The sequence below is a fragment of the Arthrobacter sp. P1_B9 genome (assembly GCF_056406495.1).
On the sequence record NZ_JBFUAA010000003.1, the window covers coordinates 287608 to 342747 of the forward strand.

Sequence of the window (55140 nt, forward strand, 5' to 3'; positions counted from 1 at the left end):
AACGTGGGCACGGCGTAGTGGGCGAGCATGTCGACGAACTGGGCCCAGCCGTCGCCGTCCAGGCCCGGGGTGGAGATGCCGGTGACAAAGAAGACCCGCTCCCCGACCGACTCGTTGATGTTGATGGCGCCCAGCTGCACCAGGAAGTAGGCGATCGGTGCGGGGACGATGTACATGAGGTAGCTGTACGAGGTGATGGCCCGGTCCGAGGCCTTGTACTGCCGGGCCGCGGTGAAGACGCCGAGGGCGACGCCGATCACGAGGGTCAGGATGATCGAGGCCAGGAAGAGCCGGGTTGAGATCCAGACCCGGTCGCCGAACTCGGCGTTGATGAAGGCACCGTTGGGGCTCCGTCCCCAGTCCCAGCGGGTGAGAATGGCGGTGAGCCAGTCGACGTAGCGCTCCCACGGGTTGAGGGTGGGATCGAGCCCCTTGAGCCGGAAGGAATTGACCACCTGCTCGGGCGTGGGCCGCGGAATCCGCTCCTGCTCAAGCAGCGCCGGCTGCAGCGTGCTCACAGCCAGGAGATAGCCGGCACTGGTGGTCAGGAAGATCATGAAGACATACGTGAGCGCACGTTTGGCGAGATATCGAAGCATGGAGCGGCTAGTTCTGGATCGCCGTTGCCTGAGCAGATCCGTGCGTCACGGCTGCGGCCGCACGGGCGGGCCCGCCTGCGCCAGGGACAAGATTATTCACAACGTCGATCCTTCCGTCGTCCCCATCCGGCAGCGGGTTCCGCGGCCGGTTCGGGAGTATGGGCCAGCTGGTTTCCGGCCGCCCGCATGCCTTGCGGCTGAGCCCTTGTGGGCTATGTTGCGGGTCACATTCCAGAGGAAGCTATCACATTAGCCGGGCTCCGCCGGGCTCTCACGGGCCGCGACACGGCGGCTTCGCTACAGATCGTTATGAATAACTCCGTGGAATGGATTTGGACCACGGAACCGGCTGCGCCGCTAGGAGCCGCACACTACGCGCGTGACAAGCTCCCGCCAGGTGTCCGCAAGGCGCTCCGGCGCAATCCCGTGCACGCCGACGGAATGAAGCAACAGTTCCGGCTCCAGCGACGCCCCGAGGGCCGACGCCATGACCCACGGGTCCGCCGTCACGCCGGCTTCGCGCAGCAGCATCTCGAGATGACGGCGCCAGAGGACGGCCGGCGGGACATCGAACCTGTTGTAGACCGAGGCGTCGGCGGCCCGCGCCAGCTCCCCGAATTCCAGGATCCAGTCAATGCGGGCGGCGCCCACGGCGATCAGCCGCTCCAGGGGCGGCGCGCCGGGACCTACCGGGGGCGGACCAAACATGAACCGGCCCTGGAATTCGGCCTCGGCGTCGCTAAGGAGCGCCATCATCAGCCCGGCACGGCTGCCGAACCGCCGGAACACCGTCCCTTTTCCAACTCCGGCGCGCTGCGCCAGCCGGTCCATGGTGAGGGCGTCGGCGCTGGATTCCTCAACGATTTCCCGGGCGGCGCAGAGCAGGAGCTCCCTGTTGCGGATCGCGTCGCTGCGCGCTGATTCTGCGGCGGGCGCGGCGGGGCGCCCTGACCCGGACTGGGCACCGGGACGGATCGGGATGAGGCTCACACCGCTGATTCTAGCGCCCCGGAATATAACCGGACCGCAGTCCGTTTAGGATGGGTGAAGGCCCCCAAAGCCTCACGATCCACCAGCCGCCGGAATCACCCCGCGGCGTGATGCACAGGAGTACACATGTCCAAGAAGACCATCCTCACTCTCGTCGGCAGCCTTCGCGCCGGCTCCACCAACCTGCAGCTGGCCGAGGCCATCGCGCTCAACGCCCCGGAACAGGTGGACGTGGTCATTCACGAGAGCCTGGGCAACATCCCCTTCTACAACGAGGACATCGACGTCGAAGGCCAGGTGCCCGCGGCCGCCGCCGCCCTGCGGGCCGCCGCCAACGAGGCCGACACCATCCTGCTGGTCACGCCGGAGCATAACGGCACCGTCCCGGCATCGCTGAAGAACGCCATCGACTGGCTGTCCCGCCCCTTCGGCGCAGGCGCCCTGTCCGGCAAGCCCACCGCGGTTGTCGGAACCGCCTTTGGCCAGTTCGGCGGCGTATGGGCCCAGGACGAGGCCCGCAAGGCCGTCGGCATCGCCGGCGCCCAGGTCCTCGAAAACGTCAAGCTGGCAGTCCCGGGCTCGATGGTCCGCTTCGCCGAGGTTCACCCCAAGGACGACGCCGAAGTTGTCGAGCAGATCAAGGGCGTGTTCGACGCGCTGGCCGAGGCTCCCGCTGCGGAAGCGGCGTAAGCTTCCGCACCCCGCACTCCGCTCCAGATACCTCCCGGGCCCCCGGCAGCACACGGCTGCCGGGGGCCTCGGGCCGCCCGGAGCAGCCCGGTCGCTTTCGGCCCGGGCATCATTTGGAAACAATCGTTTCCCCCAAGACAACACGGGTAGTATCCTTGGGTTTGTGACCCACGAAACACTTGATGCCGCCGCAGCAGTACTTCCGGCCGAGGCCATTGACGCAATCGAACGTGCGGCTACGTCCGCCCACCGCCACGAGATCCTGTTCTCGGAGCGCGCAGCAAATATCAAACAGTCGGCGGTCCGGGATGTTTTCGACATCTCGATGCGCCCCGGCCTCGTCTCCCTCGCCGGGGGCAGCCCCTACCTGCAGTCCCTGCCGCTGGAACGCCTGGGCCAGACCGCCGCGAAGATCATCGCCGAGCAGGGGATGACCGCCCTGCAGTACGGCGGCGGCCAAGGCACTGAAGAGCTCCGCATCCAGATCTGCGAGGTCATGGCGGCAGAGGGGATCCTGGACGCCGACCCCGCGAACATCGTCATCACGGCCGGCTCGCAGTCCGCGCAGGATGTGGCCACCAAGGTTTTCTGCAATCCGGGCGACGTGGTCCTCGTCGAGGACCCCACCTATGTCGGGGCCCTCAACACCTTCGAGGCCTACCAGGTGGAGGTCGAAACGGTGCCGATGGACGGTGACGGCATCATCCCTGATCTGCTGGAGGCAAAGATCGCCGCCCTCCAGACCGCGGGCAAGAACGTCAAGTTCCTCTACACCATTCCCAGCTTCAACAACCCGTCCGGCATCACCCTGTCCGCGGAACGCCGGCAATCCGTGGTGGATATATGCCGTCGCGCGAATATTCTGGTGCTGGAGGACAACCCCTACGGCCTGCTCCGCTTCGACGGCAAGCCGCTCACCCCCCTGCGGGCGGCCAACCCGGATGACGTCATCTACATGGGGTCCTTTTCCAAGATCTTCGCCCCGGGCCTGCGGATCGGCTGGGCCCTGGTCCCGGCCCACCTGCAGCGCAGGTACTACCTGGCGTCGGAGGCCGTCACCCTGTGCCCGCCGACGCTGAACCAGATGCTGGTGTCGGCCTATCTGCGCGACTACGACTGGCGCGGCCAGATCGAGACGTACCGGGGGCTGTACCAGGAACGTTGCGAGGCAATGCTGGCCGCCTTGGCCGACTACATGCCGGAGGGACTGACCTGGACGCGCCCCGAGGGCGGCTTCTTCGTGTGGGTTACGCTGCCCGACGGCGTGGATACTTACCCGCTGCTGAGGAAGGCCATCGACGCCGGCGTCGTCTTCATTCCGGGAGCGGCCTTTACAAACTCGGACGACCCGTCGAACAAGATCCGGCTGGCGTTCAGCGCGGTGCCGCCCGAATCGATCCGCGAGGGTGTGCGGCGGCTCGCGCCGGTCCTGCGGGAAGCCCTGGCCGCCCTGTAGCGTGAACACCGGCAGGATCCATGCGGGGCCTCGACTGGGGCGCGCTGGGGCCAGTTGATCGGCCAGGCACACTAAACAGCATTACTCGTTGAAAGAGGAGCGGTCCATGACCGGAATAATCGTTGTCGGCGTCGACGGCAGTGAAACTGCCCTGCGGGCGGCGCACACCGCGCGCGACCTCGCAGTTTCCGTGGGGGCGACACTTCATGTGGTCAGCGCCTTTGACAGCGACAAGACACAGGTCTTCGGCAGCGGCAGTGACCAGTGGATCGTTTCCGACGCCGGCAACGCGGAAACGGTTGCGCGCTCGGTCGCGGAAGGCCTGCGCCGCCCGGACATCACCGTCACGTACGCCGCCGCGCGGGGCAAGCCGGCCGAGGCCCTGATCCGGGAAGCCGAACGGACCAGTGCCTTGATGATCGTGGTCGGCAACCGGCGCATGAGCGGAATCGGCCGGGTCTTGGGGAGCGTTGCGAACAGCGTGGCCCACAACGCCCCCTGTGACGTCTACATCGCCAAGACCGACGCCGACTGAGGCGCTACTGCTTCTTCGGTGCCGCTGCCGGCACGGCGGCTTGGCCGGTGTCTGAGCCTGCAGACCCAAGCATCCGCCGCAGGATCTTTCCTGAGGCGGATTTCGGCACGGCGTCGATGAACTCAACCTGTCGGATTTTCTTGAACGGCGCCACCCGGGCCGCCACGAAGTCCATGACGCCCGCCAGGTCCAAGGCATCGCCGTACGCGCCCGGCTGGCGGACCACGAACGCCTTGGGCACTTCCTGGCCGTCGGCGTCGAGGGAGCCGACCACCGCGGAGTCGGCGATGCCGGGGTGGGTGAGGAGCAGCGCCTCCAGTTCCGCCGGGGCGATCTGGTAGCCGTTGTACTTGATCAGTTCCTTGAGCCGGTCCACGACCGTCACCACCCCGTCCGCCCGCACCGTGGCGATGTCCCCGGTGCGCAGGAAGCCGTCCGCGTCCAGGGTGTCCGCGGTTTCCTGCGGCCGGTTGAGGTAGCCGAGCATCACATTCGGCCCGCGGCACAACAGGTGCCCCGGCGCACTGGTCCCTTCCGCGGGAACCGGGATCTCCTCCCCCGTGGCCGGGTCCACGAGGCGGCACTGCATGTTCGGCACCGTATACCCCACGGAACTGACGGGGACTCTGAGCCCATCGCGGCCTCCGCGCGGAATGAGGTGCGATACCGGGCTCATCTCGGTCATGCCGTAGCCCTGCAGGACCTGGCAGCCGAGGCGTTCGGCCAGACGCTTGCCAAGTTCGCCGTCCAGCGGTGCCGCGCCGGAAAGGGTGGTGTGCACCGAGCCGAGGTCGTACTCGGCAACGAGCGGGTGCTTGGACAGCGCCACGGCCACGGGAGGTGCGATGAACAGGTAGCTGCACCGGTGGTCCTGGATGATCCGCAGGAACTCGGGCAGGTCGAACCGGGGCATGGTCACAAGCCTGGCCCGCTGGCGCAGCGCGAGGTTCAGCAGCACGGTCAGCCCGTAGATGTGGAAAAACGGGAGCAGCGCCAGGACCCGGTCTTCGGGGCCGACGTCGAGCAGACCCCTGGCCTGTTCCACGTTGGCGACGAGGTTGCGGTGGCTGAGCATGACCCCCTTCGGCCGGCCGGTGGTGCCGGAGGAGTAGGGCAGCACGGCCACATGCGTGGCGGGATCGAACGAGACGCGGGGGGCCGGTGCGCCCATGGCGAGCAAGTCGGCCAGCGAGGGGTGGCCGTCGGCGCCGTCGAGCACCACGAGCCGTGAGGCAGGGATCCCGGTCCTTTCGGCGGCCTCCCGGGCGGCCGGCAGCAGCGCCGATACGGTGAAGAGCCAGTCCGCGCCGGCGTCGGTGAGCTGGGTGGCGATCTCGTCGGCCGTGTACAGGGCGTTGATCGTGGTGACCGTTGCGCCTGCCCGGAGCAGGCCGTGGAAGACGGCCGCAAAGGCGGGGACGTTGGGACACAGGATGGCGGCCACGCCGTGCACGCCCAGGCCCTGGGCGGCGACGGCACCGGCGAGGGCGTCGATCTGCCCGCGCAGCGCCCGGTAGGTGGTCTCCGCACCGCTGGCGCCATCGACGACGGCGACCCGGTCCAGGTCCTCCTCTGCCAGAGCGCCGAAGAGATAGTCGTAAATGCCGAGGTTGGGAACATCGACGTCGGGGTACGGGCTTGAAAACACGCAACATCTCCTTTGATCCGCTTCCGCCCGGGCTGTCGGCGGCTGGTGCCACTCTAGTGCCGGGCGTAGCCGCGGGACAGGAGGGCGCGGACTTGGCTGTGTCCGGTCGTGGCCGTGTCCGGACTTGATGAGGATCACCCTCTGTCGTGGGCAGCCTCACCGCCCACCGGGCCGCCCGGCGCGGACGGGCTCAGTAAAATGGGAGGTGCCCTGCGATGGTGCGGACGTCCGAGAACCCACCTACCAAGGGAGCCCCATGATCACTCTTCAGCGCCGCCAGCTGGTTGGCCACGACATCCTGCTGGCCCGGCACGGCAACCACATCAGCGCCATGCGCGTGGACCGCGGTGCCGGTCGCGTTGTCGCGTTCCTGGACGACGGATCGACGGACAGCGCACCCAACCTGATTGCCCCGGGACTGCGCATGCCCGACACCTTGCGCAGCGTGTTCCGGGAGGACTGGAAGTTCCTGACGGGAATCAGCGCGTGCTGCGCGGGGCTCGCGGGCCTGATGTTTGCCGCCTCGGCCGCCCTCGCCGGCATGAGCGGCGATCCCGCGCTGGTCCAGATCCTGACCGCATACTCGGGAAACTGAGCGGCCCGGGCCAGGCTGGCCACTGAGAAACCCCAACACTGAGAAACCCCGCCGCTGAAAGGTTCAGCGGCGGGGTTCTGCGGTTTCGCGGCCGGTTTCGTGGCCGGTTTCGCCGGCTAGTCCAGCAGCAGGGCCGGCTCTTCCAGGATGGCGGCGACGTCGGCCATGAAGCGGGCCGAAAGGTCGCCGTCCACCACGCGGTGGTCGAAGGAGCCGCCGAGGGTGGTGATCCAGCGCGGAATGACTTCGCCGTCCAGGACCCAAGGCTTTTGCTTGATGGTGCCGAACGCCACGATGGCGACCTCGCCCGGGTTGATGATCGGTGTTCCGGTGTCGATCCCGAGGGCGCCGATGTTGGTCACGGTGAGCGTGCCGCCGCGCATCTGGGCAGGCTGGGTCTTGCCGGCCCGCGCCGTCGTGGCGAGCTCGTTCAGGGCCAGGGCCAGTTGCTTGAGCGAGAGGTCCTGGGCGTTCTTGATGTTCGGCACCATCAGCCCGCGGGGCGTGGCGGCCGCGATGCCCAGGTTCATGAAGTGCTTGACGTGGATCTCCGCGGAATCGCTGCCGTCCGGGTTGTCCACCCACGTTGCGTTGACACTCGGGTTTCGCGCCGCGGCCCAAATGACCGCCTTGGCCAGGATCAGCAGCGGGGAGACCTTGATGCCTTCGAAGTCGCGGGAGGCCTTGAGGCGTTTGACGAATTCCATGGTGCGGCTGGCATCGACGTCGACAAAGATGCTGACGTGCGGCGCGGCAAACGCGGATTCGACCATGGCCTTCGCGGTGGCTTTGCGGACTCCCTTGACCGGGATCCGCTCGATCCGCTGGTCCTGCGGGCGGCCGGACTTGCCCCAGAACGAGTCCGCCTTGTCCACCTCGGCGTCCCGCTGGGCCTGGTAGCTCACCAGGTCCTCGCGGGTCACTTCACCGCGGGCGCCGGTAGGCACGACATCGGCCAGGTTGATCCCGAGGTCCCGGGCGATCTTGCGGACCGGCGGCTTGGCCAGCACCTTGCCGACCAGGCCGCTGATGGCACCGCCGAAGGTGGGGCGCGCCTCAACGGAGCCGGCCGGTCCCGTGGCCGCGTCGGCAGGGCGGCTGGCCGCGTCCGGGTTGATCCATATGTCGTGGGCCTCCACCCCCACCTGCTCCACCACCGGAGCGGCAGCGCCGGTGGCTGCCGCGGCGGACGGGGCGTCGTGGCCGGCTGCCGCAGGGGCGGAAATCCGCCGCCGGCGCTTGACGGCGTCGGCCTTGGGGCCGGAGCCCACGAGCGGCCCGCCGGCCGGCCGCCCGGCTGGTTCGCCGGCGTCGGAGTCATCAGCCGGAAGCGTGCCGTACATGGGCGCGGCGGCAGCCTGCTCCTGGGCTACAGGCGCCGGGGCGGGTGCCGCGGCGGCCGGCGCCGGGGCGTCGACGGCGTCGCTCACGCTGATGATCGGCGTGCCGACATCCACCGTGACTCCCTCGGGCACCAGCAGTTCCGTGACGGTCCCGGCGAACGGTGAGGGCAGTTCCACCAGGGATTTGGCCGTCTCGATCTCGCACAGGACGTCGTTGACGGCCACGGTATCGCCGGCCTTGACCTTCCAGGCGACGATTTCGGCCTCTGTCAGCCCTTCGCCGACGTCGGGAAGGTTGAACTTGTTGAGCGTCATGGGTCCTCGTCAGTACGCCAGGGCGCGGTCGAGCGCCTCAAGGATGCGGTCGATGTCCGGCAGGTAGTCTTCTTCGACCTTGGCCACGGGATAGGGCATGTGGAATCCCCCGACGCGGATGACGGGGGCCTCCAGTGAATGGAACGCCCGCTCACTGATCCGCGCGGCGATTTCGCCGCCGATGCCGCCGAATGTGGGGGCCTCGTGGGCCACGATCAGCCGGCCGGTTTTCCGGACCGAGGCCGTGACGGTGTCGAAGTCGATCGGCGAGATGGAACGGAGGTCGATCACCTCGACGCTGTGGCCGTCCTCGGCGGCGGCCTCGGCCGCTGCGAGGGCCACGGGCACCAGCGGGCCGTAGACGACGACGGTCGCGTCGGTGCCCTCGCGGAGCACATGCGCCTTGAAGGGGTCAGCGGACGCGCCCGGGGTCTCGGTGTCGACCTCGCCCTTGAGCCAGTAGCGGCGCTTGGGCTCGAAGACGATCACGGGATCCTGGCAGTCGACGGCCTGCTGGATCATCCAGTAGGCATCGTGCGGATTGGAGGGGGTGATGATGCGCAGCCCGGCTGTGTGGGCGAACAGTGCCTCCGGCGATTCGGAGTGGTGTTCAATGGAGCCGATGCCGCCGCCGTACGGGATCCGGATGACGACGGGAACGGTCAGATTGCCGTTGCTGCGCGAGTGCATCTTGGCCAGCTGGGTGGTGATCTGGTTGAACCCCGGGAACACGAAACCGTCGAACTGGATCTCGCAGACCGGCTGGTAGCCGCGCAGGGAGAGGCCGATCGCGGTGCCGATAATGCCGGATTCGGCCAGCGGGGTATCCACCACGCGGTCGGCGCCGAATTCGGCGATCAGCCCGTCGGTGACCCGGTAGACGCCGCCAAGGGCCCCGATGTCCTCGCCCATCAGCAGCGAGCGGGGGTTGTTGTTCAACGTGGCCCGCAGGCCCTCATTGATGGCTTTCGCAATGGTCATGGTGGTCATCAGCGGGCCGCCCTGTCTGTCTCGGCTGTGCGTGCCTCATCGGCGGACGCCTCATCGGCGAACCCTGCGCTGTATTCCTCGAACCAGGCCAGTTCCTCGGCCACCAGCGGGTGGGCCTCCACATAGGTGTTGGCGAAGGCGGTCCGGATGTCCGGGGTTTCGAGGTCGTGGGTGGTCTTGCGGACATAGGCGGCGAGCTCGTCGCCGTCGGCCTTGACCTGCTCGAAGAAGCTGTCATCCGCGAGGCCCTGGGCCCGGAGATACTTCTCCAGCCGCGCCAGCGGGTCCTTGGCACGCCAGAGGCCTTCTTCGGCGGATGCGCGGTATTTGGTGGGGTCATCGGCCGTGGTGTGCGCCCCGACCCGGTAGGTGAACGCCTCGATCAGTACGGGACCATGGCCCTCGCGGGCCCGCTCCAGCGCCCATTCCGTGACGGCGTGGACGGCGATCACGTCATTGCCGTCCACCCTGATGCCGGGGAAGCCGTAACCTTTGGCGCGGTTGGCGAGCGGGATGCGGGTCTGCACGGAGCTTGGCACGGAGATGGCCCAGTGGTTGTTCTGGCAGAAGAAGACCACGGGCGCCTGGTAGGAAGCGGCGAACACCATGGATTCATGGACGTCCCCTTCGGAGCTGGCGCCGTCGCCGAAATACACCATGACGGCGGCGTTCGGCTCCACGGCCTGTCCCGCCTCACCGCTGGCGACGGCGTTGGCGGCCGCCAGTTTCTGGTCCCGCTGGATGCCCATGGCGTACCCGACGGCGTGCGGGGTCTGGGCGGCCAGGACCAGCGTGTAGAGGTGGAAGTTCGTGTCCTTCGGGTTCCAGCCGCCGTTGGAGACGCCCCGGAACTGGCGCAGCAGCTCGGCCAGGTCCACGTTCCGCGTCAGGGCCACGCCGTGCTCGCGGTAGGTGGGGAAGATGTAGTCCTGCGGCTGGCTGGCCCGTCCGGAGCCGATCTGGGCGGCTTCCTGTCCGGTGAGCGGGACCCACAGGGCCAGCTGGCCCTGCCGCTGCAGGGCGGTGGCCTCCACGTCGAAGCGGCGGATCTTGGCCATATCCGCGTAGAAGCCGCGCAGGGTGCCCGGGTCCAGCTTCTCGGCGTATTTTGAGAAAACCGGGTCCGAGCCCAGGGTGCCGTCCGGGTCCAGCAACTGCACCATCGGCTCGGCCGGGGCACCCAGTTGGGCCTCGGCCTCCGCTTCGAGCTGGTCATCCATCCCGGTTCCGTCGAACTCGGTAGAGGGCAGATGTGTGGCGCCCATACCGTCTCCTTGCTTGCCGCATCCGAATGCGCCGCAATCGCTGGGATATATGCCGGACCAGGAATACATTCCAGGTCCGGCATATATTTTGGCTTACTGGTCCTTACTTTATCCGCACGGGGCGGCCTGAGCGCGCAGTGTTAAGCGCTAGGAACGCCGCGGCGGTTTTGTATAGATCGCACAGAGCTCCAGGAAACGGGTGTTGGCTTCCGTTTCGCCGATGCTGACCCGGACGCCCTCGTTGCCGAAGGCCCTTACGGACAGCGCCCGTTCCGCCGCCAGGGCGGCAAATTCCGCGCTGTTTTCGCCCAGATTGAGCCAGACAAAGTTGCCCTGGGCCTCCGGGACGAACCACCCGAGCTCACGCAGTCCCGCCGTGACCCGGTCCCGTTCGTCCACCAGGCTTTGTACCCTTTCTACAACATCGGCGAAGTGCTCGAGCGACGTCACGGCTGCCGTTTCCGCGATCTGGGACACGGCGAAGGGGGTGGCACTGACGCGCAGGTGCTGCGTCAGTTCGGGCCTGGAGACGCTGTAGCCCACGCGGAGTCCGGCGAGGCCGTGCGCTTTTGAGAAGGTCCGCAGGACGACGACGTTGGGGTACTTGCGGTACATGGCGATGCCGTCCACGGCGTCGCCGGCGCGCACGAATTCCTGGTAGGCCTCGTCAATGACCACCACGACGTCGGCCGGAACGGCATGGATGAAGCGCTCCGTTTCCTCGGCCGTCAGGATGGGTCCGGTGGGGTTGTTGGGCGTGCACAGCAGGATCATCCGGGTCCGCGCAGTCACTGCGGCGGCCATGGCGTCCAGGTCATGCCGCCCGTCGGATGTCAGCGGGATCCGGACGCTCTCGGCGCCGGCCAGTCCTACGCAGATCGGGTAGGCCTCGAACGAGCGCCAGGCGTAGATGACCTCGTCGGCCTTGCCGTCGTCGTTCTGGCCGGCGAAGGTGCTCAGCAGCTGGTTCAGGGCGCCCAGGCTGCCGGCGCCCGTGACGATGTCCTCGACGGGAACATCCAGGAAGCGGGCGAGCGCTTCACGCAGCCTGCTGCTGAGCGGATCGGGGTAGCGGTTGAAATCGGTCTGCGCCGCGATGGCCTGCTGCACTGCAGGGATCGGGGGCAACGGGTTCTCGTTGGAGGACAACTTGTAGCTGGTCAGGCCTTCCACGGGGACGGGGGGTTTTCCGGCCGCGTAGCGGGGGAGGAGGTCTACCACCGGACGGGGCCTGATGCCCCCGGCCGGATTCTCTGATGAAGTCATGCCAACTAGCCTACTTCGGGTCGCTGCCGCAGTTGCGGGAGCCGATTGCTGTCCGTAGGGGATAGCCGTTGCTGACATGGGGAATATGGTCCCTGCCGTCGCCGCCGGGCGTATGACAGCATGGGGCCATGCGCTCAATCATCGTACGAGTCATCATCAACGGACTGGCCCTTGCAATCGCCTGCTGGATCCTCACCGGGCTGGATATTTCCACCCAGAGTGACGGCACCATCAGCATCATCTTGGGCTACCTGTTCATCGGCTTGATCTTCGGTCTGGTCAATGCCTTCGTCAAGCCCATTGTCAGCCTCCTCTCGCTGCCGATCACTATCCTCACCCTGGGCCTGTTCACCGTGGTCATCAACGCCGCGATGCTCTACTTGACCTCCTGGATCAGCAGCTACACCACTGTGCACTTCACCATCGACTCGTTCTTCTGGACCGCCGTGTTCGCCGCCATCATCATCAGTCTGGTGTCCCTCGTGGCGAGCTTCCTTCCTGCCCTCGATCGTTAGAAGCGCCCGTGCCGCGCGGCGTGCCCGAAGTGGTTGCGGGCGTTGCCCGCGGTTCCGGCCGGGCCTCGCGCCGGAGCGAGAACCTGGTCACCGACGCCGCCCCGCCGGTCCCCACCACTGCGGCCAGTGCCGCGGTGGAGTCCTGCAGGGTGTTGTCCCGGCTCGCGGAGACGAGCGCGGCCCCGTCAGCGTAATTCTCCAACCGGTGCCCGGGGCCCAGGCCGAAATCCTGTGGCGGCGGCACCGCCAGCGGGTTGGTGAGGGTCACGGTCACCCGGTCCCTGGTGTCCGGGTTCGCCAGTCCGTCCGCCCCCGGCACCCAGTCCTGCTCATGTTCGAGGTGCAGGCTGCGGATCCCCGGCGCGGGGCTGATCCCGCCCACCGGCGAGCCCGCGGTCAGCACGAACTTGAGGTCGTACTCGGCCAGGACAGCACGGTCCTTGCTGAGATTCATCGCGTGGATCCCGCCCTGGCTGTAGCCGACGGCCACGAGCTGATCGCCGGCCTCGGCCCCGGCCTGCCGCAACGCCTCCCTGATGGCCTGCGCCGTCGACGCCGAGTCATAGCCCAGGGCCTCGGCGATTCCGGCGGGGTCAAAGGGGTTGGTTCCTTCCGGCAGGGCGCCCTGCTGGGTTCCGGGGATGATCACCACCCACGCGGGCCGGGAACCGCCGTCGACCTCGATAACCTCGATCCGGCCGCCTTGCTCTCCCACTGCCCCGGCCCGCCGCAGCAGCCCGGCCGGTGAGAGGTCGACGTCGGCCGTAAACGTCTCCCGGCCCACGATGCTGACGGGGCGGGGCTTGAGGAACACGAGCCCCGGCGCTTCCGAGGCGTCCCGCACCAGGCGGCGGACGTCAGCGGGCCCGGCCAGGGCGCTGGCCACGGCGGCCAAAGGCCAGGGCAGGCCAAGCAGCACGGCGAGATTCCGGGGCGCCATGGCGACCCAGCCTTCAACAGTGCCGCGCACCCCGGGCAGGGCGAAGGGCTCCGGTGCTGCGCCGTACTCGGAGCCGTGCAGTCCCATCCGCAGCAGCAGGGCATTCCGGGCTTCGGCGTATTCGTATTCGCGGTGACTGGCGCGGACGTCGTCGCCGATCCGCTGAAGCTGGGACCGGACGCGTCCGACCTCCCGGCCGGCCTCCCCCACAGCGATGATGGCGTTGCGGCCGCTGGTGTAGGAGTCGGACTGGTAGGGAAAGAGTGCCCGCCGGACGGTGTCGGCCTCCGCCTCAACCGATTGCAGCTGCCGCACCAGCCCGTCCAGTGCCGCGGCACCCGCCAGCAGCTCCTCAAACTGGAAGCTCACCCCGCCGATTCCGCCCCGGATGAGCAGGCTGCCGTCGCGCGGCGGCGCGGAAACCCCGGGGCCGCCGCCGGAGCCCGCCGGACTCGACTCGGCCATCAGGGTCCCATCCGGTCCGTGGGCTGCGCCACGTTCCGGGCATGCCGGAGCACCACGGCACCAGCATCGAGCAGCGCGTCCCGGCTTCGGTGCAGCGCCGCCGCGTGCAGGGACAAGGCCACACGGTAGGCGCGGCCGGCCGGTGACTGCCACGACTGCAGCTCAAGGCGGGCGAGGGCGGCGAGCACCGCATCAGCCTCATCGGCGCACCGCGCAACGCGCGCAGCAAACTGCTGGACTTCATAACTGCGCGAAGCGCACTCAAGGGCGTCGGCGGCCGTCACGCCAAGAACCGCCATGTCCTGCACCGCCATGTCCTGCACCGCCATACTGCCCGCCGGTCCCGGTGCTATCCCGTTGACCGGCCTCATCCCGGCCTCACCCCGGCCTCATCCCAGTGACCTGCCTCATCCAGCTGCCCATGAACCGACGCTAGCGGGGCGGCCTGTGCCCGCTGAAGAGAGCCGCCCGGCTATGTGGACAACGTCCCGGACCGCCATGCGCTGCAAGCCGGCAATGTCATCCGGCAATGTCATAAGGACGGGGGCGCTTAAGGCCCGGCGGCACTTCGTGAAAGAATCGCCATATGCCTGAAACTGCCGCCACAGCTGATACCCGCACGCCGTCCGGACGCCTGGCCCTCGCCGCGTCCGACCACCAGATCGCGCTCGGCCCGCTGGATGGCCGCTACCAGTCCGCCGTCGCGCCGCTGGTCGACTACCTTTCCGAGGCTGCCCTGAACCGCGACCGCGTGGCTGTGGAGGTCGAGTGGCTGATCCACCTGACCGGCAACAGCGTCCTGCCCGGGGCCGGACCGCTCACGGCGGAACAACAGGAGCAACTGCGTGCGATCGTCACGGAGTTCGACGCCGCCTCCGTCACCGAACTCGCCGAGATCGAGGCCGTTACGGTCCACGATGTCAAGGCCGTGGAGTACTACATCGGCCGCCGCCTGCCCGGCATCGGAATCGATCACCTGACCGCCATGGTGCACTTCGGCTGCACCTCGGAAGACATCAACAACCTCTCCTACGCCCTGGGCATCAAGGGGGCCGTGGAGGACGTGTGGCTGCCTGCGGCCCGCGCCCTCGTCGGCCAGATCAGCGCCATGGCCGGGGACAACCGCGCCGTGCCGATGCTCTCCCGCACCCACGGCCAGCCCGCCACGCCCACCACGCTGGGCAAGGAACTGGCAGTCATCGCGCACCGGCTCAACCGGCAGCTGGACCGGATCGCCCGCACCGAATACCTCGGCAAGATCAACGGCGCCACCGGCACCTACGCCGCCCACGTCGCGTCCGTCCCGGGCGCCGACTGGGAGCACGTCGCCAAGGGCTTCGTCGAAGGCCTCGGCCTGACCTGGAACCCGCTGACCACGCAGATCGAAAGCCATGACTGGCAGGCCGAACTCTATGCCGACGTCGCGCGTTTCAACCGCATCCTGCACAACGTCTGCACGGACATCTGGAGCTACATCTCGATCGGGTACTTTGTGCAGATCCCGGTGGCAGGCGCCACGGGCTCCTCAACCATGCCGCACAAGGTGAACCCGATTCGTTTCGAAAACGCCGAGGCCAACCTCGAGATCTCCTCCGGCCTGCTGGACGTCCTCGGCTCCACCCTGGTCACCTCCCGCTGGCAGCGCGATCTCACCGACTCCTCCTCGCAGCGCAACATCGGTGTGGCGTTCGGCCACTCGCTGCTCGCCATCTCGAACGTTGCCAAGGGCCTGGACCGGCTCAAGGTTGCCGAGGACGTGCTGGCCGCGGACCTTGACACCAACTGGGAAGTCCTCGGCGAGGCCATCCAGATGGTCATGCGCGCCGAGGCCATCGCCGGCGTCGACGGCATGGAAAACCCGTACGAGCGGCTCAAGGACCTGACCCGCGGACAGCGTGTGGATGCCGCCCGGATGCAGGAATTCGTCCAGAGCCTCGGCTTGTCCGCCGACGCTGAAGCCCGCCTGCTGGCGCTGACCCCGGGCAAGTACACGGGCATCGCGGACCAGCTGGTGGACCACCTCAAATGAGGCTTCTGCTCATCCGGCACGGCCAGACGCCCGGTAATGTGCTGGGCCAGCTGGACACGGCGCACCCGGGGCCCGGGCTGACCGAACTCGGCGAGCGTCAGGCCGAGACGTTGTCCCGCGCCTTGGCGAACGAGCGGATCCTGGCCCTGTACGCCTCCACCCTGGTTCGGACGCAGATCACAGCGGCACCGCTCGCCCGGGTGCACGGGCTGGAAACCGAGGTGCTGGAGGGCCTTCACGAGATCGAGGCCGGGTCGCTGGAAAAGCGCACGGACCACGAATCGCACAAGCGGTACATCGGCACCATTTTTTCGTGGGCGGACGGCGAGCTGGACCGCCGGATGCCTGCCGGTCCCAGCGGCCGGGACTTCTTTGAGCGCTACGACGCCGCGATCGCCAAAATAGCGGCGCGGACAAACGGGGCGGGGGGCTCAGGATCCGTGGCCGTGGTCAGCCACGGCGCAGCCATCCGGGTGTGGGCCGGCCTGCGTGCGGACAACATCGAACCGGACTTTGCCATCAGGCACGTGCTGGACAACACCGGAATCGTGGCGCTGGAAGGCGATCCCGCCAACGGCTGGGAACTCATCCACTGGGACGACAGTCCCGTGGGCGGACTGGCACTGGCGGATCCGACGGCGGAGGATCCCACCGGCCGTCCGGCGTAGCGGGCCCGTCCGTCCCCGGCGGGCGTACCGGCCGTCCCGGCGGGGCGTACCGGGTCTGGACTGCTCACGGGAACGCGGCGATGATGAAAACAGGCGTGGGGACAGGATGGTCGGCCGCGGCATGCGGTTGAGCCCGCGCAGTGGAGGCGCAGGGGCATGTCACGCAAATCGGTACACCGGTGGCATGCGCCCGGCCGCGTTTTCCCTGGCTTCGATGAACAGTTCCTCGCGGCGTACTACGAGCACGCTGCGCCGGAGGACCTCCAAGGCTACAGTCCCGAAAACCTGGAGCAGCGCTCCAGGCACCATGCGGAACTAGCGGACGGCCGTCCGGCGGGCACGGCGGCCGTCGACATCCTGAACGAAAGCGACGCCAGCGTCCTGCTGGTGGTTGCCGACGCCATCCCGCACCTGATCCATTCGCTTACTGCGGAGCTGGCCCGCCAAAACGAGTCCATCCGGTTACTGGTGCATCCCAATTTTCTGGTGCGGCGGGATCCGCGGACTGATCGGTTGGTGGAGGTACGGCATGGGTCCTCGCAGTCCGGACCGACGGGCCCAATTGCTGGCGTCCCGGGCGCCGCGGCGACCGGCACCGTTCAGGACCCGCCGGGGTGGAGATCCGAAACGTGGGTGGCGGCAGAGATAGGCCGCCTGCCGGGGTCACGGGCCATCGCGGAGCTCACCGCCAACGTGCGGCGTGTCCTGGCGGACGTCCAGTTGGTCGCTGATGACACCCCAGCCATCCACGCCCGTCTCGCCCGCACCATCAACTCCCTGGACCTGCTGCCCGCCGGCACGGTTCCGACTCCGGAGCAGCTCGGTGAGCTCCTGGGCTGGCTGGACCGCGGCAACTTCATGTTTCTGGGATACAGCGAATATGAATACTCGACGGCGGAGGGCCCGGATGTTGTGTCGTTGCTGCCCGGCGCGGGGCTGGGCCTGCTCAGGGACGGGCGGCCGGAGGCCCGCCAGCCTGTTACGGGGCTGCCTCATTCGCAGGTCCTCACCATCTCCATTTCGGATCTGAGATCATCCGTCCCCCGTCCGGCTTACTTGGATGAAATCCTCGTCCGGACCTTCGGCAGCGCCGGGAAGGCCACGGGAGAAGTCAGGTTTGTGGGCCTTTTCGCCCCGGGTGCCACGGGCCGGTCCGTGCGGCGCATCCCGGTCATCCGGGACAAGGTACGCGCCATCCAGGAGCGTTTCGGCTTCACCGAGGCCTCCCACCCTGGCAAGCAGCTCCTCACCGTCCTCGAGTCCTTCCCCCTGGACGAGCTGTTCCACCGGGACCTGGATGAACTTTCCGGGCTTGCCCGAGAGATTCTGCGCCTGCAGGCCCACCACCAGACACGGGTGTTCCTGCGCGCTGACAGCTACGGGCGCTTCATGACCGCGCTGGTGTTCCTCCCCCGGCCCAGGTACAGCACGGCCGTCCGCCTCCGGATTGAACACGAGCTTAAACAGGCTTTCGGGTCCTCCTCGCTCGAGTTCGAAGTCAGGCTTAGTGAATCCCCGATGGCCCGCGTGTTCTTCCGGATACTGTTGCCCGCCGGCGGGATGCCCGACGTCGATCCCGCTGAAGTGGAGCGGAGCATTGTCAGCGCAACGCGGACCTGGGCCCAGGGCCTGGACGAAGCGCTCCGTGACAGGTTGCCGTCGGCGGAGGCCAGCCGGTTGTCGGCGCTGTGGTCCGCCGCCTTCCCGGCCAGCTACCGGGCTGATTTCGAGGTCGAGGACGCGGTCGAGGACATCAATACGTTTGAGCGGTTCGATCTCGACGGCACGGGCGGGCGACCGCTGAACGATCCTCAGCTGGCCGTTTATGTCCGCACCGATGCCTCCCCGACGCTGGCCGAAGACGCACGGATCCGGCTTTACCTGACCACCGCCCACAGCCTGACGCGGATCCTGCCGTTCTTCCACAACCTCGGACTGGAGGTGCTGAACCAACGGCCCTTCGATGTGGTGCGCGGGAGGGACCGGGCCTTGTTCCTCTATGACCTTGGCGTCCGCTACCCGGCCGGCGTGGATCCGTCCCGCACCAGCGGGCTGCTGGGGGATGCCTTCGGAGCTGCCATGCGTGGGGACTCAGAATCGGACCGCTTTGACGGCCTCGTCCTCCGGGAGGGCATCGAGTGGCGCCAGGCGGCAATCCTGCGCAGCTATGCCAAGTACCTGCAGCAATTGGGCACAACGACCTCCTACGGCTTCATGGCCGATACCCTGCTGGTCAATGTCCGGGCAACCCACGCGCTCCTGGCATTGTTCAGGGCCAAGTTCGATCCCGAGCTGGAGGCGGCACGCCGGTTCGGGGACACCGACGCGGCTCGGAGGGATCTGCTGGCCGCGATCGACGACATTCCCGTCCTCGACGCCGACCGGCTGCTGCGCACCTTCATGAACCTGGTGGAATCCACGCTCCGTACTAACTACTTCCAAGCGAAGCCCCACCTGAGTTTCAAACTGAACCCTTCCGCGATCGCGGGTGCCCCGCTTCCCCGTCCCAAATACGAAATCTGGGTGTACTCGCCCCGCGTGGAAGGCGTCCACCTGCGCTTCGGGGCACTGGCCCGGGGCGGGCTGCGCTGGTCCGACCGGAGCGAGGATTTCCGCACCGAGGTCCTTGGCCTGGTCAAGGCGCAGAACGTGAAGAACTCGGTGATAGTGCCAACCGGCGCCAAGGGCGGTTTCTATCCCAAACAGTTGCCGGACCCGGCCATGGACCGCGACGCCTGGCTGACGGAGGGCCTGGAATGCTACCGGACCTTCGTCCGCGGGCTGCTGGACATCACCGACAACCTGGTCACCACCGCCCACGGCGAAACAGTGGTGCCTCCGGCGCGAGTGGTGCGGCACGACGTCGACGACTATTACCTCGTGGTGGCGGCGGACAAGGGAACAGCGTCATTTTCCGACGCTGCGAACGCGGTGGCAGCGGAGTACGGCTTCTGGCTGGGCGATGCCTTCGCGTCCGGCGGGACCGTGGGCTATGACCATAAGCAGATGGGCATCACGGCCCGCGGGGCCTGGGAATCGGTGAAACAGCATTTCCGCGAACTCGGGATGGACTGCCAGGCAGAGGACTTCACAGTTGCCGGCATCGGCGATATGGGCGGCGACGTCTTTGGGAACGGGATGCTCCTCTCCCGCCACATCCGGCTGGTGGCGGCTTTCGATCACCGCCACATCTTTCTTGACCCGGCGCCGGATGCGGGGGCCTCGTTCGAGGAACGGCGGCGGCTCTTTGCCCTCCCCCGCTCATCTTGGGCGGACTACGATCCAGCACTGATCAGCGGGGGCGGTGGTGTCCATTCCCGCCGGGCCAAGTCCATCGGCATCACTGAACAGGTCAGGAGCTCTCTGGGCCTGGAACCGGGCACCGTGTCCCTGCCGCCACACGCTCTGCTTCAGGCCATCCTCCGGGCGCCCGTGGACCTGCTGTACAACGGCGGCATCGGAACTTACATCAAGGCCTCATCAGAGGCCAACACCGGGGTTGGCGACAAGGCGAACGACCCCGTCAGGGTCAACGGCAATGAGGTGCGGGCGAAGATCATCGCCGAGGGCGGGAACCTCGGAATCACGCAGCTCGGACGGATCGAGGCCGCCCTGGCAGGCGTCCTGCTCAATACCGACGCCATCGATAATTCAGCCGGCGTGGACTGCTCGGATCATGAAGTAAACATCAAGATCTTCGTGGACCGGATGATCGCGGCGGGAAAGATGCCGTCGCCGGAACGCGCCGGCTTCCTGCATTCCCTCACGGACGAGGTGGCCCGCCTTGTGCTGGCCAACAACGCGGACCAGAATGTCCTGCTCTTCAACGACCGGCACCTGGTGCGGGAATGGAGCCCGGGCTTCGAACGGACCATGGACTGGCTCGAGAACGCCACGGACCTTGACCGCAAGCTCGAGGGCCTGCCAAGCAACGAACAACTCAGGGAACGGCTGCGGTCAGGTGAGGGCCTGACCGCGCCGGAACTGTCGGTGCTGGCCGCCTACGCAAAGATCGAACTGGCAGCGGAGCTCAACGCCAGCGACCTTGCCGATGACCCGTGGTTCCGGCGCGTGCTCCGCGGCTATTTTCCACGCCAGCTGTCCGAACGCTTTGAAGCAGAGCTGGCGGACCACCCGCTGCGCCGCCAGATCGTGTGCACAGTGGTGGCCAACGACATGATCAATCTCGGCGGAATCACCTTCGCCTTCCGTGCCGTCGAGGAAACCACTGCCACCGCCGCCGCCGTTGCCAGGGCCTTTGTGGTGGCGCGCGAGGCCTACGACCTGCCGTGGATCGTCACCCGGCTGGCCGCACTCCCCGCCGGATATCCCACCGAACACGTCGCCGAGGCGACGCTGCACATGCGCCGGATCCTCGACCGGGCCACGCGATGGTACGTGACGCATGACCATCGCGACCAGCCCGTGGCCGCGGCCTTGGACAGGATCATGCCCACCCTGGAACTGCTGCGGACCCGAACATTGGACTACCTCCGCGGCTCCGACCTGGACCGCGTGGAAGACAGACTCGCGCACTGGGCCGCCTTGGGGATGCCCCGGGAGCTGGGCCTGCGCGCCTCGGACCTGTTGGAGAGTTTCGGGTTGCTGGACATCTCCCTGATCTCCGAACAGGTGCGCGAACCCATCCCCACTATTGCTGACCTGTACTACGCGGTGTTCCAGCGCATCGGCGCCGCGAACCTGCTGCTCAGCATCACCGACCTGCCCCGGCAGAGCCGCTGGGAGTCTCTCGCGCGGGCAGCCCTGCGCGACGATGTGTATTCCGCCGTAGCCGACATGACCGTCTCGGTAATGGCGACAACCCAGGGCCTGAATGCCACCGACGCCGGCACGTCTGATGCCGTGGAGCGCATCGTGGCCTGGGAACGCGGGCACCAGGAGCAGCTGGCACGGATCAAGGACACCTTCGCGGAAGTGACCAAACCGGGCCAAGTGGATATCGCCTCGATCTCCGTGGCGCTGAAACTCCTGCGGACACTGGTGCGCCGCTAGGCTGTGGCCGTCGCCACGGCGACCCGGAAAGTCGAGCCGGAAGCCGCAACTGCACTGCCATCCGCCCACAGTTCTCGCGACGCTTACCGGCAGGAAACACAGCCGAAACCGCTGGTGCCTAGCCTTGGACTGCATAACACTTCGGCGAATCGAGGCAGTGATGCAGACCAACCCGCGGCTCAACATCCGTCAGGTCACTTGGGCGAACCCCGTCGGAGCGGACCTGAGGGCAGCCCAACAGGCGGAACTCGAGGCCCGCTTCGGCCGGCCCGACCACGAACCCGGCCCGCCGCCGTCGGAAGCGGACACGGCGGTGTTCCTGGTGGCGCACGACAAAGCCTCAGGCCAGCCGGTGGGCTGCGGCGGCCTTCGCATGCTGGACGCCACCACCGCTGAAATCAAACGCCTCTACGTACTGCCCTACACCCGTGGCTCAGGAGTGGCGAGCTCCATCCTCGCGGCCCTCGAAGCCCACGCCCACGCGCTGGGAATCACCACCCTGACTGCGGAGGCCGGCTCGGTGCAGACCGACGGCCGGCAGTTCTACGAGAACTCGGGCTTCGTTTCCGTGCCGAACTTTGGGCCTTATGTCGGCCTGGTGCACTCGTACTGCTACGCGAAGCCGATCGATTCGCACAGCGCCGCGCACACCGCCATGGCGTGAGGCCGCGCGCCTCCCCGGGCCGCCTGCGTCACACAACGCCGCCGGTCACGGAGTCGGCTAACCTCGCACTATGGAATCGGCCGACATCACCTTCCGTACCCGCAAATGGGTGCGGCCCGAGGACCTCAACGCCAACGGCACCCTGTTCGGCGGGAGCCTGCTGAAGTGGATCGACGAGGAGGCGGCCATCTACGCCATCCTGCAGCTGGGCAACGGCCGGGCCGTCACCAAATACATCTCCGAAATCAACTTCGTCAGCTCCGCGGTCCAGGGCGATCTGATCGAAATGGGCCTGACCGCGACCCGTTTCGGCCGGACATCGCTGACCATGCGGGCCGAAGTCCGGAACATGATCACGCGCCGCAGCATCCTCACCATTGATGAGATCGTCTTCGTGAACCTGAGCCCGTCCGGCAAGCCAGAGCCGCACGGCTATACCGAGATCACCTACGACCGGGACCGGATTCCAACGCACCATCTGACCGAGACCCTGGACCAGGACTAGCCAAGCCCAGCAGCGCGTCCCGCACAGGCTGGCCCCGCTCCGCCAGGGCCAGCCGCATCACGGCCGACGACGCCCACCGCAACGCCTGCGTGCGGAGGTGGCGCGCCCGGTTGTAGGCGCCCAGCGCCTCGTCCACGGGCCGGGTATTGAGCAGCGCCGCGAGGGTCACGGCATCGACCAGCGCCTCGCAGGCACCCCGGCCAAGGTTGGGTGTCATCGCGTGGGCGGCATCCCCGAGCAGTGCCACCCGGGCGCGGACATAGCTGCCAAGCGGCGGCGTCGTCCAGATCCGCTGCACCAGGGTTGTTTCCGGTTCCGCAGCGGCCAGGACGTCGCGGATGCCCGGGGCGTAGCCTGCGTAGCGGGCGCGGGTTTCCGCCAGGACCGCGGCGACGTCGAGGCTTCCGTGTCCCGCCCCGGAGCGGAACGCCGCGTACCAGTTGGTCCCGGCCGCCGCGGGACCAATCCCGAAGAGCTGCCCGCGGCCCCAGTATTCGCCCGTGTGCCCCCGCCACAGCGATCCGGGAACCACGCCGCGGACCGCGAGGTAGCGGGTGTACCGGGCACCGGAGCGGGCACCCCAGCAGCTGCGGCGCACCGCGCTGTGGACACCGTCAGCGCCCACCACGAGGCCGGCAGGACCGGGACGGACGACGTCGAGGCGGCCGGACACCCGGCGCACGCTGGCCGGGACTGCACCGTCGAGGAGCCGGACGAGATCAACCCGGGAGACGCCGATCAGCCCCGTCGCCTGCGCTGATGTCCATGCCCTGCCGGAGGCCGCCCGGACGGTCATGCCGTCGATCACCGGGCTGGCCTCCCTGACGGCGTCCAGGATGCCCAAATCGCCGAGGGCGCGCTGGGCCGCGGGCCACATGGCCAAGGATGTCCCCACGGTCGGGAGCCCGCACCGCTGTTCTGTGACCGTGACCTCGAAACGCGCGGGATCCAGCCGGGCTGCAAGAGCCAGCCCGGCGATGCCGCCGCCGATGATGGAAACAGCCTGCGGGCGGGGCCGATCATGCGGTTGTTCGGTCAGGTCCAGAAGTCGTCTGCCTTGGCCGTGTCCTCGAAGAACTCCCGCCCTTCCGCGATCTGTCCGTCGCGAACCACGAACGTGATGACGGTAGGCATGTCCAGGGTTTTGCCGTTGGCTTCCCCGTGGGTTTGCTGGATCGCGACCGTGTGGTTTTCCCCGCCGACGATGTCCTCGACGTTGGCTTGGAAGTGACCTTGGGTGCGCGCGCCCAGTTCACCGAAGTACGCCAGAATCGCGTCGCGGCCCTGTTTGGTTCCGGATAGCACGCCGCTTCCGGCAACGTGCCAGACTGCGTCCTCCGCGAACAGGTCGCTGAGGGTCGCCATATCCCCTGCGTTGAAGGCCGTGTAACCCCGCCGGACCAGTTCAACATTCTCTTCGGTTCCCATGATCGGACACCTCTCCATCGTCCTTGTCGGGTCGTGCTGGGACGGTTCAAGGCTAGTCCTGGCCCCTAGGCCTGTCGATGGAAAATATGAGCCCCGCCGGGCCGCCGGTCTAGCGGGCCCCCGGCCAGCCGGTGTAGGCCTCCGCGAGGTAGGCGCTGCCGTGGCGGGAGGACACCACGGACTGGAGCTCGCCAAGCTGGCGGGCGCGGGAGAAATCATCGGCGCCGGCCGGGGTGTGCAGCATGGAAGTCATCCAGTAGGAGAACTGCTGGGCCTTCCACACCCTGTTCAGGGCGCGGTCGCTGTAGGCGTCCAGGAGCGCGGCGGAGCCGGTGGCGTAGAAGCTGTCGAATCCCTCGAAGAGGACCTTGACGTCATGCAGCGCCAGGTTCAGGCCCTTGGCCCCGGTGGGCGGCACCGTGTGCGCGGCGTCCCCGGCGAGGAACAGGTTGCCGTGCCGCATGGGGGCGTGGACAAAGCTGCGGAATTTCAGGACCGTCTTGTCGATCACGGGCCCTTCCTTGACCTCGAAACCGTTGCCGTTGACGCGGCTGCGGAAGGCCTCCCAGATGCGGTCCTCATCCCAGTTGTTGACGTCCTCGTTGGGGTCGCACTGGAAGTACATCCGCTGGACCGTCTCCGTGCGCTGGCTGATCAGGGCGAAGCCGTTCTCCGAGTTGGCGTAGATCAGCTCGTCGGAGCTGCGCGGCGCCTCGGCCAGGATGCCGAACCAGGCGAAGGGGTACTCGTGGAAGTACCACTTGCGGTGCGCCTCGGGAATCTGGAACCGGCAGTGGCTGCGCGAGCCGTCCGCGCCGGCGATGAAGTCGGCCTGGAGCTCGTACTCGACGCCGTCCGCGTCCGTGAACCAGACCTTGGGCTTGGCTTCGATGTCGTGGATGGTGGTGTCCGTGACGCCGTAGCGGACATCGCCGCCGTCGGCCTTCCGGCGTGCGGCGAGGTCCAGGAACACGTCCGTTTGCGGGTACAGCCATACCGACTCCCCGACGAGGTCCTGGAAGTCGATCCGGTGGCTTTCGCCGTTGAAACGCAGTTCGATTCCGTCGTGCCGGTCGCCGTCACGCAGCACGCGGTCGGAGACACCGCTGTCGACGAGCATGTTGACCGAGCCGTGCTCAAGGATGCCGGCACGGACCGTCTCGGAGATCTCCTGGTGGCTGCGGATCTCCAGGACGGTGGATTCGATGCCGGCCTTGGCCAGCAGGTGGGACAGCATGAGTCCGGCCGGGCCGGCCCCGATGATGGCTACCTGGGTGGTGATGACTTTTCGCTGTGCCATGTGCTTCTCGCTTCGTTGCGGGGTCCGGGCGGTCGGGGCCGGGGCCGTTTTCGTCTTCCGGCTAACAGTGTGCTCCCCCGGGGGTGATGCGCGTTACATGGATTCCGCTGAATGGAATACGGGATTCTCGCGGGGTTCTCCCAGCCGCCGCCCAATCCCCCGCGCCGCCGTCTGGAGGGCGGGAACAAGCGCCTGCAGGCGCACCTCGCGAAGGGGAACAACGACGCCGAGGGCCGCCACAGCGTGCTTCCTGCGGTCCAGCACCGGAACCGCGATCCCCCACGTGTCAGGGTCCACGACGCCGGCCAGCTGGGCATAGCCCCGGTGGGCGGCCTCGCCAAGGAGGGCGCGGAGATCCTCCAGTGCCAGCCGGCCGGCCGGATCACTGAATCCCTCGAGGTACTCGGCCTGGACGGGGCGGGGCTGGTTGGCCATGAGCACCAGCCCGGCGGAGGACACGTGCACGGGCATCCGGCCGGCCACCTGCGCCCGGTTGGCGACAGAGCCGCGGCGGGACAGCCGCTCCACAAAGAGCGCTTCCCGCCCGTCCAGCACGGCGAGGTTCACGTTTTGATGCAGCACCTGCTGGATGTCTTCCATGAACGGCAGGGCTGCCTGGCGGAGTTCGAGCGTGGGGGAATTGCGGTTGGCGAGCTCCCAGAGCCGCAGGCCCAGGCTGACGGAGCCGCCGGGGCCGACGTCGAGCAGGCCATGCCCGGCCAACTGCCGGACGAGTCTGTGCGCGGTGGTCAGGGGGAGCTCCGCCCTCGCGGCAAGCTCCGAGAGCGGCAGCGCTGTGACGCCTTCAGGGAACGCGGCAATCAACCGCAGGACCCGGTCCACCACCGAGTCGCCGGAGTTCGAGTTGGCCACCATATCCCTTCCGTTGAATGGTTTTAAGTGTCCCATGCAACACGGCCCGGTGATACAACTCTCACAATGGAAAGAGGCCCCGCGAACGCCGGCCGGGGTACGGAATCACCTAAACACTAACGCTGAGGTAACAATGTCAACGTCGTCATTGGACAAGTCGTCGTCATCGGGGGAGAAATCACGGTGGCCCGTGTGGCTCTGCTGGCTGGCCATGGTGCTGGACGGCTTTGACCTGGTGGTGCTCGGCACGGTCATCCCGACCCTCATCAAGTCGCAGGAACTTGGCTTCGACGCCGTTGGGGCGACGTTCGCGGCAACCGTCTCCCTGGTGGGTGTGGGGCTCGGCGCGCTCTTCATCGCCCCGCTCTCGGACCGCTTTGGCCGGCGGAACCTGCTGGTGGCCTGCGTGGCGTGGTTCTCCCTCTTTACGATCGCCGTCGTCTTCGCACCCAACGTGGCGTGGTTCAGCACGTTCCGGCTGCTGGCGGGCCTCGGCCTGGGCGCCTGCCTGCCCGCCGCGCTGGCGTACATGAACGACTACGCACCCGCCGGAACGGCCGGAAAGTCCACCACCCGGACCATGACCGGGTACCACGTCGGCGCCGTGGCCACTGCGTTCCTGGCCCTCATGGTCATTCCAAGCTGGCGGACCATGTTCGTGGCCGGCGGCCTGGCCGGCTTCGCCCTGGTCCCCTTCCTGTGGTTCAAGCTTCCGGAGACCCTCCCGCCGGTCCACCACATCCCCGCGGCCGCCAAGTCCCCGGCCGGCGCCTCCCCGGCCGGCAGCCAGGCCCGCACACAGGCCGCGGCCGCGCCCGCGGAAGAACGCGCCAGCTTCCGGGATTTGGGCCGCAAGCCCTACCCGCTGATTGCGGCCGGTGTGGCCGTGGCGTCCTTCATGGGGTTGCTGCTGGTCTACGGCCTGAACACCTGGCTGCCGCAGCTCATGGCCTCCGCCGGTTACAGCCTGAACGCCGGCCTCGCCTTGCTCCTGGTCCTGAACGTGGGCGCCGTGGTGGGCCTGCTGATCGCCGGCGTCCTGGCCGACCGGCACGGGACCAAGAAGATCGTCCTGCTCTGGTTTGGCCTCTCCGCCGTGTTCCTGGCCGCGCTCAGCGTCCAGATCCAGAACGAAGTGGTGCTCTATGCCGCCGTCTTCGTCACCGGCGTGTTCGTCTTCAGCTCCCAGGTTCTGGTCTACGCCTGGGTCACCCAGCTCTTCCCCGTCCGCCTGCGCGGCACCGCTTTGGGCTTTGCCGCCGGCGTGGGCCGGCTGGGGGCAATTATGGGCCCGGCCGTCACCGGCGCGCTGGTGGCCGCCGGCATCGCCTACCCGTGGGGCTTCTATGTTTTCGCCGCGGCCGCCGTCCTGGCGGTGCTCGCCCTCGCCTTTGTCCCGCAGACCGTCCCGGCAGTGTCCCGCGCCGGCGCCAGCGTCGGGCACTCGTAGCCGTCAGTCGCGCCTAGGAGAAGCGCTCCGGGGTCCGCGCCTCGCGGCGGCCCCTGAGTTTGCGCCACGCGCCGGGCGCCAGCACGACGGCGATGCCGACGGCGGCGCCGATGATGGTCTCGACGATTCTGTCGCGGAGCAGGAGGCCGGGCGGCACGGGTGCCACGAGAAGCGTCGAGGTCAGGGCCAGCGGCGTGACGAAAACCTGCGCCAGCATGTACTGGCGCGCGATGAACATCTCGGCGCCGAACTGGCACGCGGCAATGACCAGCACCGTCTGCCAGGGCGTCGGCTGCAGGAGCAGGATGCCGGCGAGCAGCACCAGCCCCAGGGCTGTGCCCGCGATTCGCTGCAGGCCGCGGCTGACGCGGTGCCGGGTGGTGTGGCCCACCAGCGGAACGACGGCGGCCACCATCGCCCAGTAGTTGTGGCCAATGCCCAGCCATTCCCCGGCCAGGGTTCCCAGGGTTCCCGCCAGGCCTGCCGCCACGAGGTAACCCCAGCTTTCATGCCACGCGGTGCGTTTCTCCCGCGGAGTGAGGGCCGCCGGTCTCGGATTCACCCACGGGGTCCGGTGGCTCCGGGCCACCCGCGAGGACAGGCCGAGCAGCAGGGAGAAGGCCACCGTGAGGACGGCCACCAGCATGGCCTGCCACAGCGGCGGCTGGTTGGGGATTGACGCGATGGCCGCGAACGCGAAGATATGGAACAGCGAACCGGAGGGGCGCAGGCGCCACCACGCGACAACCAGGGAGCAGCCCCACGCGATCACGGTGGTGGCCACCACGAGGACCCAGGTGGTGCCTGCCGCCGACAGCCCGGCCAGGGCGTCCACCCGCGCGGTGAGGGCGGCCAGGAACATCACCAGCAGCATCAGCCCGCCGCCGCGGACCTGCAGGGTCAGACGCCTGGCGTGCGGCTCGTTGCGGCCGTAGATGCCGGTGAAGGCGCCGAAGGAAGCGAAGATTGCCAGATCCAGGCGGTCCAGCAGCACCAGCGTGATCAGCGGAACAAAGACTCCCACGGCGCAGCGGAAGGCAACCTGGTGGTCCTTGTTGCCCGGCGCGATGGTGAACATCTCGGCGAACACCTTCACAGCGCCGGCCTCACAGCGAAAAAGCTCTTCATGGGCGGGTTCTCACGCATTTGTTCATGAGTTCAGGCGCCTTTCGTTGCAGCCGGAGTGTTACGACGGCGGCGCTGGCATCCAAGAGGGAGTTTACGCCGGAACGGCGCGGCGGCGGCATCGGAATCCGTTGATCGGGATCGGCCGGCTGCACCGCGAAGTGGTAGCGTCTATCGGTTGAATCAAGCCCGCAACGCACACCGGAGGTTCCCCATGCTCAAAGGATTCAAGGATTTCATCCTGCGCGGCAACGTGATCGAACTGTCCATCGCCGTCGTGGTCGGCACCGCTTTCACCGCCCTGGTCAGCGCGTTCACCGCAAACATCGTCAACCCGATCCTGGCTGCCGCCGGCGGAGTCGAGACCCACGGCCTGGGCTTCTACGTCTGGCCTGGCAACGACAAGACCTTCGTCAACATCGGCGCCGTGGTGACGGCCTTCCTGACCTTCCTCATCACCGCCGCGGTGGTGTACTTCATTTTCGTGGCCCCCATGAACCGGATCAACCGAATGGTCAAGAACCGGCTCAAGGCAGCCGAGCCCGAGGAGAAACCGATCCCGGCCGACACCGCGCTGCTGGCCGAGATCCGCGACCTGCTGGCCAATCTGGCCGGCCCGGACTCCGCCGCCACCCGCGCCCGCGTCGGGGAACACCCGGACGGGGAACACCGGGACGGGGAGTACCCAGACGGGAAGGCACACTCGTCCGAGCCGGCCGGAACCGCAAGCCGAACTCACGTCTGACCCGTCCTTGCCGGGCCCTCTGGCGGGCGGCCGGACCGGAGTGCTTTGATGTAGGGGCCCCGCCGCGCGAACTTGGCTGCCAAGGAGGAACACCATGCCGGACCTTAGTTGGAACCACGAGCTGGTGGACCAACTGGACTGGCATTTTGCCAATCAGGCCCGGCCGCGGCTGGAGGGGTTGACTGACCACGAGTACTTTTGGGAGCCGGTACCGGGCTGGAATGTCCGCCGCAAAGACGCCTCAACACCTCCGGCCGCGCCGGGTTCGGGCGAATTCACCATAGATTTCAGCTACCCGGAGCCCGTTCCTGCTCCGGTGACAACCATTGCGTGGCGCCTGTGCCACATTCTGGTCGGCGTCCTCGGCGCACGCACGGCATCGCACTTTGGCGGCCCACCGGTGGACTACCAGAGCTTCGCCTACCCCGGCACCGCGGCCGGGGCGCTGGCCCAGCTGGACGCGTACTACGGCCGGTGGATCCACGGCGTGAAGGGCCTCCACGAATCGGGTTTGGCGGCACCCTGCGGGCCGGCCGAAGGCCCGTACGCCGATGCCCCCATGGCAGCACTGATCCTGCACATCAACCGTGAGATGATCCACCACCTGGCCGAGGTCGCCCTGCTCCGCGACCTTTACGCCCACCGCCACCTGCTCCTGCGCGGCCCGGAGGGTGGACCGGGCCTGTAACAGCACGATCACCTGGCCTGGCCCGGTCCCGGTCCCGGCGCGAAACCGTCACCCGGCGGCAACCGTGCCGAAACAGCCGGCCGGGATCATGGGAGCATGACGCGCACCTCCGCAGGCAAAAACCCTGCCAAAACCACCGGCAAAGCCCAGTCCCCGGCCACCTCCGAGTTGAGCTGCGAAGTGTGCGGCCAGATGCCCGAACCGACCAAGGTACGGCTGACCCTGGCCAATGTCGCCGTGATGCTCCCGATCGAACTGCTGGTGCACGCGGCGGTGGTGGAAACCCACCTGCCCTACGTTGCCAAGGTCCTGGTGCTGACCCTGACCGCGACCATCCTGGTGATCTGGGTGGCCGAGCCCTCGGCGGCCCGGATGCTCAGGGGCTGGCTGCATGCCCCGGCCCTGCGGCACCGCAAACGGCTCGACGCCGCACCCGCCCTGTGGCGGGCGCGGACCGTCCTGAAAGACAAGCCCGGGTCGCTGCAGAAACTGACGCAGGCCCTGGCCGCGCTGAACACGAACATCCTCAGCATTCATGTTCACCCCGTGGCCGGCGGTGTGCTGGACGAGTTTGTGCTCTCGGCCCCGGGCGAAGTCCGCGAAGCCGAGCTGCTCCGGGCGCTGCGGGCCGGCGGCGGAGCGGACCCGCACGTCTGGCCGACCACCGCCCTGGCCATGGCCGACGGGCAAACCGGCGCACTGAGCCTGGCCGCCCGGATCGCCGCCAGCCCGGAGGAGCTGCCGCTGGCTGTCGCGGAACTGCTGCGGGCACGGATCATCCCCGGACCGGCCGCCGGCAACACCGAGGGCCCACCCCAGACGGGCGGTGACGGGACGGTCCTGAAAATCCCTACGGCGTGGCACGGGCCCATCACGTTTTCCCGGCCCGGCGAGCCGTTTACGCCTGCCGAATCCGCCCGCGCGCACCGTTTGGCCGAACTCGCGGAGATCCTGGCGCACCGGCCGGCGGCGCGTTAGCCGGCACGGCCGGCCGGTGGCCCGGCTGGCCGGTGAAATAGCCGGCCGGTGGTTGGCGCGGGGTCAGATGCCTGTCATCCGGATGGTGAGGGCATCCTGCTCGACCGTGACCTTGAGGTGCTTGGCCTTGCCGAGCGGGTCGCCGTCGAGCTGGAATTCCTGCTCGTGGGCGAGTTCGATCTCGGCTGACTTTCCAGCGAAGTATTCCACCGACGCGTTCTTGGCGTTCCTCCGGCCGAAGACGCCGGCCAGCACATCCAGCCAGCCGAACCGGCCGATGGGGGCCAAAATCACGACGTCCAGGATGCCGTCGTCGATCTTGGCGTCGGGAAAGATCTCCACGCCCCCCATGATCTTGCCGCAGTTACCCACCATCACGCTGCGGATGCGGCGCCGTACCGGGTGCTCGCCGTCCATGCTGATTTTCGCCCTGATGGGCTTGCCCGGCAGGTGCCGGATGCCCGCCTCAACGTACGCGAGCCAGCCCACGCGGTCCTTGAGTTCGTCGACGGTGTTGGCCATGATCGCAGCGTCGTAGCCAAGTCCGGCCATCACCAGGAAGGTGGATTCCGTCTCGGCGTGGTCCAGCGTGGCTTTCACTACGTCCACCTTGGTGTCCGTGCCGCTCAGGACGTCGTAGCTGGCCGCCACGGGGTCGGTGATGTCGATGCCGAGATTGCGGGCCAGCAAGTTCCCGGTCCCCAGGGGCACCAGGCCCATCGGCGTTCCGGTGCCTGCGAGGACTTCCGCCACGCAGCGGACCGTTCCGTCGCCGCCTGCGGCGATTACGACGTCGACTCCGGCCTCCAGCGCCTCGCGGGCCTGGCCCAGCCCGGTGTCCTCCTTCGTGGTTTCCAGCCACAGTGGCTCCGCCCAGCCCTGGGTCTCGCACAGGCGGAAGAAGGAGGCGCGGAAGCTCTCACCGGGAGACTTCATGGGGTTGATAACCACGGCGGCGCGCCGGGACGCTGTATTGTCCGCGGTTTCCAGGGTCTCCGACGTCGCGGTGCTGTTCTCTGTCATGGCGTCCTTAGGGGCAATTCGGCGGAGGGTTCCCGAACTAAAATCCTAGCCGCAGTGCCCGCGTAACCTGCGCAGGGCTGGCGCGAATCGTGGACGTGCGCTCCGCAGGCTCACTAGACTGGACTTCGTGATGTGCCGGAGGCTGCGCTCCGGACGCCGAAAGCGGGGGCAGATGACTGAAACAGAGAATTACTCAGCGACGGCAGAATCATCCAGCGTCGATCCGCACGACTGGGGCCGGGCGATGGCACTGGCGCTCACACGGCTGGCCGAGCAGATCGCGCCCGGAGGCAGCGAAGACATCCATGCCTTGCTGGTGGGCAGGGACCTGCACTTGAAAATCGGTGACGAACCCGGTGGCGTGACGATCACGGTTTCGACAGAGCCCATCCCGGATCCCGCTGCCTGACGGTTCTCTTCCCAGGACGTACCCCTTCCCGGACGTACTTCTTTCCAGACGTACCCCTTCCCAGACGTCTGAAACGCGGTTCACCGGCCCGAGGTCAGGTCCTCGGAGATAATTTCCGCCGTGGCCAGCGCCGCCTCACGCACGGCCTTGAGGTAGGCGTCCGGTTCGGGCTGCGCGGATACCGTCTGGGCCTGCAGCGAGACGTTGATGGCCGCCACGACTTTCGGCCCGTCGTGGACGGGCGCCGCGATGGACATCAGGCCCAGCTCCAGCTCCTGGTTCAGCAGGCACCAGCCCTGGGCGCGAACAGTATCCAGTTCCGCCAGGAGGGCGGCCCGCGTTCCGATGGCTCCGGGAGTCAGGGGCCGGATCTCGGCGGCCGCGAGGTACTCTTCCAGCTTCGCCGTTGGGAGGGCCGCGAGCAGCACCCTGCCCATGGACGTGGCGTAGGCGGGGAAGCGGGTGCCCACCGTGATGCCGACCGTCATGATCCGCCGGGTGGACACCCGGGCGATGTAGGCGATGTCGGTGCCTTCGAGCACCGCGGCCGACGTCGACTCCCCCAGTTCGAGGGAGAGCTCTTCCAGATGCGGCTGGGCGAGCTGCGGCAGGGAGAGCCCGGACAGGTAGGCGTAGCCGAGCTGCAGCACTTTGGCAGTCAGGGCGAAGATCTTGCCGTCCGTGCGGACATAGCCCAGCTCCGCGAGCGTGTGCAGGAACCGCCGGGCGGTGGCCCGGGTCAGCTCGGTCCGGGCCGCCACCTCGGTCAGCGTCATCTTGGGGTGTTCCGTGTCGAAGGCACGGATCACGGCGAGCCCGCGCGCCAGCGACTGCACGTACTGGTCGCTGGCCGCGGGCGCGCCGCCGCTCTTGGCTGGCTCAGTCATTTTCCGCCTCTCGGTCCCGCATCACTTTAGCGGTGCCCACAGCTTGTCCGGCCGCAGGCCTGTCAGCTTGGGTCCGCCGCCCGGAGCGGCATCGGGACCATGGCCTGAAGTTCCTCGAGCGTGCAGCCGAAGGTCTCCCGCACCTGGACGCCGTCGGGTCCGGTCAGGAAGACGGCCCTGTCGGTGTAGACGCGGGTCACGCAGCCGATCCCGGTGAGCGGGTACGTGCAGGTCTCCACGAGTTTGGACACGCCGTCGCGGGTCAGGAGCGTCATCATGACGAAGACGTCCTTGGCGCCGGTGGCGAGGTCCATGGCGCCGCCGACGGCGGGGATCGCGTCCGGGGCCCCGGTGTGCCAGTTGGCGAGGTCGCCGGTGGCGGAAACCTGGAAGGCGCCCAGGACGCAGATGTCCAGGTGTCCGCCGCGCATGATGGCGAACGAGTCAGCGTGGTGGAAGTAGGACGCCCCCGGCAGCTCGGTCACGGGGATCTTCCCTGCGTTGATGAGGTCGCCGTCGATCTGGTCCCCGGTGGCCTCCGGGCCCATGCCGAGCATGCCGTTCTCGGTGTGGAGCGTGATGTTCTGCTCCGGCTCGAGGTAGTTCGAGACCAGGGTGGGCTGGCCGATGCCGAGGTTCACGAACGATCCGGGGACGATGTCGCGGGCCACGAGGCGGGCGAGATCGTCACGGCCCAGCGGCTTGCCGGACGTCTGGAGATCAGCCTGGTTGCCGGTCCGCAGACTCTGGTCATTGGTTGGGATGCTCATCTCAGGCCACCTTCACGATGCTGTTGACGTAGATGCCGGGGGTCACGATGTTTTCCGGGTCCAGTCCGCCGGTCGGGACGATCCCGGACACCTGGGCGATGGTGTGTTTCGCGGCGGCGGCCATGATGGGGCCGAAGTTCCGCGCGGTTTTACGGTAGACCAGATTGCCCCGGCCGTCCGCCGTGAGGGCCTTGATCAGGGCGACGTCGGCGTGGATGGGGGTCTCGAACACCTGCCACTTGCCGTCCAGGAAGCGGGTTTCCTTGCCTTCGGCGAGCATGGTGCCGTAGCCGGTGGGCGTGAAGAAACCGCCGATCCCGGCGCCGGCGGCACGGATCCGCTCGGCGAGGTTTCCCTGCGGGACCAGTTCGAGCTCAACCTCGCCGGCGCGGTACCTGGCGTCGAAATGCCAGGAGTCGGACTGCCGCGGGAAGGAGCAGATCATCTTCTTCACCCGGCCTTCCTTGATCAGCAGGGCCAGGCCCTGGTCGCCCTGGCCGGCGTTGTTGTTCACCACGGTCAGACCGGTGGCGCCGCACTCCAGCAGCGCGTCGATGAGCTCGAACGGCTGCCCGGCGTTGCCGAAGCCGCCGATCATCACGGTGGAGCCATCCTTGATGCCGGCGACTGCCTCGCCGACGGTGTCGATGAAATTCAGCATCTGTCTTTGCCCTGTCCTCTATGCCGCATCGCGGGAAGTTACGTTTTCGAGCACGACGGCGAGGCCCTGGCCGACGCCGATGCAGATCGCGGCGACGCCCCAGCGCTGCCCGGAGGCCTGCAGGGAACGGGCCAGGGTGCCCAGGATCCGCCCGCCGGAGGCGCCGAGCGGGTGGCCCATGGCGATCGCGCCGCCGTGCCGGTTCACGATTCCCGCRTCGATGYCCCAGGCGTTGATGCAGGCCAGGGACTGCGCGGCGAACGCCTCGTTCAGTTCGACGGCGCCGACCTGGTCCCAGCCGATCCCGGCCTTGGCGAGGGCCTTGTTCGCTGCCTCGACCGGGGCGTAGCCGAAGTACTGGGGRTCGTTGGCGTGCGCGCCGCGCCCGGCGATCCGGGCCAMAGGCTCCAGGCCCAGGAKCCCGGCGGCCTTTTCACTGCCCAGCCACGCCGCGGACGCGCCGTCGGAGAGCGGGGACGCGTTCCCGGCGGTGACGGTGCCGTTCCCGGTCCGGAACACGGTCTTGAGCCCGGCGAGCTTCTCCGCCGAGGACCCGGGACGGATGCCCTCGTCGCGGACCAGGTCCGTGCCCGGGACCGGGACGACGAGGTTGTCGTAGAAMCCCTCGTCCCAGGCCGCGGCGGCGAGGTTGTGGGAGGCGGCGGAGAACTCGTCCTGCTGCTCGCGRGTCACGCCGTACTTCTCCCGGAGCCGTTCGGTGGCCTCGCCCAGGGAGATGGTCCAGTCCKYCGGCATGGCCCGGTTCACCAGCCGCCAGCCCAGCGTGGTGGAGGCCAGGGTCAGGTCCCCGGCCGGGTAGGGCYTCTCGGTCTTCGGCAGCACCCACGGGGCCCGGGACATCGATTCGGCGCCGCCGATCAACATCAGCTCGGCGTCGCCGGTGTTGATCTGGCGGGAGGCGATGATCGCCGCGTCCAGGGAGGACCCGCAGAGCCGGTTGACCGTGGTGCCCGGGACCGAGACGGGCAGCCCGGCCAGCAGGGTGCCCATCCGGGCGACGTTGCGGTTCTCCTCGCCGGCGCCGTTCGCGTTGCCGAACACCACCTCATCGATCCGCTCCACGTCCAGGGCCGGGGCGCGCTTCACGGATTCGCGGATCACGTGCGCGGCGAGGTCATCCGGGCGGATCCCGGCGAGGCCGGAACCGAACTTCCCGAACGGCGTCCTCACAGCGTCATAGATAAATGCCTGATTCATGGGTTCTTGTCCGTTTCTGCTTCGTCCATGGCTGCGTCGTCCATGGAATGGAAGACCTGCTGGGCGGTCTTGAACGCGGTGTTGGCGGAGGGGACCCCGCAGTAGATGGCGGTCTGGAGCAGGATTTCCTTGATCTCGTCCCGGCTCAGGCCGTTGGTGATGGCGGCGCGGATGTGCATGGCCAGTTCTTCCCAGTGCCCGTGGGCCACCATGGCGGTCAGGGTGACGGCCGAGCGCATCTGGCGGCTGATCCCGGGCCGGGTCCAGATGCCGCCCCAGGCGATCCTGGTGATCATGTCCTGGAAGTCCTCCGTGAAGGAATCCTTGTTTGCGTTGGCGCGGTCCACGTGCGCGGCGCCGAGGACCTCGCGGCGGACTTTCATGCCGCCGTCGTAGATCTCCTGGCTGGTCGCGCCGGGCTGGACCACACCGTTGCGTTCAGGCCCGTGGAGTTCAGCACTGCCGGTTTCGGAGAGAGTCATGCTCCCGCTCCCTGGGACTCGGTCCAGGTGATGAGGCCCATGAGCAGCTCGGCGACGTGACCCGGCGCCTCGAACGGCGCCAGGTGTGCCACGCCCTCCAGGCTGACGGCCGTGGCAGTGCCGCCGCCGGAGGTGATGCCCGCGGCGACTTCCCCGGCCATCGACGGCGGGGCGACGTCGTCCAGGGCGCCCGCCACAACCTGGGTGGGGACGCGGATGGTGCCGAGCTGATCCCGCACGTCGAAGCCGGCCAAGGCCTCGCAGCAGAAGGCGTAGCTGAAGCGGTCGGCGTCCCGGAGGCTGTGCAGGAGCCGGCTGCTGAGCTCCGGCTGGCTCTCCATGAAGCCCGGCGCGAACCAGCGCTGCGCGGAACCCTGGATCATCACCGGGGTTCCCTGCGTGCGCACGGTTTCTGCGCGTTCCAGCCAGCCCTCGGGAGTGCCGAGCTTCGCGCCGGAACACTGCACGGAGAGGCTCTTGAGCCGGTCGCCGTGCTTGATGCCAAGCTGCAGTCCGGTGGCGCCGCCGAGGGATACCCCGGCGTAGTGGAAGCGCGCGCCCGGGGCGATCGAATCGACCAGGCCGATCACTGCATCCGCGAGGTCGGCGACCGTGAAGGTCTCCTCCGCCGCGGGCGAGACGCCGTGCCCCGGCAGGTCCCAGGCGATGACGTCGACGTCGGCGCCCAGCAATGTGCCGGCCTGGCTCCACAGCAGGGAGGATGTTCCGAGCGAGGGCCCGACGATGAGGAGGGGCTTGTCGCCGAGTTCGCGCTGGGGCGACAGCAGGACTGCTTTGACGGTGGGTCTAGCCACGGGAAGCTCCGTTCTGGATTTGGTGGGCGAGGGCGCCGGCCTGGCCGGTGTCTTCCGGATACGCCGCGAGGATGCGGCGGGAGATCTCAACGGCCTGGCCGAGGTAGTTGGCCGGGTTCAAAAGTTCCTGAAGCCGGGCGTCGCTGAGCAGCTCCTCCGGGACAGCGGCGCGGAGCAGTGCCCGGTAGGTGTCCGCCTGCTCCGCAGCCGGGGCCAGGAGCGTTTCGTCCACGACGGCCTGCAGCCGCTGTTTCCCGGTCCGGGCGGCTCCCGGGCCGGCACCGGTCCCGTCCACAACGGTCCCGTCCAAAAGCGGTGCGACGGCGGCGTTGACGGCTTCGGAAAGCAGCAGCGGGCCGCCGAGCTCAAGGTTGCGGCGCATCGCTCCGGGGAAGACCGCCATCCCTTCGGCCAGTTCGCGCAGCTGCACCGCGGCGCCTAGGGCCAGGCGCAGCAGCTGGCGCAGGGCCGCCCATTCGCTGTGCCAGGCGCCGTCGGGGCGTTCGTCGTTGAAATTGGCGGCCGCGAGATGCAGCTGCGCGGCCAGGGCCGGGGCCTGCAGGGCGGCGCTGCGGATCAGCACGGAGAGCACGGGGTTCTGCTTCTGCGGCATGGCCGAGGACACGCCGCGCCCCGCGACGCGCGGTTCCGCGACCTCGGCAACTTCGGGCCGGCTCAGGAACAGGACGTCTGCGGCCATCTTTCCGGCCGCGTCGGTCACCGCCGCCAGCGCGTCGCCGAGCGAGGTCACGGCCAGCCGGTTGCTGTGCCAGGGGGCAGGAACGGGAGCGAGACCCAGGCGGGCGGCCAGCCGGTCGGCGAGGTCAAACGGGGACAGCGTCCCCGCGGCCGGCCCAGCGCCGTCAGTGAGTACAGCGCCGTCAATAAGTACAGTGCCGTCAATAAGTACAGTGCCGGAAGCCAGGGTCCCGGCGGCGCCGCCGGTCTGTACCGGCAGTTCGAGGGCCTCGAGCCGGCCGGCCGCGGCGGCCAGCCCGCTGAACCATTGCGCGGCCCGCAGCCCGAAGGTGTAGGGAAGCGAGTGCTGGGTCAGGCTGCGGGCCACACAAAGCGTGTGCCCGTGGGTTTCGGCGAGGCCGGCGAGGGCGGCCGTTGCCGACCGGAGCTCCGCGAGCAGTTCGCGGATGGCCCCGGCGGCCAGCACCATCAGGGCAGAGTCGAGCACGTCCTGGCTGGTCAGCGACGTGTGAACGGCGCGGACGGCGCCGAGTCCGGCGGTGTCCAGGTTCCTGACCTGCTCCCGGAGGTCGGCGAGCAGCGGGATGACGGGGTTGCCGCCGCCTTGGGCCCGGACGGCGAGGCCCGCGACGTCGTACCGCTGCACGTCCGCGGCGGCGGCCACCACCGCGGCGGACCCGGCCGGGGCCAGGCCAGCCTCGTCCAGGACCGCCGCCCAGGCGGCCTCGACCTTGAGGATGGCGGCGAGCACCGCACGGTCCCCGGTCAGCGCCGCCACCAACGGCGACGCCGACACGGGACTGAGCAGGCCGGCGTCGCCGTCGGTTTCGAAGAAGGTCACTTGGAGGCACCCTCGGCGCTGCTGAAATCCAGGAACACGGTCTCGCCCTCGCCCTGGAGGCGGATGTCCCAGTTCAGTCCGCCGTCGGGATCCCGGCGTGCGATCAGGGTCCGGCGCCGGTCCGGGTCAAGCGAGCTGAGCAGCGGATCCTTGGCCAGGGCTTCCTCGTCTTCCGGCAGGTAGACGCGGGTGAACAGGCGGTTCATCAGGCCCCGGGCGAAGACGGCGACGGCGATGAACGGCGCCGCACCCTCCTCGGTGGGGCCGGGGTTCACCGTGGTGAAGGTGAAGGCGCCGGTGTTGCCGACAGCGCTGCGGCCGAAGCCGGTGAAGGTGTAGCCGTCCCGGACCAGGGAGCCCGTGCGGTGCGGGACCTTGCCGTCCGCGTCGGCCTGCCAGATCTCCAGGATCGCGTCCGGGATCGGGTGCCCGGCGCCGTCATAGACGGTGCCCTGGAGCCGGATGGAACCCGGGGATCCGGGAGCCAGGAGCTCGCGGTCCTTGGCGAAGGGCAGGGCGTAGCCATAGAACGGCCCCACGGTCTGGCCCGGTGTCGGAGTGAGTTTACCCACGGCGTTGCTATTCATTCTCATCGCCTCCTGCGCCCAATGCCTCGTTTTCGGTCCAGGTCCGCTTGGACCCGGTCAGGACGATGTCCCAGTTGTACGCCAGAGCCCATTCAGGCTTGGTCTGCTCGTGGTTGTAGGTGGCCACGAGCCGGTCGCGGGCATCCTGGTCCACGATCGACTGGTAGATCGGGTCCAGCGGGAACAGCTGGTCACCGGGGAAGTACATCTGGGTGACGATCCGCTGGGTGAACTCTTGCCCGAACAGGGAGAAGTGGATGTGGGCCGGGCGCCAGGCATTGAGGTGGTTCTTCCACGGGTAGGCGCCGGGCTTGATGGTGGTGAAGCTGTAGGAGCCGTCCGCGCCCGTGATGCAGCGGCCGACGCCGGTGAAGTTGGGATCCAGCGGTGCAGGGTGCTGGTCACGCTTGTGGATGTAGCGGCCGGCGGAGTTCGCCTGCCAGATTTCGACAAGCTGGCCGGCGACGGGGCGTCCGTCGCCGTCGAGCACCCGGCCGGAGACCACGATGCGTTCGCCGAGCGGCTCGCCGTTGTGCGCGATGGTCAGGTCCGCTTCCAGCGCGTGCACGTCCATGTGCCCGAACGCCGGCGAGTACAGTTCGATGGTTTCCGGATCCGCGTGGTGCAGATCCTTGGTGGGGTGGCGCAGGACGCTGCTGCGGTACGGCGCGTAGTCGAGCCGCGGCTGGGTTTCGGCCGGGGCTCCGCCTTTGAGGGCGTGCGCGTACGCTTCGCCGATCGCCTTCATCTCGGCGCTGAGGTCCGCCTGCGACTCCGCGGCAGTATCCAAGGCATGCGCGGCGGGCGCATACGTCTTTGGTGCGGCCTCCGTGGCTTCGTCGGACACGTCCTCGGTGATCGGGTCGGCGTTGAAGACGTCGAGGTTGATTTCTTCAGGCACAGCAGCCTCCTTTCGTTGGTGTGTTTGTTGTTCGGATGGGGTCAGGAAGTACGGGTCAGCTGGTGCAGGTGGTCGTACTGGACGGCGTGCCGCACCGGGGCGTTCGGGGCGCCATAGCCGTCGTAGGCACCGCGGCGCTCCACCATTTCGAAGAACACGCTGCCCACCGTGGCGGTGTAGAAGTGCAGGAACTCGCCGTCGGCGTCGCGGTCATAGAGCAGGTTGAGCTCACGGAGCGTGGCCAGGAATTCCGGGTCCAGAGCGAACCGGGCGTCGAGGTCCTCGTAGTAGTTCGCGGGGATCTGCAGGAAGTCCAGTCCGCGGTCCCGTGCGGCCCGGGCCGTGGCTACGAGGTCATCCACGGCGAAGGCGATGTGTTCCTGGTAGCCGGGGCGGTGGCCGGTGCCGGCAGTCCCTTCCTGCTGGATCAGCGGGGCCAGGTTCAGCACCAGGCGGACGCCGCGGTCCTGCGTCAGCATCACCTGGGACCGGACCAGCCCGGTGGGGCTGGCCACCTCGGCGAACGGCTGCGGTTCCAGTGCGAGGGCGCTGGTGTAGAAGAGCACGGCCTCGTCGAAGTGCTGCCACGGCTGCGCGAGGTTCACGTGGTCGATCACCGCGCCCGGGTGCTCTGCCGGGTCCGCCGCGGCGACGTCCAGGCCGTCGCCGAATTCCCGGGTCCACGCGGCGGTGCCGTCCGGGCTGCCCTGGCAGAGGAAGATTTCGGTGGAGTCCGGCGCGGCGAAGCCCTGGAAGACTTCCTCGTTGGCCTGGCTCTTGCGCGGCACGGCGGGGGCCTTGAGCTGCCGGGCGCGGGCGGCGGCGATAACGGGAGAGTCGACGTCGAAGCCCAGGGCGGAGATGGCAGGGGCGGCGGGAGCCGGCTGGCCGGTACCGGCGGCAGCGGCCGCCGTGCCGATGGCTGCCGGTTCTTCGTTGATGATCACGCGCGCGTGGCCCATGGTCCACAATTGCACATCCTTCGTGCGATGCCGCCCGTTGAACGCAAACCCCAGCTGGCCCAGCAGGGTTTCCAGTCCGGCGGTGTCACCGGCCCGGACCTCGGCGAAGTTGAAGCCGGCGGGCTCGGCCACGCGGGGAAGCGTGGCAAGCTCCATGGGGTAGCGGCGCCGGGCACCGGACACCGGGCCTGCCGCCCCGCTGGTCATCCCGCCTGCTGCATTCGCCGGGTTTGCCTCGAGCCACGCGGCGCTCTGCTCTTCGAGCCAGATCAGCGACCGCATGGCGTCGACGGCGGTGCGCTCGACGTCGGCCTGGCGGAAGACGTCGTTGAACACTTCCAGTGACACCGGTCCCGTGTAGCCCGCGCGGACCACGTGGCCCATGAACTTGGCGAGTTCGAACTGGCCCTCCCCTGGAAACACCCGGTAGTGCCGGCTCCAGGACAGCACGTCCATGGACAGCTTGGGGGCATCGGCGACCTGGACGAAGAAGATTTTCTCCGGGTCGTAGGCCTCGATCGGCGCGGTATCCCAGTCCCGGGAGAGGATGTGGAAAGAGTCCAGGCAGGTGCCCAGGTTGGGGTGGTCCACCATCCCAACCAGCCGGTGGGCGTGCTCGTAGTCGTTCACGTACTTGCCCCAGGCCAGGGCCTCATAGGCGACCTTGACGCCGTGGTTACCCGCGAGGTCTGCGAGCCGGAAAAGCTGTGCGGCGCGGAGCTCGTCATCGTCGATCGTGGCGGTGCCGACGTTGGAGCAGAGCAGCATGGTGTCCATGCCCAGGCGGGACATGAGCCGGAACTTGGCGTCCGCGCGGCGCAGGTTGGCGGCTAGCAGGTCCTCGGGAACGCTGTCGAAGTCCCGGAAGGGCTGGTAGAGATCCAGGTTCAGGCCGAGGTCGGCGGCCAGCTTCCGGACGTCCTCCGGGCTCAGCGGGGACGTCACGAGGTCCTGCTCGAAGATTTCGACCCCGTCGAAGCCGGCAACGGCGCAGGCCTGCATTTTTTCCCGCAAGGTGCCGGATAGGCAGACGGTGGCGATCCCGGTGCGCATCAGGCGGGCACCTCTTCCGCGGCCACAAGTTCCAGGAAGTGGGAGCGCATGCGGTCGGCGTCGGCCTGGCGCCCGGTGAAGATCCGGAAGGCGTCCGCCGCCTGGCCCACGGCCATCCGGCCGCCGTCGAGCACCTCGCAGCCCTTGGCGCGCGCCTCGCGGACGAGCTCGGTTTCGATCGGCCGGTACACGATGTCGGCCACCCAGTGCCGGGACTCCACGAGGGACATGTCCAGCGGAACCCCCGGATGGGCGGCCATGCCCACGGGGGTGCAGTGCACCAGGCCGTCGGCCTGCGGCATGAGCTGCGGGAGCTCCGCCGTCGTCCGGGCGGTGACGGTCCGGTCCGGGAAGAACCCGGCGAGCTCGGCCGCCCGGGCGGCGGACCGGGCCGCGTCGGTGTCCACGAGGTCCAGCTCGCGGACCCCCGCGGTGAGCAGGGCGTAGGCGACGGCGGAGCCGGCGCCGCCGGCCCCCAGCTGCACCACGCGATCCAGGGTGGCGCCGGGAAGCCCGGAGGCCAGCGCCGCGGCGAAGCCGGAGAAGTCGGTGTTGTGGCCAATGAAGCGGCCGTCGCGGATCACCACGGTATTGACGGCGCCCAGGCGCCGGGCGTCGGCGGAGACCTCATCCAGGTACTCGAGCACGAGCTGCTTGCAGGGGTGCGTGATATTCAATCCGTTGAACCCGAGGCTTCGGGCGCCGGAGAGCAACTCCCCCACGGCCCGGCCGGGCAGGCCGAGTTCGGTGAGGTCGATGGGGCGGTAGAGGTACCGGAGGCCCTGCACGTCGCCCTCGCGTTCATGCATGTAGGGCGTGAGGGAGGGCATGACGCCGTCTCCCACGAGGCCCACGAGGAAGGACTCTGCTCGATTGCTCATCCAGTTTGCTCCTTTGACAACGGCACTCGGCGGGCTGCGACGCTTGCGGCGTCCGCGGCGGGCCGCGTGATAGGGATTACATTACAGACTTTGTTCACATGTTGCACTGTTGTTCGAATGACGAACATATTATTACGGCGCCAGCGTATTTCGGCGCCCGCTTTCATGAAGCCGGCTGGTCGGCCGTCACCGCTGGGGCAGCCGGGCCGACAGCTCGGCGGCCGCCGCCTGCAGCAGCGGCACGAGGGCCACGAGGGCCTCCATGCTCAGGCGGAAGACCGGGACCGCCGTGGCCAGCGAGGCGAAGGCGTGCCCCTGGGCGTTGAAAACCGGGACGGCGACGGCGCGCATGCCGAGTTCGTTTTCCTCATCCATGGTGGCGAAGCCCTGGCGCCGGACCTGCTCGATTTCGGCCCGGAAAGCCTCGCGGTCCGTAATGGAGAGCGCCGTCAGCGGCTCCAGGGGCAGCTCCTCGACGAGCTGGGCGCGGGTGGCGTCGTCGGCGAACGCCACCAGTGCCTTGCCCACCGAGGTGGTATGAAGTGCCCCGAGATGCCCGGGGTCGCTCGTGACCCGGAACGTCTGCGGGCCGTCCACCTTGTTCACCGTCAGGTGGTGGATGCCGTCCCGCACGGAGAGGATGGTCGCCTCACCCGTTTCCTCGGTCACGCGCCGCAGGATCGGCAGCGCCGTACCCGCGAAGCCGTGGTGGTTGGAGACGCGCTGGCCAAGCTGGAAGACCCTCAGTCCCAGGTGGTACCGGCGGCCGTCCGGCTCGTAGTCAACGAAGCCGTCCCGCGTCAGGGAGCCGAGCAGGCGGTAGGTGGTACTGAACGGCAGATCCGCGCGGCGGGAGATCTCCGCGGCGCTGGCGCCCCGCGGCTCGTCGCCCAGGAGGACCAGCAGGCCCAGGGCCTTGCCCACCATGTCCGTCCGCGAGTCCTCCCTGGCGGCCTTGGCAGGCTTCGAAGGGGCTTCCGCCCGATACGCGGAAGCGGCGGGAACATCTGTGGTTTGATTCACACTCATGCATCGATGTTCCCACATAGTGAGAGCTATTTCTAGATGGTGATTATTTTTGTTGACAAGTGACTGCGCTCACAGCCATGATTGCTACATCGCACAAGTAGCTTCCACCATGTGGCTACTAGTCCGGGTCTTTCCACGGACCTCCGGCTGCACCACACTTAAGCAAGCGGCAGCCGAGACCTTCCTGATCCATCCGCGACAACGTCGTCACACCAAAGGAACACCATGAGCCACACTGTCCCGTCCACGACGCCGGGTATAACCACAGGAGGGACGCCGAAGAAGGCGGCCCTTGCCAGCTTCCTGGGCAGCGCCGTCGAGTATTACGACTTCTTCATCTTCGGTTCCGCAGCCGCGCTGATCTTCCCGCATGTCTTCTTCCCCGATGCGGACACCAACGCGGCGATCATGTCGTTCGCCACCTTCGGCTTTGCCTACATTGCCCGCCCGGTCGGCGCCGTTATCCTCGGCCACTTCGGTGACAGGATAGGGCGCCGGAAGGTCCTCATGTTCACGCTGTTGCTGATGGGCGCTTCCACCTTTGCCATCGGCTGCCTGCCGGACTTCAAGACGGTCGGCTGGTGGGCCCCTGTCCTGCTGGTGCTGGCGCGTCTTTGCCAGGGCTTTTCCGCTGCCGGCGAGCAGGCCGGCGCCTCGTCCATGACGCTCGAGCACGCCCCGGACAACCGCCGCTCCTTCTTCACCTCCTGGACCCTGACCGGCACCCAGGGCGGCCAGATCCTTGCCGCCCTCGTCTTCATCCCGGTCCTCGCCCTGCCTGACGACATCAAGTACACGATCGGCTGGCGCATCCCGTTCTGGCTCAGCGCCGTGGTTGTGCTGATCGCGTTCTTCATCCGCCGCACCCTGCACGAACCGCCGGCGTTCGAGGAGGCCCAGAAGACCAAGCAGATCTCCAAGCTCCCCGTCGCGGACCTCCTCAAGAGCCACTGGCGCGATGTCCTCCGCGTCATCGCCTGCGCCTTCATCGCCGCCGTGTCCACCGTCTTCGGCACCCTGGCCATCAGCTACGCCAAGAACGTCGCCGGCGTGGACGGCACCACCACCCTCTGGCTCGTCGTCGGCGCCAACTTCATGGCACTGGGCACCCAGCCGCTCTTCGGCATGCTCGCCGACAAGATCGGCCGCAAGCCGGTCTTCATCTACGGCGCACTGTCCAGCGCAGCCCTGACCCCGGTCTTCCTGCTGAGCCTCGAATCCGGCAACGTCGCGCTGATGTTCCTTGCGGCAATCGCGTTCTTCTCCTTCGGCTACGCTGCGGCCAACGCGGTCTGGCCCTCCTTCTACGCCGAGATGTTCAGCACCAACGTCCGCTTCTCCGGCCTCGCAATCGGCACCCAGCTGGGCTTCCTGATGGCCGGCTTCGCCCCGGCGATCGTGGCGGCCATGGGCGGCATCCAGCCCGGCGGCTGGGTCCAGATCTCCATCTTCACCGCAATCATCTGCCTCATCGCCACCGTCGCGGCGCTGACGGCCAAGGAAACATTCCGGGTCCCCACCAAGCAGCTCGGCCAGCGGTAGCCCCCGCACCGGCAGCGGATCCCAACCGCACTTCCGCACAGCTTTTCCGCACCAACGACGGCGGCCCGTCCCTTTGGGGGCGGGCCGCCGTCGTTGATGCGTTGAGCGGGTCAGCGGGCTAACCGGTTAGCGGGCGGCGCCCAGTACCGCGGCGAGATCGAACTTCACCGGTTCCTCCAGCTGGTCATAGGTGCAGGAACGCGGATCACGGTCCGGACGCCAGCGCAGGAACTGGGCTGTGTGCCGGAACCGTTCGCCCTCCATATGGTCATACTTCACTTCCACCACGCGCTCGGGCCGCAGCGGGGTGAAGGACAGGTCTTTGCCGCCGCTCCACCGGCTTCCCTCGGCCTTCCGCGGAGTGCGCGCCCCCTCCTCCTGCCGGGCCCAGGCCCAGGGGTGGTCGTCAAAACCGGTGACCAGCTCCTGCAGCTCGGCAAACAGCTCCGCGCGCCGGGCCATCGGGAAAGCTCCCACCACGCCGACGTTCGCCAGCACCCCGGCGTCGTCGTAGAGCCCCAGGAGCAGCGAGCCGATCCGGTCTGGACCGGAGGTGTGCACGCGGTATCCGGCGAGCACGCAGTCCGCCGTCCGTTCGTGCTTGACCTTGACCATCGCGCGCTTGTCCGGCTGGTAGCTGCCCTCCAGCGTCTTGGCCACAATCCCGTCCAGTCCGGCGCCCTCGAACTGCCGGAACCAGCGCTGCGCCGTGTCCCGGTCGGAGGTCGCGGCTGTGAGGTGGACCGGCGCCGCGCTGGCTGCCAGTGCGCGCTCCAGCTGCCGGCGGCGCTCGGAGAAGGGTTTGCCCGTGAGATCCTCGTCGCCGAGGGCCAGCAGGTCGAACGCCACGAAGCGCGCCGGGGTCTGTTCCGCGAGCAGCTTCACCCGGCTGGCGGCCGGATGGATGCGCTGCTGGAGCGCGTCGAAGTCCAGCCGGTCACCGGAGGCCGCCACCAGGATGATCTCGCCGTCCACCACGCAGCGTTCGGGCAGCTCCGACTTCAGCGCCTCGACAAGCTCGGGGAAATAGCGCGTCATCGGCTTGCCGTTCCGGCTGCCGATCTCCACCTCGTCGCCGTCACGGAAGATGATGGAGCGGAACCCGTCCCATTTCGGCTCAAAGAGCCAGCCCGTTCCGGCGTCCGGCGACGGCAGGGCCGGCAGTGCTTTGGCCAGCATGGGCGCAATGGGAGGCATCAACGGCAAGTGCATAGCGCCCATTCTTGCGCCGCGGACCCGGGACCGCCAGCCCCACGCTGTGGGTCCTCGCGAGGGGCTCCTCAACTGGGGGCTCCTCGACACGGCCCGGCCCCGGCGGTAAACATGGGTGATGGCTACCATCGGGTTCCACGCCTCGCATGAGCAGATCAGCCCCCGGCGCCTCCTGCAGGACGTTCAACTGGCCGGGCAGGCCGGCTTCTATGCCGCCATGTGCTCGGACCATATTGAGCCGTCGTCCGCCCGGCAGGGCCACACCTTCGCCGAACACGTCCTCCCCCAACTCCGCCCGGCGGCGGGACAGGCTCCGGCCGGAACGGACGGTGCGCTGTGAGAATCGCCGAGACCTCGGACCTCTGGTGGAAGAACGCGGTGATTTACTGCCTGGATCCGGAGACGTTCATCGACGGCGACGGCGACGGCACCGGAGATTTCGGCGGACTGATCCAACGGGTGGACTATCTTGCCGCTCTCGGCATCACGTGCATCTGGCTCATGCCCTTCTACCCTTCCCCGGACCGCGACGACGGCTACGACGTCACCGACATGTACGGCGTGGATCCCCGGCTCGGAAGCCTGGGGGACCTGGTGGAATTCATCCGCACCGCCAACGACCGCGGCATCCGGGTGATCGCGGACTTCGTCATCAACCACACCTCCGACCGGCACCCGTGGTTCGTCCAGGCGCGCAAGTCCGTGGACAACCCCTACCGCGACTACTACGTCTGGCGGAAGGACACGCCGCCGGACACCTCGGACCAGGTGGTGTTTCCCGGCGAGGAAACGTCCATCTGGACCCAGGACAAGGCCACCGGTGAGTGGTATCTGCACATGTTCGCCAAACACCAGCCGGACCTGAACGTGATGAATGCCAAGGTGCGGGACGAGATTGCGAAGTCAATGGGATTCTGGCTGCAGCTGGGCCTGGACGGCTTTCGGCTGGACGCGGTGCCCTTCTTCCTGGAGCTGGTCGGCGAGCCCAAGGATGAAGCCGCGAAAATCGACCCGCACCAGTACCTGAGCGCCCTGCGCAGCTTCCTCAACCGCCGCCATGGCAGCGCGGTGCTGCTGGGCGAGGTCAACCTTCCATACAAAGAGCAGCTGAAGTACTTCGGCGGCCCTGCCGGCAACGAGCTGAACATGCAGTTTGATTTCCTCTCCATGCAGAACATGTACCTGTCACTGGCCCGGCAGGACGCCCGGCCGCTGGCCCGGACGCTCGGCAGCCGTCCGAAGGTCAATCCCGACAACCAATGGGCCATGTTCGTCCGGAACCACGATGAACTCACCCTGGACAAGCTCAGCGATGCCGAACGCGAGGAGGTCTTCGCGGCCTTCGGTCCGGATCCCGACATGCAGATGTACGGCCGCGGACTGCGGCGGCGGCTGCCCACCATGCTCGGCGGCGACCCGGCCAGGATCCGCATGGTGTACTCCCTGATGTTCTCGCTGCCGGGCACCCCGGTGCTCTTCTACGGCGAAGAGATCGGGATGGGCGAAGATCTGCGCGCGAAGGGCCGCTCGGCCGTCCGCTCCCCCATGCAGTGGGACCACACCGAAAATGGCGGCTTCTCGACCGCCCCGCCGGGGGACCTCGTCGCCCAGCCCGTGGACGGACCATACGGGCCCGCGCGCATCAACGCCGCGGCCGCGAAACGGGATCCCGATTCGCTGTGGAACTTCATCGCGACACTGATCCAGCGGTACCGGGAATGTCCCGAGCTCGGCTGGGGCAGGTTTGCCCTCATCAAGCAGGCCTCACCGGCAGTGTTGCTGCACCGCTGCACGTGGGACGGCTCTACAGTGGTGGTCGCCCACAATTTTGGCGCCGAACCGGCGTCTGTGACGGCCTCGGTGGTCCCGCCGAAAGGCGAGGAAGGCGGCCCGGAGGGTCCGGACGGGAAGGGCGCGGCGGGGCGGTCCTACGCCGGGGCCGTGCTCCGGGACCTGCTCGGCGGCGAGGACATCCCGCTCTCCGACGACGGCGCCTTCGAAGTTCCGCTGGACCGCTACGGGTACCGGTGGTTCCGGGTCGAGCGCCCGGGCGAACGCCAGCTCCCCCGAGGGCGCCCGCAGCCCTGATGGTGGCCGGTATCCGCTGCGCCCCCGAAATCTAACCGGCCCCTTACCGTGCCGAAACGCGGACGCAACATTGGCGCAGGAGACTGGAAGTGCCGGCAAGAGCAGGCACCGACTCCAGTCCAGGAGGCCCCGCCATGTTGAAGGAAGCGAAAGCCCATGTAACCCGCGTCCGCGCGCTCGACCAGCTGCACCGCGGCGACGAGATCGAGGCCCGCCTGCGGGTGGGCCCGAACTACGATGACGTCGTAATCCGCCGCGGCAGCGTTCAGGAAACGGCCCCCGGAATCGGCGTCGTCTGGATCATGGACCGCCACACCGGCATGCGCAAGGCCATCAATGCCGACGAATGCAGCGTCTGGCGGGTCGCCTGAGACATCAGCCTCCGGCCACCGACTGGATGATGAGGACTTCCTGGCCCGGCGCCACGGCAGTCACCAGACCCTGCAGCCGCCGGATTTCATTCCCGTTGACGTATATATTCACGTAACGGCGAACACTTCCGGTCTCGTCCCGCAACCGCCGCGACAGCGCCGGATAGCCCCCGGTCACCGTATCCAGCACCCACTCCACCGTCACCGCTGCCTCGGCGGGCGCAGTCAGGATGGACTGCCCGCCGGCGAGCGGTTGGAGGACGCTGGGCAGGACCACGCTGATCGCCGAGTCTGCCGGCATGGCGTCGCCGCTGATCTCGCCGCTGTTCATGCGCTTTTTACCCCTTCACGCCTGCGCCGGGAGCAGGGCAGTGGAGACCACGGCTGCCCGCACGCACAGCACATCCGGCAGGTGCGAGGCGACCTCGGTAAAGTGTTCTCCCTCGTCAGCGCTGGCGTAGACACTGCCGCCGCGCGTCCCGAAGTAGACGCCCGCAGGCTCCGCGCTGTCGACGCTGGCAGCATCACGGAGCACGGCGTTGTACTCGGCTTCCGGCAGCCCGGCATCGAGCCGTTTCCAGTTGGCGCCGGCGTCATCGGTCCGGTGTACGGCCAGCTTCCCGTCCGGTGGGATACGTTCGCCGTCAGCCTTCAGCGGGACCACCCAGGCGGTACCGGCCCGGCGCGGATGCGTCAGCATCACAAAACCGAAGTCCGCCGGCAGCCCTTCGGCGATCGACTCCCACGATTCGGCGCCGTCGTCGCTGCGGTACACGCCGTGATGGTTTTGCGCGTACAGGCGGCCGTCGACGGCGGCGTCGGCCGCGATCTTGTGGACGCACTGGCCGAATTCCGGGTTGGGATCCGGCATGAAGTACGCGGAAATGCCCTTGTTCCGCGGCTCCCAGGAGGCGCCGCCGTCGAGCGAGCGGTAGACCCCTCCGGTGCTCATGGCGACGTGGACTTTCTCGCCCGTGGGGTCGACGACGATCGAGTGCGCCGCAGCGCCGCCATAGCCTGCGCCCCATTCGCTGCGGTGCGGATGGTCCCAGAGGCCGCGGTTGAGCTCAAAGTGCTCGCCGCCGTCGGTGGATTTCCAGACCGAGATCGGTTCGCAGCCCGCCCACACGACGCCCGGGCGGGAGTCGGCGTCGGGATAGATCTGCCAGATCCGTTCCAGGGCGGCGTCGGTGCCGTCGGGGAACGTGATGGCGCCGTTTTCGGGTTCGGTCCAGGATCCGCCGAGATCATCTGAGTGGAAAACCGTGGGGCCCCAGTGCTCGGAGCGGACCCCCACCAGGATCCGGGTCCTGTCATCGCGGGTATCGATGGCGATGCTGGGCACCTCACTCATCAGAAAATGCGGGCCGGACAGCGACCAGTCCTTCCGGTCCCGGCTGGTCGCCAGCCAAAGGCCTTTCTTGGTCCCGATCGCCAGGACGTAACTCTCTGCAGTAGCCATGGGGTCCATGCAACCATCCCCGCCCGAAGGCCGCAACGGTTTTCTCCCCGCGCCCGCCGGCATGCGCTGCCGCGCCGGTGGCATCTTTCAGTCGACGAACTCCGACTGCGTCTCGATGAAGTCCCAGTCCGCGGCCGTCAATACGGCCGCGCCGGCGGCGGACGGCTCAGCCGGACCGGGCCCGCCGGCATCGGCGATTCCCCGCTGCACGGCCTCGGGCAGTTCAATGGTCCGCAGGTTTTCCCGAAGCCATTCCTTGCTCGCCAAATCCAGATCCAACCACCACATGTAGATCTCCACGGCGGCCACCTCCTCCTGTGTTCTTCAACCGTAGGCCCCACCCCCGGGCTGTTCAAGGGAGGCCGCGGCAAACGGCGCCCGCACCCTCCCGGGCCGGCAGACGGGAAGTAAGCCCCTGTTCAGGGCCGCACCCCGGCGCCAGAATGAAGTATGCCTGACGACTCCGCCCACGGCCCGGCGCCCCTCGTGGTGGGTGTGGTTCCGGGACAGCATCCGGAAGTGCTGCAGACGGCGGCATCCCTCGCGAAGTCCCTCGCCGCGCCCTTGATCTGCGCCTACGTGGACGAGGCCAGCTACCTCGTGGAGTGGGACCCGGCGCGGTCCGCGCACCGCCTGTCTCTGCACCCGGACGCGGACGACGCCCGGATCCGGGCCACCGCCCAGGAGCTGCGTTCCGCTGTTGAGGCACTCTGCGTTCCCCTGGGAATCGACTGGACGCTGCGCACCCTGGCCGGGGATCCCGCCCGGGCGATCGGCAGGCTGGCCGCGGACACCAACGCATCCATGATCGTGGTGGGGACCCCCGAACGCGGCATCGGCCACCGCATCTCCGCCGCGCTGAACGGCTCCGTGGCGGCATGGCTCAGCCACCATCAGGAACGTCCGATCCTGATCGTTCCGGGCGTCGCTCCGGCAGGAAGAAAATAAAGCGAAAGTACTTATTCAGAGCGCTGGTGTTACCCCACTACCGGCGAGTAAGCTCGATCTGTAGGCCGGAGGAACGGCCTACCCCAAAGCTGCTCCGGAGTGCGTATCCCCCAATAACGCACTCCGGAGCTCTTTGTTTTACCCAACATTCCACATGCTGCGCCGGCCGGGCCGCGGGCTTGAAACATACCCCTAGGGGGTATATGTTGAGGGCATGAGCGAGTCAGAAGTCCCCGGCACGGCACGTCTGGACACTGTTCCCCTTGACGCCCCGCCCCATGAACACGGCTACACGTCCAACAAGGACGCCTACCTTCGCCGTCTCAAGCGGATCGAAGGGCAGGTCCGCGGCATCGCCCGGATGGTTGACGAGGACAAATACTGCATCGACATCCTCACCCAGGTCGCCGCCGTCACCAAGGCCCTGCATGCCGTGAGCCTCGGGCTCGTCGAAGAGCACATCGGCCACTGCGTTGTCGGGGCCGCCGCCGAGCCAGACCCGGAGCTTCGGGCGGAGGCCATCGATGTCAAAGTCAAGGAGGCCACCGATGCCATCGGACGCCTGCTCCGCTAGTACCCGTACCACCCACCACACCACCGGGCCGGGGAACCACACCCGGCCCAGCGACAAGGAGCACCCCATGGCCCCCGTTTCCACCACCGTCAACGTTTCCGGCATGACCTGCGGCCACTGCGTGTCCTCTGTCAGCGAAGAACTTGAGGCGCTCTCCGGCGTCGAAAAGATCGACGTCGACCTCAACGCCGGCGGCATCTCCACCGTCACGATCACCTCCAACGAAGCACTGTCCTCCTCCGAAATCGGCGAGGCAATCGCCGAAGCCGGCTACCTCGTGGTCGCCAGCGAAGCCTGAGTGACAACAGCCCCGGGCGGGCGCAGACACCGGAACGGCAACCGCCGTCGGGCGCAGACACCGGAACGGCAGAAACCAATCGAGCCGAAAAAGAAGGGCGCCGTGAGCAGCGAGCAGTTGTTGGACCAGCAGTTGTTGGACCGGGCCGGGAGCCGTGTCATTGACCTCGATATCGAGGGCATGACGTGCGCCTCCTGCGTCAACCGGGTCGAGCGCAGGCTCGGAAAGCTCGACGGCGTCGAGGCCAGCGTCAACCTGCCCCTCGAGTCCGCCCGGGTCAGCGTCCCGGCGGACATTACCGATGACCAGATCACGGCCACTGTCGCGGCCGCGGGCTACAAGGCCACGGTCCGGTCCGCCAGGTACCCGGGCACGCCGGTGGAGGACGCAGGACTCCCGGCCGGCACCGATTTTCCGGCCGGCACAGCCGCACCCTCGCTTCGCCCGCGGCTGGTTCTGGCGGCCGTACTCACGGTCCCGGTCTTCGCGATCTCGATGATCCCGGCATTCCAGTTCCCGAACTGGGGCTGGGTGGCCGCGATCCTGGCCCTGCCGGTAGTTGCCTGGGCGGCGTGGCCGTTCCACCGCGCCGCGGCCATCAACGCGCGGCATCTGGCCTCGACCATGGACACCCTGGTGTCCATCGGCGTGATTGCCGCCTACTCGTTCTCGGTTGGGCAACTCCTTGCCGACCCGGGCATGACCGAACATCCCGCAGCGGAGGGCATGGGCTCCGGCGGCCTGTATTTCGAGGTCGCATCCGTGGTCACCACGTTCCTGCTGCTCGGCCGCTACCTCGAGGCCAACGCCAAACGGAAGGCGGGCGACGCCCTCAAGGCCCTCCTGGACCTGGGGGCCAAGGACGCTACGGTCCTGCGCGGCGGCACCGAGCACAAGATCCCGGCCGACCAGCTGGCCCTCGGAGACGTGATCGTGGTCCGCCCCGGCGAGAAGATCGCCGCCGATGGCGTCGTCATCGACGGCGCCTCTGCGGTGGACGCCTCCCTCGTGACCGGCGAATCCGTGCCCGTGGAAGTCGGCCCGGACAGCCAGGTCACCGGGGCCACCATCAATACCTCAGGCCGGCTCCTGGTCCGTGCCACCCGCGTCGGGTCCGAGACCACCCTGGCCCAGATGGGCAGGCTCGTCTCCGCGGCGCAGACCGGAAAGGCGCCGATCGCCCGGCTCGCCGACCGCATCAGCGCCGTCTTCGTGCCGGTCGTCCTGGTCATCGCCGCCCTCACCTTCGGGGCCTGGCTGATTGCGGCCGCACCGGCCGTCAGCGCCGACGAGGTCCGGGCCGCCTTCACCGCCGCCGTCGCCGTGCTGGTCATTGCCTGCCCCTGCGCCCTCGGGCTGGCCACGCCCGTCGGACTGCTGACCGGCACCGGGCGGGGCGCCCAGCTGGGGATCCTGATCAAGGGTCCGCAAGTCCTCGAGGACACCCGGACGGTGGACACGATCCTGCTGGACAAGACCGGGACCGTCACCACCGGCCGCCTTGCCGTGGACGGCGTCCAAAGTTTCGGGCCGCACAGCGAAGCCAAGGTCCTGCGCCTGGCGGGGGCCGTGGAAAACGCCTCCGAGCACCCGATCGCCCGGGCCATCGCCGCTGCGGCGTTGGGCGCGGCGGCGCGCGTGAACAACGACGGCGCGGGCCTCCCCGCCGTCGCCGGCTTCCGGTCCGCACCCGGCGGCGGAGTCGATGGCACGGTCGAAGGACGGCGCGTGGTCGCGGGGCGCACCGGCTGGCTGTTGGAGTCCGGCGTCGCTCCGGCCCCGGCTCAGCGCGAGGCGCTTGGTGCTGCCGAAGACTCCGGCGCCACGGCCGTCTGGGTTGCCGTGGACGGCGAAATCGCCGGAATCATCAGCCTGCGGGACACCGTTAAGCCCAGTTCCGCGGCCGCAGTTACCCGGCTCCGGGAGCTCGGGCTCCGGCCGATCCTGCTGACCGGCGACAACGCCACTGTGGCTGCCCAGGTGGCGGCCGCCGTCGGGATCAGCCCGCGCGACGTCTTTGCCGGTGTGCTCCCGGCGGGCAAGGTTGAGGCCGTGCGGACGCTGCAAGCGGCCGGCGCCACTGTGGCCATGGCCGGGGACGGCGTTAACGACGCCGCGGCGCTGGCGCAGGCGGACCTGGGCATCGCCATGGGCTCCGGCACCGACGTCGCCATCGAGGCAGCCGATCTGACGGTGATGGGCAACGACCTCGGACAGGTGGCGCAGGCGATCGAGCTTTCCCGCCGGACGCTCGGCACCATCAAGACGAACCTCTTCTGGGCCTTCTTCTACAACGCCGTGGGCATCCCGGTGGCAGCCCTGGGCCTGCTCAACCCGATGATCGCCGGC

53 protein-coding genes and 1 pseudogene (2 of these 54 cut by a window edge) are annotated in these 55140 nt (G+C 68.1%); 23 read left to right on the forward strand and 31 right to left on the reverse strand.

From position 1 onward, the window contains the following. A protein-coding gene (locus AC1D1A_RS06260; RefSeq protein WP_028277582.1) for an ABC transporter permease crosses the window boundary here: on the reverse strand, nucleotides 1-599 show its 5' portion. Its footprint begins 388 nt before the window's first position; 599 of the gene's 987 nt are visible here — the first part of the coding sequence; its start codon is at nucleotides 597-599; the stop codon falls past the left edge of the window. Nucleotides 600-956: 357 nt separating this feature from the next. Next, complete coding sequence (locus AC1D1A_RS06265; RefSeq protein WP_374208312.1) at nucleotides 957-1589, reverse strand: TetR/AcrR family transcriptional regulator; 633 nt, start codon at nucleotides 1587-1589, stop codon at nucleotides 957-959. A 126-nt stretch (nucleotides 1590-1715) separates the two neighbouring features. Here AC1D1A_RS06265 and AC1D1A_RS06270 point away from each other — a divergent pair, with 126 nt between their 5' ends. From AC1D1A_RS06270 to AC1D1A_RS06280, 3 genes are all read left to right on the forward strand, one after another. Next, nucleotides 1716-2279: an NAD(P)H-dependent oxidoreductase gene (locus AC1D1A_RS06270; protein ID WP_018775397.1), complete on the forward strand. Its 564-nt coding sequence runs from the start codon at nucleotides 1716-1718 to the stop codon at nucleotides 2277-2279. Nucleotides 2280-2442: 163 nt separating this feature from the next. Beyond that, nucleotides 2443-3735 (forward strand): aminotransferase-like domain-containing protein, encoded by a 1293-nt coding sequence (locus AC1D1A_RS06275; RefSeq protein WP_476857699.1) that lies wholly within the window; start codon nucleotides 2443-2445, stop codon nucleotides 3733-3735. Nucleotides 3736-3841: 106 nt separating this feature from the next. After that, nucleotides 3842-4270, forward strand: a complete 429-nt coding sequence (locus AC1D1A_RS06280; protein ID WP_223914942.1) for a universal stress protein — start codon at nucleotides 3842-3844, stop codon at nucleotides 4268-4270. A 4-nt stretch (nucleotides 4271-4274) separates the two neighbouring features. Here the strand turns inward: AC1D1A_RS06280 and AC1D1A_RS06285 are convergent, their stop codons facing one another. After that, nucleotides 4275-5918 (reverse strand): AMP-binding protein, encoded by a 1644-nt coding sequence (locus tag AC1D1A_RS06285; RefSeq protein WP_476947352.1) that lies wholly within the window; start codon nucleotides 5916-5918, stop codon nucleotides 4275-4277. A 256-nt stretch (nucleotides 5919-6174) separates the two neighbouring features. On the opposite strand from AC1D1A_RS06285, the gene AC1D1A_RS06290 reads away from it, so the two are divergent. After that, entirely contained in the window at nucleotides 6175-6513 is a 339-nt protein-coding gene (locus tag AC1D1A_RS06290) for a hypothetical protein (protein ID WP_476851437.1), read from the forward strand. 116 nt (nucleotides 6514-6629) lie between these two features. Here AC1D1A_RS06290 and AC1D1A_RS06295 read toward each other — a convergent pair whose 3' ends face one another. From AC1D1A_RS06295 to AC1D1A_RS06310, 4 genes are all read right to left on the reverse strand, one after another. Then, nucleotides 6630-8171 (reverse strand): dihydrolipoamide acetyltransferase family protein, encoded by a 1542-nt coding sequence (locus tag AC1D1A_RS06295; protein ID WP_476857697.1) that lies wholly within the window; start codon nucleotides 8169-8171, stop codon nucleotides 6630-6632. 9 nt (nucleotides 8172-8180) lie between these two features. Further along, nucleotides 8181-9161, reverse strand: coding sequence for an alpha-ketoacid dehydrogenase subunit beta (locus AC1D1A_RS06300; RefSeq protein ID WP_090582226.1), 981 nt, complete (start codon nucleotides 9159-9161; stop codon nucleotides 8181-8183). Continuing rightward, nucleotides 9161-10426, reverse strand: a complete 1266-nt coding sequence (pdhA, locus tag AC1D1A_RS06305; protein WP_476857696.1) for a pyruvate dehydrogenase (acetyl-transferring) E1 component subunit alpha — start codon at nucleotides 10424-10426, stop codon at nucleotides 9161-9163. Before pdhA ends, AC1D1A_RS06300 begins: the two co-directional genes overlap by 1 nt. A 147-nt stretch (nucleotides 10427-10573) precedes the next feature. Then, complete coding sequence (locus AC1D1A_RS06310) at nucleotides 10574-11692, reverse strand: histidinol-phosphate transaminase (protein ID WP_476947353.1); 1119 nt, start codon at nucleotides 11690-11692, stop codon at nucleotides 10574-10576. Nucleotides 11693-11820: 128 nt separating this feature from the next. Here AC1D1A_RS06310 and AC1D1A_RS06315 point away from each other — a divergent pair, with 128 nt between their 5' ends. Next, the gene (locus AC1D1A_RS06315) at nucleotides 11821-12207 is read left to right on the forward strand and encodes a phage holin family protein (RefSeq protein WP_028277592.1); all 387 of its coding nucleotides are present in this window, start codon (nucleotides 11821-11823) and stop codon (nucleotides 12205-12207) included. On the opposite strand, the gene AC1D1A_RS06320 is transcribed toward AC1D1A_RS06315, so the two are convergent. Next, nucleotides 12158-13612, reverse strand: a complete 1455-nt coding sequence (locus AC1D1A_RS06320) for a hypothetical protein (protein ID WP_476947354.1) — start codon at nucleotides 13610-13612, stop codon at nucleotides 12158-12160. The genes AC1D1A_RS06315 and AC1D1A_RS06320 overlap by 50 nt on opposite strands. After that, on the reverse strand, nucleotides 13612-13941 hold the full coding sequence (locus AC1D1A_RS06325) for a hypothetical protein (protein WP_476947355.1): 330 nt from the start codon (nucleotides 13939-13941) through the stop codon (nucleotides 13612-13614). Before AC1D1A_RS06325 ends, AC1D1A_RS06320 begins: the two co-directional genes overlap by 1 nt. A gap of 257 nt (nucleotides 13942-14198) precedes the next feature. Here AC1D1A_RS06325 and purB point away from each other — a divergent pair, with 257 nt between their 5' ends. From purB to AC1D1A_RS06350, 5 genes are all read left to right on the forward strand, one after another. Beyond that, nucleotides 14199-15641: an adenylosuccinate lyase gene (gene purB, locus AC1D1A_RS06330; protein ID WP_476851431.1), complete on the forward strand. Its 1443-nt coding sequence runs from the start codon at nucleotides 14199-14201 to the stop codon at nucleotides 15639-15641. Further along, entirely contained in the window at nucleotides 15638-16309 is a 672-nt protein-coding gene (locus tag AC1D1A_RS06335) for a histidine phosphatase family protein (RefSeq protein ID WP_243178082.1), read from the forward strand. Before purB ends, AC1D1A_RS06335 begins: the two co-directional genes overlap by 4 nt. Before the next feature lie 156 nt (nucleotides 16310-16465). After that, a complete protein-coding gene (locus AC1D1A_RS06340) occupies nucleotides 16466-21322 on the forward strand; it encodes an NAD-glutamate dehydrogenase (protein WP_476947356.1) in 4857 nt (1618 codons plus the stop codon). A gap of 160 nt (nucleotides 21323-21482) precedes the next feature. Further along, nucleotides 21483-21986: a GNAT family N-acetyltransferase gene (locus tag AC1D1A_RS06345; protein ID WP_043436378.1), complete on the forward strand. Its 504-nt coding sequence runs from the start codon at nucleotides 21483-21485 to the stop codon at nucleotides 21984-21986. A gap of 70 nt (nucleotides 21987-22056) precedes the next feature. Continuing rightward, nucleotides 22057-22491, forward strand: a complete 435-nt coding sequence (locus tag AC1D1A_RS06350; protein WP_079555099.1) for an acyl-CoA thioesterase — start codon at nucleotides 22057-22059, stop codon at nucleotides 22489-22491. On the opposite strand, the gene AC1D1A_RS06355 is transcribed toward AC1D1A_RS06350, so the two are convergent. The 4 genes from AC1D1A_RS06355 to AC1D1A_RS06370 all read right to left on the reverse strand — a co-directional run bounded on the left by AC1D1A_RS06355 (nucleotide 22430) and on the right by AC1D1A_RS06370 (nucleotide 26092). Further along, entirely contained in the window at nucleotides 22430-23482 is a 1053-nt protein-coding gene (locus tag AC1D1A_RS06355) for an FAD-dependent monooxygenase (protein WP_230008144.1), read from the reverse strand. The genes AC1D1A_RS06350 and AC1D1A_RS06355 overlap by 62 nt on opposite strands. 44 nt (nucleotides 23483-23526) lie before the next feature. Next, a complete protein-coding gene (locus AC1D1A_RS06360) occupies nucleotides 23527-23919 on the reverse strand; it encodes a nuclear transport factor 2 family protein (protein WP_230008143.1) in 393 nt (130 codons plus the stop codon). Nucleotides 23920-24028: 109 nt separating this feature from the next. Then, nucleotides 24029-25219 carry a 4-hydroxybenzoate 3-monooxygenase gene (locus tag AC1D1A_RS06365; RefSeq protein ID WP_476857689.1) on the reverse strand — a complete coding sequence of 397 codons (1191 nt, stop codon included), beginning with the start codon at nucleotides 25217-25219 and terminating at the stop codon, nucleotides 24029-24031. Nucleotides 25220-25312: 93 nt separating this feature from the next. Continuing rightward, the gene (locus AC1D1A_RS06370; RefSeq protein WP_476874192.1) at nucleotides 25313-26092 is read right to left on the reverse strand and encodes an IclR family transcriptional regulator; all 780 of its coding nucleotides are present in this window, start codon (nucleotides 26090-26092) and stop codon (nucleotides 25313-25315) included. A gap of 133 nt (nucleotides 26093-26225) precedes the next feature. On the opposite strand from AC1D1A_RS06370, the gene AC1D1A_RS06375 reads away from it, so the two are divergent. After that, a complete protein-coding gene (locus AC1D1A_RS06375) occupies nucleotides 26226-27542 on the forward strand; it encodes an MFS transporter (RefSeq protein ID WP_476947357.1) in 1317 nt (438 codons plus the stop codon). 13 nt (nucleotides 27543-27555) lie between these two features. Here AC1D1A_RS06375 and AC1D1A_RS06380 read toward each other — a convergent pair whose 3' ends face one another. After that, nucleotides 27556-28638: an FUSC family protein gene (locus AC1D1A_RS06380; protein WP_476947358.1), complete on the reverse strand. Its 1083-nt coding sequence runs from the start codon at nucleotides 28636-28638 to the stop codon at nucleotides 27556-27558. 243 nt (nucleotides 28639-28881) lie between these two features. On the opposite strand from AC1D1A_RS06380, the gene mscL reads away from it, so the two are divergent. From mscL to AC1D1A_RS06395, 3 genes are all read left to right on the forward strand, one after another. After that, on the forward strand, nucleotides 28882-29412 hold the full coding sequence (gene mscL, locus AC1D1A_RS06385; protein ID WP_476857685.1) for a large conductance mechanosensitive channel protein MscL: 531 nt from the start codon (nucleotides 28882-28884) through the stop codon (nucleotides 29410-29412). Between the two features lie 94 nt (nucleotides 29413-29506). Continuing rightward, complete coding sequence (locus AC1D1A_RS06390) at nucleotides 29507-30100, forward strand: DinB family protein (RefSeq protein WP_476872273.1); 594 nt, start codon at nucleotides 29507-29509, stop codon at nucleotides 30098-30100. Nucleotides 30101-30196: 96 nt separating this feature from the next. Then, a complete protein-coding gene (locus AC1D1A_RS06395; RefSeq protein ID WP_476947359.1) occupies nucleotides 30197-31078 on the forward strand; it encodes an ACT domain-containing protein in 882 nt (293 codons plus the stop codon). Nucleotides 31079-31141: 63 nt separating this feature from the next. Here the strand turns inward: AC1D1A_RS06395 and AC1D1A_RS06400 are convergent, their stop codons facing one another. Beyond that, the gene (locus AC1D1A_RS06400) at nucleotides 31142-32101 is read right to left on the reverse strand and encodes a diacylglycerol/lipid kinase family protein (RefSeq protein ID WP_476851421.1); all 960 of its coding nucleotides are present in this window, start codon (nucleotides 32099-32101) and stop codon (nucleotides 31142-31144) included. A gap of 172 nt (nucleotides 32102-32273) precedes the next feature. On the opposite strand from AC1D1A_RS06400, the gene AC1D1A_RS06405 reads away from it, so the two are divergent. Then, nucleotides 32274-32510, forward strand: coding sequence for a hypothetical protein (locus tag AC1D1A_RS06405; RefSeq protein WP_476851420.1), 237 nt, complete (start codon nucleotides 32274-32276; stop codon nucleotides 32508-32510). Between the two features lie 80 nt (nucleotides 32511-32590). Here the strand turns inward: AC1D1A_RS06405 and AC1D1A_RS06410 are convergent, their stop codons facing one another. From AC1D1A_RS06410 to AC1D1A_RS06465, 12 genes are all read right to left on the reverse strand, one after another. Beyond that, nucleotides 32591-33397 carry an IclR family transcriptional regulator domain-containing protein gene (locus AC1D1A_RS06410; protein WP_476872272.1) on the reverse strand — a complete coding sequence of 269 codons (807 nt, stop codon included), beginning with the start codon at nucleotides 33395-33397 and terminating at the stop codon, nucleotides 32591-32593. Nucleotides 33398-33459: 62 nt separating this feature from the next. Next, the gene (locus tag AC1D1A_RS06415; RefSeq protein WP_476851418.1) at nucleotides 33460-34167 is read right to left on the reverse strand and encodes a 3-oxoacid CoA-transferase subunit B; all 708 of its coding nucleotides are present in this window, start codon (nucleotides 34165-34167) and stop codon (nucleotides 33460-33462) included. 1 nt (nucleotide 34168) lies between these two features. Continuing rightward, nucleotides 34169-34828: a 3-oxoacid CoA-transferase subunit A gene (locus AC1D1A_RS06420; protein ID WP_476851417.1), complete on the reverse strand. Its 660-nt coding sequence runs from the start codon at nucleotides 34826-34828 to the stop codon at nucleotides 34169-34171. 18 nt (nucleotides 34829-34846) lie between these two features. Next, entirely contained in the window at nucleotides 34847-36046 is a 1200-nt protein-coding gene (locus AC1D1A_RS06425; protein ID WP_476947360.1) for a thiolase family protein, read from the reverse strand. After that, on the reverse strand, nucleotides 36043-36528 hold the full coding sequence (gene pcaC, locus AC1D1A_RS06430; protein WP_223914922.1) for a 4-carboxymuconolactone decarboxylase: 486 nt from the start codon (nucleotides 36526-36528) through the stop codon (nucleotides 36043-36045). The genes AC1D1A_RS06425 and pcaC overlap by 4 nt, the downstream gene beginning before the upstream one ends. Continuing rightward, nucleotides 36525-37343, reverse strand: coding sequence for an alpha/beta fold hydrolase (locus AC1D1A_RS06435; protein ID WP_476947361.1), 819 nt, complete (start codon nucleotides 37341-37343; stop codon nucleotides 36525-36527). The genes pcaC and AC1D1A_RS06435 overlap by 4 nt, the downstream gene beginning before the upstream one ends. Further along, on the reverse strand, nucleotides 37336-38883 hold the full coding sequence (locus AC1D1A_RS06440) for a lyase family protein (protein ID WP_476947362.1): 1548 nt from the start codon (nucleotides 38881-38883) through the stop codon (nucleotides 37336-37338). The genes AC1D1A_RS06435 and AC1D1A_RS06440 overlap by 8 nt, the downstream gene beginning before the upstream one ends. After that, complete coding sequence (pcaG, locus tag AC1D1A_RS06445) at nucleotides 38880-39470, reverse strand: protocatechuate 3,4-dioxygenase subunit alpha (protein ID WP_476850666.1); 591 nt, start codon at nucleotides 39468-39470, stop codon at nucleotides 38880-38882. Before pcaG ends, AC1D1A_RS06440 begins: the two co-directional genes overlap by 4 nt. Beyond that, nucleotides 39463-40371 (reverse strand): protocatechuate 3,4-dioxygenase subunit beta, encoded by a 909-nt coding sequence (pcaH, locus tag AC1D1A_RS06450; RefSeq protein ID WP_476947363.1) that lies wholly within the window; start codon nucleotides 40369-40371, stop codon nucleotides 39463-39465. Before pcaH ends, pcaG begins: the two co-directional genes overlap by 8 nt. Nucleotides 40372-40412: 41 nt before the next feature. Then, nucleotides 40413-42386 (reverse strand): bifunctional sugar phosphate isomerase/epimerase/4-hydroxyphenylpyruvate dioxygenase family protein, encoded by a 1974-nt coding sequence (locus AC1D1A_RS06455; RefSeq protein WP_476859622.1) that lies wholly within the window; start codon nucleotides 42384-42386, stop codon nucleotides 40413-40415. Continuing rightward, nucleotides 42386-43267: a shikimate dehydrogenase gene (locus AC1D1A_RS06460; protein ID WP_230007572.1), complete on the reverse strand. Its 882-nt coding sequence runs from the start codon at nucleotides 43265-43267 to the stop codon at nucleotides 42386-42388. The genes AC1D1A_RS06455 and AC1D1A_RS06460 overlap by 1 nt, the downstream gene beginning before the upstream one ends. Before the next feature lie 186 nt (nucleotides 43268-43453). Then, the gene (locus AC1D1A_RS06465; protein WP_476947364.1) at nucleotides 43454-44296 is read right to left on the reverse strand and encodes an IclR family transcriptional regulator; all 843 of its coding nucleotides are present in this window, start codon (nucleotides 44294-44296) and stop codon (nucleotides 43454-43456) included. A 225-nt stretch (nucleotides 44297-44521) separates the two neighbouring features. On the opposite strand from AC1D1A_RS06465, the gene AC1D1A_RS06470 reads away from it, so the two are divergent. Then, nucleotides 44522-45838: an MFS transporter gene (locus AC1D1A_RS06470; protein ID WP_230007574.1), complete on the forward strand. Its 1317-nt coding sequence runs from the start codon at nucleotides 44522-44524 to the stop codon at nucleotides 45836-45838. 126 nt (nucleotides 45839-45964) lie between these two features. On the opposite strand, the gene AC1D1A_RS06475 is transcribed toward AC1D1A_RS06470, so the two are convergent. Then, the gene (locus tag AC1D1A_RS06475) at nucleotides 45965-47050 is read right to left on the reverse strand and encodes an ATP-dependent DNA ligase (protein ID WP_223914914.1); all 1086 of its coding nucleotides are present in this window, start codon (nucleotides 47048-47050) and stop codon (nucleotides 45965-45967) included. A 118-nt stretch (nucleotides 47051-47168) separates the two neighbouring features. On the opposite strand from AC1D1A_RS06475, the pseudogene AC1D1A_RS06480 reads away from it, so the two are divergent. The 3 genes and pseudogenes from AC1D1A_RS06480 to AC1D1A_RS06490 form a co-directional block, all read left to right on the forward strand. Continuing rightward, nucleotides 47169-47315 (forward strand): annotated as a pseudogene (locus AC1D1A_RS06480) (LLM class F420-dependent oxidoreductase); the annotation flags it as partial. A gap of 71 nt (nucleotides 47316-47386) precedes the next feature. Beyond that, nucleotides 47387-49138, forward strand: a complete 1752-nt coding sequence (locus tag AC1D1A_RS06485) for an alpha-amylase family protein (protein WP_476947365.1) — start codon at nucleotides 47387-47389, stop codon at nucleotides 49136-49138. Between the two features lie 134 nt (nucleotides 49139-49272). After that, a complete protein-coding gene (locus AC1D1A_RS06490; protein ID WP_018775353.1) occupies nucleotides 49273-49509 on the forward strand; it encodes a hypothetical protein in 237 nt (78 codons plus the stop codon). Between the two features lie 4 nt (nucleotides 49510-49513). Here AC1D1A_RS06490 and AC1D1A_RS06495 read toward each other — a convergent pair whose 3' ends face one another. The 3 genes from AC1D1A_RS06495 to AC1D1A_RS06505 form a co-directional block, all read right to left on the reverse strand. Further along, nucleotides 49514-49840: a MoaD/ThiS family protein gene (locus tag AC1D1A_RS06495; protein WP_476850672.1), complete on the reverse strand. Its 327-nt coding sequence runs from the start codon at nucleotides 49838-49840 to the stop codon at nucleotides 49514-49516. A 15-nt stretch (nucleotides 49841-49855) separates the two neighbouring features. Beyond that, complete coding sequence (locus AC1D1A_RS06500) at nucleotides 49856-50980, reverse strand: WD40/YVTN/BNR-like repeat-containing protein (RefSeq protein ID WP_476856785.1); 1125 nt, start codon at nucleotides 50978-50980, stop codon at nucleotides 49856-49858. 78 nt (nucleotides 50981-51058) lie between these two features. Continuing rightward, nucleotides 51059-51271, reverse strand: a complete 213-nt coding sequence (locus AC1D1A_RS06505) for a hypothetical protein (protein ID WP_028277621.1) — start codon at nucleotides 51269-51271, stop codon at nucleotides 51059-51061. Nucleotides 51272-51421: 150 nt separating this feature from the next. Between AC1D1A_RS06505 and AC1D1A_RS06510 the strand changes: the two genes are divergently transcribed. From AC1D1A_RS06510 to AC1D1A_RS06525, 4 genes are all read left to right on the forward strand, one after another. Beyond that, complete coding sequence (locus AC1D1A_RS06510) at nucleotides 51422-51919, forward strand: universal stress protein (protein WP_476850674.1); 498 nt, start codon at nucleotides 51422-51424, stop codon at nucleotides 51917-51919. 214 nt (nucleotides 51920-52133) lie between these two features. Continuing rightward, nucleotides 52134-52493 carry a metal-sensitive transcriptional regulator gene (locus AC1D1A_RS06515; protein ID WP_230012592.1) on the forward strand — a complete coding sequence of 120 codons (360 nt, stop codon included), beginning with the start codon at nucleotides 52134-52136 and terminating at the stop codon, nucleotides 52491-52493. Between the two features lie 67 nt (nucleotides 52494-52560). Further along, nucleotides 52561-52791 (forward strand): heavy-metal-associated domain-containing protein, encoded by a 231-nt coding sequence (locus AC1D1A_RS06520; protein WP_028277624.1) that lies wholly within the window; start codon nucleotides 52561-52563, stop codon nucleotides 52789-52791. Between the two features lie 117 nt (nucleotides 52792-52908). Further along, nucleotides 52909-55140 carry the 5' portion of a heavy metal translocating P-type ATPase gene (locus tag AC1D1A_RS06525; RefSeq protein ID WP_476947420.1) on the forward strand. The gene runs 69 nt beyond the window's last position, so 2232 of the gene's 2301 nt are visible here — the first part of the coding sequence; the start codon lies at nucleotides 52909-52911; the stop codon falls past the right edge of the window.

Excerpts from the sequence above, each read along its gene's own strand:
- AC1D1A_RS06270 (WP_018775397.1), top strand. The coding sequence starts at position 1,716 with ATGTCCAAGAAGACCATCCTCACTCTCGTCGGCAGCCTTCGCGCCGGC.
- AC1D1A_RS06280 (WP_223914942.1), top strand. The coding sequence starts at position 3,842 with ATGACCGGAATAATCGTTGTCGGCGTCGACGGCAGTGAAACTGCCCTG.
- AC1D1A_RS06290 (WP_476851437.1), top strand. The coding sequence starts at position 6,175 with ATGATCACTCTTCAGCGCCGCCAGCTGGTTGGCCACGACATCCTGCTG.
- AC1D1A_RS06295 (WP_476857697.1), bottom strand. The coding sequence starts at position 8,171 with ATGACGCTCAACAAGTTCAACCTTCCCGACGTCGGCGAAGGGCTGACA.
- AC1D1A_RS06300 (WP_090582226.1), bottom strand. The coding sequence starts at position 9,161 with ATGACCACCATGACCATTGCGAAAGCCATCAATGAGGGCCTGCGGGCC.
- pdhA (WP_476857696.1), bottom strand. The coding sequence starts at position 10,426 with ATGGGCGCCACACATCTGCCCTCTACCGAGTTCGACGGAACCGGGATG.
- AC1D1A_RS06310 (WP_476947353.1), bottom strand. The coding sequence starts at position 11,692 with ATGACTTCATCAGAGAATCCGGCCGGGGGCATCAGGCCCCGTCCGGTG.
- AC1D1A_RS06315 (WP_028277592.1), top strand. The coding sequence starts at position 11,821 with ATGCGCTCAATCATCGTACGAGTCATCATCAACGGACTGGCCCTTGCA.
- AC1D1A_RS06320 (WP_476947354.1), bottom strand. The coding sequence starts at position 13,612 with ATGGCCGAGTCGAGTCCGGCGGGCTCCGGCGGCGGCCCCGGGGTTTCC.
- AC1D1A_RS06325 (WP_476947355.1), bottom strand. The coding sequence starts at position 13,941 with ATGGCGGTGCAGGACATGGCGGTGCAGGACATGGCGGTTCTTGGCGTG.
- purB (WP_476851431.1), top strand. The coding sequence starts at position 14,199 with ATGCCTGAAACTGCCGCCACAGCTGATACCCGCACGCCGTCCGGACGC.
- AC1D1A_RS06335 (WP_243178082.1), top strand. The coding sequence starts at position 15,638 with ATGAGGCTTCTGCTCATCCGGCACGGCCAGACGCCCGGTAATGTGCTG.
- AC1D1A_RS06340 (WP_476947356.1), top strand. The coding sequence starts at position 16,466 with ATGTCACGCAAATCGGTACACCGGTGGCATGCGCCCGGCCGCGTTTTC.
- AC1D1A_RS06345 (WP_043436378.1), top strand. The coding sequence starts at position 21,483 with ATGCAGACCAACCCGCGGCTCAACATCCGTCAGGTCACTTGGGCGAAC.
- AC1D1A_RS06350 (WP_079555099.1), top strand. The coding sequence starts at position 22,057 with ATGGAATCGGCCGACATCACCTTCCGTACCCGCAAATGGGTGCGGCCC.
- AC1D1A_RS06360 (WP_230008143.1), bottom strand. The coding sequence starts at position 23,919 with ATGGGAACCGAAGAGAATGTTGAACTGGTCCGGCGGGGTTACACGGCC.
- AC1D1A_RS06365 (WP_476857689.1), bottom strand. The coding sequence starts at position 25,219 with ATGGCACAGCGAAAAGTCATCACCACCCAGGTAGCCATCATCGGGGCC.
- AC1D1A_RS06375 (WP_476947357.1), top strand. The coding sequence starts at position 26,226 with ATGTCAACGTCGTCATTGGACAAGTCGTCGTCATCGGGGGAGAAATCA.
- mscL (WP_476857685.1), top strand. The coding sequence starts at position 28,882 with ATGCTCAAAGGATTCAAGGATTTCATCCTGCGCGGCAACGTGATCGAA.
- AC1D1A_RS06390 (WP_476872273.1), top strand. The coding sequence starts at position 29,507 with ATGCCGGACCTTAGTTGGAACCACGAGCTGGTGGACCAACTGGACTGG.
- AC1D1A_RS06395 (WP_476947359.1), top strand. The coding sequence starts at position 30,197 with ATGACGCGCACCTCCGCAGGCAAAAACCCTGCCAAAACCACCGGCAAA.
- AC1D1A_RS06400 (WP_476851421.1), bottom strand. The coding sequence starts at position 32,101 with ATGACAGAGAACAGCACCGCGACGTCGGAGACCCTGGAAACCGCGGAC.
- AC1D1A_RS06405 (WP_476851420.1), top strand. The coding sequence starts at position 32,274 with ATGACTGAAACAGAGAATTACTCAGCGACGGCAGAATCATCCAGCGTC.
- AC1D1A_RS06410 (WP_476872272.1), bottom strand. The coding sequence starts at position 33,397 with ATGACTGAGCCAGCCAAGAGCGGCGGCGCGCCCGCGGCCAGCGACCAG.
- AC1D1A_RS06415 (WP_476851418.1), bottom strand. The coding sequence starts at position 34,167 with ATGAGCATCCCAACCAATGACCAGAGTCTGCGGACCGGCAACCAGGCT.
- AC1D1A_RS06420 (WP_476851417.1), bottom strand. The coding sequence starts at position 34,828 with ATGCTGAATTTCATCGACACCGTCGGCGAGGCAGTCGCCGGCATCAAG.
- pcaC (WP_223914922.1), bottom strand. The coding sequence starts at position 36,528 with ATGACTCTCTCCGAAACCGGCAGTGCTGAACTCCACGGGCCTGAACGC.
- pcaG (WP_476850666.1), bottom strand. The coding sequence starts at position 39,470 with ATGAATAGCAACGCCGTGGGTAAACTCACTCCGACACCGGGCCAGACC.
- AC1D1A_RS06455 (WP_476859622.1), bottom strand. The coding sequence starts at position 42,386 with ATGCGCACCGGGATCGCCACCGTCTGCCTATCCGGCACCTTGCGGGAA.
- AC1D1A_RS06460 (WP_230007572.1), bottom strand. The coding sequence starts at position 43,267 with ATGAGCAATCGAGCAGAGTCCTTCCTCGTGGGCCTCGTGGGAGACGGC.
- AC1D1A_RS06465 (WP_476947364.1), bottom strand. The coding sequence starts at position 44,296 with ATGAGTGTGAATCAAACCACAGATGTTCCCGCCGCTTCCGCGTATCGG.
- AC1D1A_RS06470 (WP_230007574.1), top strand. The coding sequence starts at position 44,522 with ATGAGCCACACTGTCCCGTCCACGACGCCGGGTATAACCACAGGAGGG.
- AC1D1A_RS06475 (WP_223914914.1), bottom strand. The coding sequence starts at position 47,050 with ATGCACTTGCCGTTGATGCCTCCCATTGCGCCCATGCTGGCCAAAGCA.
- AC1D1A_RS06490 (WP_018775353.1), top strand. The coding sequence starts at position 49,273 with ATGTTGAAGGAAGCGAAAGCCCATGTAACCCGCGTCCGCGCGCTCGAC.
- AC1D1A_RS06495 (WP_476850672.1), bottom strand. The coding sequence starts at position 49,840 with ATGAACAGCGGCGAGATCAGCGGCGACGCCATGCCGGCAGACTCGGCG.
- AC1D1A_RS06500 (WP_476856785.1), bottom strand. The coding sequence starts at position 50,980 with ATGGACCCCATGGCTACTGCAGAGAGTTACGTCCTGGCGATCGGGACC.
- AC1D1A_RS06510 (WP_476850674.1), top strand. The coding sequence starts at position 51,422 with ATGCCTGACGACTCCGCCCACGGCCCGGCGCCCCTCGTGGTGGGTGTG.
- AC1D1A_RS06515 (WP_230012592.1), top strand. The coding sequence starts at position 52,134 with ATGAGCGAGTCAGAAGTCCCCGGCACGGCACGTCTGGACACTGTTCCC.
- AC1D1A_RS06520 (WP_028277624.1), top strand. The coding sequence starts at position 52,561 with ATGGCCCCCGTTTCCACCACCGTCAACGTTTCCGGCATGACCTGCGGC.